The organism is Rhodococcus sp. NPDC054953 (genome assembly GCF_053609225.1).
Window position 1 is genome coordinate 27100 of record NZ_JBSGXD010000016.1, and the last position, 55998, is coordinate 83097.

The following is a 55998-nucleotide window of genomic DNA, read 5'->3' on the forward strand; positions in this document are numbered from 1 at the left end:
GGGGTGGTAGAGAGGGGGTTGAGCGCAAGAACAAACAGAAACAGGCGTCTCCTTTTCGGAAGTTGTGGCCTCTCTTGTTGGTGGTTTCCACCCGGGGGGGGAAAAAACCCACCCACGGGCGGCGGAGCTGCCTACGCCAGCTGCAGGGACCGCTTGGACAGTCCCATCCAGAATCCGTCGACGACCTGCTCGGGAGTCTGCTCGGGATCGCTGGACGCCCCGAGCGCGACGAACAGCGGCGCGAAGTGTTCGATCGTGGGATGCGCGTACGGCATGCCCGGTGCCTGTGCCCGGAAGTCGACCAGCGCGTCGACGTCGCCTGCGGCGAAGCGCTCGCTGGCCCATGCGTCGAATTCCCGAGACCAGCCCGGCGCGGCGGCGGTGGGCGTCCAGTCCCGCAGGAACGGCAGCCCGTGGGTGGTGAATCCGGACCCCACGATCAGCACGCCCGCCTCGCGCAGGGGGCGCAGCCGTTCCCCCAGGTGCAGCAGCCGCTGCGGGTCGAGGGTGGGCATCGACATCTGGAGCACCGGAATGTCGGCGTCCGGGTACATCACGGTCAACGGGACGTAGGCGCCGTGATCAAGCCCGCGGTCCGGCCGGTGGTACACCGGTTCGTCGTCGGGCATCAGCGCGGCGACCTGTCGTGCCAGGTCGGGCGCCCCCGGCGCCGGATACCGGACCCGGTGGTACTTGGGGTCGAATCCGCCGAAGTCGTAGACCAGTGGAGTTCCGGTGGTGACCGACCCGATGGTCAGCGGCGCGGACTCCCAGTGCGCCGACACCATCAGGATCGCCGTCGGTCGCGGCAGATCCGCCGACCACGCCTGCAGTTGCGAGACCCACAGTGCGTCGTCGACGAGCGGCGGTGCACCATGGCTGAGGTACAGCGACGGCATGACGAGATCCGACATGTCCACTCCCTTACGTTGAAGCTTCAACTACCGTAGGGTCAACGCGTACCGGCCACAACTATTCCGAGGGGGCGGCAGATGACCGAGGCACAGGAGACGCACGAACCGCGCTGGCTCACCGACGAACAGCAGCGGGCCTGGCGGGAGCTGGTCGCGCTGACCACGCGACTCCCCGCCGCCCTCGACACCCAGCTGCAGCGCGACGCGAAGCTCACCCATTTCGAGTACTTCGTCCTCGCCGTCCTGTCGGAGGCACCCAAGCGGCGCCTGCAGCTCAGCGTGCTCGCCACTGCGGCCAACGCCTCGCTGTCCCGGCTGTCGCATGTGATCACGAAGATGGAGAAGGCGGGCTGGGTGCGCCGCAAGGCGATCGTCGGGGCCCGAGGCTCCTTCGCCGTGCTCACCGCTGCCGGGCACGCCAAGGTCGCGGAGGCGGCCCCCGGCCACGTCGAGACGGTGCAGGCACTCGTCTTCGACGGCCTCGACGACGACCAGGTCCGCGAGCTGATCGCGCTGGGCACGACGATGGTCACCCAGCTCGACAGCGCGATCGCCGAGGGCACCGGCAAGGCCTGACGCCGCCCCCCAAGGATTGAACGGGGGTTCATGCGCGACGTCCGGCACGCGGATGACGCATGAACCCCCGTTCAATGCAAGGGCCGGTCGCGGGATGGGGACGACGCTCGCCGCCCGTCCACAGGCACCCGCGAAGGCCCAGCCGAGCAGGCGGGCCACCAGTGGTGGTCGTGCGAGCGTCGGCTCATGGACACCTCGGGGGAACCATTCTCCGGAGCGCGCGCCGTCGCCGACGGCCGGCTCTGCCGCTACCGCCTGCGCCACCACCGGCGCCTCTACCCGGACACCTACGTCAGCCGGGACGTCGACGTCGACGCGTCCGTCCGCGCCCGCGCCGTCTGGATCTGGTGTCGCGGCCGCGGGGTGCTGGCGGGACGGTCGGCGGCGGCGCTGCTGGGCACGAAATGGATCGATCCGTCCGCTCCCGGTGCGCTCGCCTGGACACCGCACCGGTCTCCGCCGCCGGGGATCGAGCTCTATCGCGAGCGCATCCCCGACGACGAGATGCTCGAGCGTGACGGTCCGCGACTCACCACGGCCGCCCGTACCGCCTTCGACCTTGGGCGACGCCTCCCGCTGGACGAGGCCGTCGAGATGGTGGACGCGCTCTACCAGGCCACCGGGCTGACCCGCGCGGCGCTCACGGCGTTCACCGCCGCGCACTCGCGCGCCCGGGGCATCGTCCAGCTCCGGCAGGTGATCACGCTCTCGGACGAGGGCGCCGAGTCGCTCTGGGAGACCCGGACGCGTCTCGCGATCGTCCGCGACGGCCTGCCCCGCCCCGAGTCGCAGGTGCAGGTCCGCGACGCGGACGGCCGCTGGATCGGGCGCGTCGACCTGTGCTGGGAAAAGTGGCGGGTCATCGTCGAATACGACGGCGACCACCACTTCGACCCCGAGCAACGCAACCGCGACGTCGAGCGGTGGAACGCCCTCGAGGCCGCGGGTTGGCGCGTCATCCGGGTCAAGGCCCGGCAGCTGATGCGCGGCCGCGCAACGCTTCTGCGGCAGATCCGCGCCGTCCTCGCCGAGGCGGGCGCCCCCGTCACCGCGCGTTGAATGGGGGTTCATGCCTCACTTCCGGCACGCGGATGACCCATGAACCCCCGTTCAATGGTTCGGGGAGGGTCCGTCAGGCGAGCGGGACGCCGCCGACGCCCCAGTCCTCGCCGGGGACGTCGGTGATCGTGACCCACACCTTGGCGGGGTCCTTGCCGCTGGCCTCGGCGTAGGCGGCGGTGACGGCCGCGATCACGGCGCGCTTGCGCTCGGCGGACAGTCCGGCGGTCTGGGAAATCTGAATCAGCGGCATGCCGGTCATTGTGCGCGGCCGGCCCCCCAGCCCGTTGAATGGGGGTTCATGCGTCAGTTCCGGCGCGCGGATGAGGCATGAACCCCCATTCAATGCATCGGGGCGGTTAGGGGCGGGGCAGCAGGACGTCGGCGTCGAAGCAGGTGTGCGTGCCGGTGTGGCAGGCGGCGCCCTCCTGGTCGACGATCAGCAGCACGCTGTCGCCGTCGCAGTCGAGGCGCACCTCGTGCACGTACTGGGTGTGTCCGGAGGTCTCCCCCTTCACCCAGTACTCGTTCCGCGACCGCGAAAAGTACGTTCCCTTACGGGTTTCCAGCGTGCGCGCGAGGGCCTCGTCGTCCATCCACGCGACCATCAGGACGTCGCCGGTGGACCGTTCCTGCGCCACCGCACTGAACAGTCCGGCCTCGTTGCGCTTGAGCCGGGCCGCAATCGCCGGGTCGAGGGTGCTCATCGGACGGTGATTCCTTCCCCGCGCATGGACGCCTTCACGTCCCCGATCGTCATGTCCCCGAAGTGGAACACGCTGGCGGCGAGCACCGCGTCGGCGCCGGCCTGGACGGCGGGCGCGAAGTGCTCGACCGCGCCTGCGCCGCCGCTGGCGATCACCGGGACGTGCACGGCCGCGCGGACCGCGCGGATCATCGGCAGGTCGAAACCCGCCTTGGTGCCGTCGGCGTCCATCGAGTTGAGCAGGATCTCCCCGACCCCGAGCTCGGCGCCGCGCTGCGCCCACTCGATCGCGTCGATCCCGGTGCCGCGCTTGCCACCGTGGGTGGTGACCTCCCAGCCGGACGGCGTCGGCTGCTGACCGTCGGGGACGGTGCGGGCGTCGACCGACAGCACGATGCACTGGGCACCGAACCGGTGGCTCAGCTCGCGCAGCAGTTCCGGCCGAGCGATCGCGGCGGTGTTGACGCTGACCTTGTCGGCACCGGCCCGCAGCAGCCGGTCCACGTCCTCCTCGGTCCGGACGCCGCCGCCGACGGTGAGCGGGATGAACACCTGCTCGGCGGTGCGGGTCACGACGTCGAGCATCGTGCCGCGGTCGGAGGTGGACGCGGTGACGTCGAGGAAGGTCAGCTCGTCGGCTCCCTGCGCGTCATAGGCCGCGGCCAGTTCGACGGGATCGCCAGCATCCCGGAGGTTCTCGAAGTTGACGCCCTTGACCACGCGGCCCGCGTCGACGTCCAGACACGGGATGACCCGCACCGCAACACTCATGTCGTTCCTTCCCGGTAGTCCCCCGGATCACCCAGCGGGACCAGAATGTCCAAGATCTGTTCGTGCACCCCCGGCGCCGCCGCGAGCAGCGACCGCGACCCCAAATGCCAGGGCTCGCCAGCGAGATCGGTGACGACACCACCCGCCGCCCGCACCAGCGCGACACCGGGCGCGTTGTCCCACGGGTGGTACCCGAACACGACGGACGCGCCCAGCACACCGGCCGCGGTGAACGCCAGGTCCCCGCCGGTGCACCCGTGCATCCGCAGCCGCCTGCATACCCGGCTCACCGCGGCGAGGGCCCGCACCCGGTACTCGCCGGGGATGGGTCCCCTGCCGTCCAGGTTGAACGCACCGAACCCGACCATGGCGTCCGTCAGGTCCCGGTCCCGCAGCCGCGGCAGTTCCTCCCCGTTGCACAGCAGCGGCCCGTCGAGCGCGGCGGCGTAGCGCCGGTTCATCATCGGCAACCAGGTCAGTCCGAGGACCGGCTCGCCGTCCTGCAGCAGGGCGAGCAGGATTCCCGCGGTCGGCAGGCCCGCCGAGTAGTTCAGGGTGCCGTCGACGGGGTCGAGCACCCACACCGTTCCGGTGTCCAGGTCGGGGCCGCCGAACTCCTCCCCGTGCACCGGGATCCCGGTGCGGTCGGCGAGTTCGGCGGTCAGCCGCTTCTCCAGCTCCAGGTCGACGGCGGTCGCGAAGTCCCGCGGCCCCTTCGCCACCGCGCTCGGTGCGCCGACACCGGCGAGGAACCGGTCCACGACCCCATCGAGCACTCCCCCGGCAACCGTGAGCAACTCGCGTGGGTCGGTCATGGGGGCGAGACTAGCCGGAGACCGCGGCGAGGGCCTCGGGCAGCGTGAAGCGACCCGCGTACAGCGCCTTCCCGATGATCGCTCCCTCGACGCCGAGCTCGGTGAGTCCCGCGATCGCGACGACGTCGTCGAGGGCCGAGATGCCGCCCGACGCGACGACCGGCGCGTCGGTGGCCGCGCAGACCTCGCGCAGCAGGTCGAGGTTCGGGCCGGTGAGGGTGCCGTCCTTGGAGACGTCGGTGACGACGTAGCGGGCGCAGCCGTCCCGGTCGAGGCGGGCGAGGGTCTCGAACAGGTCCCCGCCCTCGGTGACCCAGCCGCGTCCGCGCAGCTGCCAGCGTCCGTCGACGCCGCGCACGTCGAGGCCGACCGCGATCTTGTCGCCGAAGCGGGCGATGGCGCTGGCGCACCATTCGGGGTTCTCGATGGCGGCGGTGCCGAGGTTGACGCGGGCGCACCCGGTCGCGAGCGCGGCCTCGAGGGACTCGTCGTCGCGGATGCCGCCGGACAGTTCGACCTTCACGTCGAGTTCCCCGATGACGCCGGCGAGCATGTCCCGGTTGGAGCCGCGACCGAACGCCGCATCGAGGTCGACCAGGTGCACCCATTCGGCGCCGGCGTTCTGCCAGGCGAGGGCGGCGTCACGCGGCGATCCGTAGTTGGTTTCGCTGCCTGCCTCCCCCTGAACAAGGCGAACAGCTTGACCGTCGACGACATCTACCGCAGGCAAAAGGACCAGGCTCACGTGCGTCAACCCTAGTGCGTCATCGGCCGGGCCCCGACCCGGGGTCACCGTCCCGGTCGTCGAACGCGCGGCGCGTCATCCGGGTCGACACGACCCCCATCGCGGCGATCGCGGCGGCCACCCCGCCGAGTCCGATCACCAGCCCGACGACGGGTCCGGGCTGCAGCACCGCGATCAGCACGGTGACCAGGACGAGCACCGCACCCGCCGCGCCCATCGAGAACAGCGCGAGCTTGCCGAACGACAGGTTCCCGCGCTGCCCGCTCACAGGCTGCGGACCCAGTTTTCGAGCAGCGCCGCCCCGGCGTCGCCGGACTTTTCGGGGTGGAACTGGGTGGCCGACAGCGGCCCGTTCTCGACGGCGGCGAGGAACGGCGCACCGTGCTCGGCCCAGGTGAGTTTCGCGGGCTTGATCAGGTCGTCGGCAGCAAGCTCCCACTTCTGCACGCCGTAGGAGTGCACGAAGTAGAAGCGGGTGTCGGCGTCGAGGCCGGCGAACAGGACGCTGTCGGCTGGCGCGTCCAGGGTGTTCCAGCCCATGTGCGGGAGGACGTCGGCGGGGAGCTGTTCGACGGTGCCGGGCCACTCGCCGCAGCCGTCCGCCAACACGCCGTGCTCGACGCCGCGGTCGAACATGATCTGCATGCCGACGCAGATCCCGAGGACCGGTCGGCTGCCCGCGAGGCGCTTGCCGATGATCCGTTCCCCCCGAACTCGCTTCAGCCCCTCCATACAGGCGGCGAATGCGCCGACGCCGGGGACGACGAGCCCGTCCGCGGCGAGCGCGATCTCGGGGTCGGAGGTGACGGTGACGTCGGCGCCGACCCGCGCGAGGGCGCGCTGCGCGGAGTGCAGGTTCCCGGAACCGTAATCGAGGAGGGCGACGGAGGTCATGGGTCGACTCTATCGGCCGCGGGCCCCGGACCGGTCGCGCCCACCGGTTGCGGCGGGACACTGCGCAGCAGGGCGACCGGGATCACCGCCGCGATGATCGCCGCTCCGACGGTGAACACGCCCGGATACCCGGCGATCCCGGCGACGACGCCGAGCGCGAGGGCGCCAGCGCCGGTGCCCGCGTCGTAGGCGATGTTCCAGGCCGCGCTTGCCGCGCCGAGCCGGGTGGGCCCGGCGGAGCGGAACAGCCCGACCAGCGCCTCGTTCTGCACCGCGCCGAAGCCGACGCCGAACAGCGCAGCACCGGCGATCAGCGCGACGACCGCGACGGCACCACCGTCGACGGTCACCGCGACGGCGAACAGCCCCGCGCCCGCCGCCGCGGTGGTCAGGGCGGGCACCATGATCCGGCCAACCCCCACCCGGTCCAGCAGCAGACCCCCGCCGTAGCGTCCGACCAGGATCGCGCCGCTGACCACGGCGAGCGCCAGCCCGGCCAGCGCCGCCCGGTCGCTTGTCGCGATCGGCAGCAGGCTGGTCACTCCGCCGTATACGGACGCGACGACCAGCATCGCCAGGCACGGCACCAGCAGTACCGCGACCGGCAACCGCACCGTCGGGCCTGCCTGGCCGGCGTGCCGCACCGGGGGCAGCGCCGCGATCGCCACGATCGAGAGCAGCGGCACCGCGGCGCCGAGCAGGTAGGTCAGGTGGGCGTTGCCGCCGTCGAACAGCGCGAGTCCGACGGGCAGCCCGATCATCTGCCCGGTGGCGATCGCGATGCCCTGCGCGCCGGTCGCGCGGCCGAGCAGGCGCGGCGGCGCCAGTTCCGCGACGAGTGCACTGCCCGCGACGGTGAGCAGGCCGAAGCCGACACCGCGGATCGCGGAGATCACCAGGGCGGGGACGGCGTCGGTGGAGAGCAGGAAGGCCAGCGCGGGGGCGCCGAGCAGCAGGCAGCCGACCGCAAGCACCGGCCGGTAGCCCACCGTGTGCAGCAGCCTCGGGGTGCCCAGTTGGGTGGCGACGGTGGCGGCCATGAACACCGCGGTGACGGCGCCCGCGAGGGCGTCCGACCCGCCTGCCTCGGACACGGCGAGCGGGATCACCGGAAGCAGCAGCGACCAGCCGCCGAACGCGGTGAACCCCATCGCCATCGCGACCGGCATGCCGCGGGTCCGCAGGAGCGACGGCACGCCGGTCAGACCAGACGCAGGACGCCGCCCGCGGCCGCGAGCGCCGCGATGACGATCAGGACACCCATGCCGAGCTTGTTACCATTGCGCCACATCGAGTAGGCGCCGCCGATCGCGAAGCCGGCGATCAGAAACAGGGCGTAGATCAGGATGGTGCCCATCTACAGCGCGCCCTTCGTGGACGGCACCCCGGTCACCCGCGGGTCCGGCTCGACGGCCTCGCGCAGCGCGCGGGCGACGGCCTTGAACTCGCCCTCGGTGATGTGGTGCTGGTCGCGGCCGTAGAGCACTCGCACGTGCAGCGCGATCCGCGCGTTCGACGCGATGGACTCGAAGACGTGCCGGTTGATCACGGTGGCGTAGGGGACGCCGGGGTAGCCGCCGATCACGGTGTGCAGCATGTGTTCCGGTTCGCCGGTGTGCACGCAGTAGGGCCGTCCGGAGACGTCCACGGCGGCGTGCACGAGGGACTCGTCCATCGGGATGTAGGCGTCCCCGAAGCGGCGGATGCCCTTCTTGTCCCCGAGGGCCTGGCCGAGCGCCTGGCCGAGCACGATCGAGGTGTCCTCGACGGTGTGGTGTGCCTCGATCTCGATGTCGCCCTCCGCCTTGACGGTGAGGTCGAAGCTGGCGTGTGCACCGAGCGCGGTGAGCATGTGGTCGAAGAACGGGACGCCGGTGGAGATGTCGACGATGCCGGTGCCGTCGAGGTTGAGTTCGACGGCGATCGACGACTCCTTGGTGGTCCGTTCGATCTTCGCGATGCGGTCGGTCATCGGGTCTCTCCTGTTGTGAGCTCGGTGGCGGCGATCGCGTCGCTGGCCGCGATGAAGGCGTCGTTCTCGGAGGCGAGACCGACGGTGGTGCGCAGGTAGCCGGGGATCCCGACGTCGCGGATCAGGACCCCGCGGTCGAGGTAGGCCTGCCAGGCCCGGGCACTGTCGGCGAACTCGCCGAACAGGATGAAGTTGGCGTCCGACGGAATGACGTGGAATCCGGTGTCGGACAGCGCCTTCGACACCCGGACCCGCTCGGCGGCGAGGGCGTGCACGCTGGCGAGGGTCTCGTCGGCGTGCCGCAGTGCGGCCCTTGCCGCGGCCTGGGTGACCACCGACAGGTGGTACGGCAGCCGCACCAGCAGCAGCGCGTCGATGAATGCCGGTGCGGCGGCAAGGTAGCCGAGCCTGCCGCCCGCGAACGCGAACGCCTTGCTCATCGTCCGCGACACCACCAGCTTGGTCGGGTACTCGTCGATCAGGGTGAGCGCACTCGGCGCCTCGGAGAACTCGGCGTACGCCTCGTCGACGATGACGATCCCCGGTGCGGCGTCGAGCAGCAGCCGCAGCGCACCGATCGGGATGCTGTGCCCGGTCGGATTGTTGGGGCTGGTGACGAACACGACGTCGGGCCGTTTCGCGGAAATGGCGTCGACCGCGGCGTCCACGTCGAGCGCGAAGTCGGCGCCCCGCAGCACCGGCAGCCAGGTGGTGTCGGTTCCGTCGGCGATGATCGGGTGCATCGAGTAGGAGGGCACGAACCCCATTGCGCTGCGGCCCGGCCCGGCGAACGCCTGCAGCAGCTGCTGCAGGATCTCGTTGGACCCGTTGGCGGCCCATACGTTGTCGACGGTGACCGCCACCCCGGTCTGCCGGGACAGGTAGGCGGCCAGGTCGGTGCGCAGTGCGACGGCGTCCCGGTCCGGGTAGCGGTGCAGTTCGCGGGCCGCCTCCCGGACCGACTCGGCGACATCGTCGACGAGGGCGCGGGTCGGCGGGTGCGGGTTCTCGTTGGTGTTCAGCTGCACCGGGACCGTGAGCTGCGGAGCACCGTAGGCGGACTTGCCGCGCAGGTTCTCGCGCAGCGGCAGGTCGTCGACGGTCGCCGCAGCGCCGGGAACGGCGGCGCTCACCGGAGGCTCTCGAAACGCAGCCGAACGGCCTCCCCGTGTGCGGGCAGGTCCTCGGCGTTCGCGAGGTTGATCACGTGCCGCGCCACGTCCTTCAGCGCCGACTCCGAGTAGTCGACGACGTGGATGCCGCGCAGGAACGTCTGCACGCTCAGGCCGGACGAGTGCCGCGCGCAGCCCGCGGTCGGGAGGACGTGGTTGGAGCCTGCGCAGTAGTCGCCGAGGCTGACCGGCGCCCAGGGGCCGACGAAGATGGCGCCTGCGGACCGCACCCGGGCGGCGACCGCGGTGGCATCCTCGGTCTGGATCTCGAGGTGTTCGGCGGCGTAGGCGTTGACAACCCGCAGGCCGTCGTCGATCGAGTCGACGAGCACGATCCCGGACTGGCTGCCCGCGAGCGCGGCCGCGACCCGGTCCCGGTGCTTGGTCAGCTCCAGCTGCGCGGTCAGCGCGTCGTCGACCGCGTCGGCCAGCTCGGTGGAGTCGGTGACGAGGACGGATGCGGCCATCACGTCGTGCTCGGCCTGACTGATCAGGTCGGCCGCGACGTGCACGGGGTCGGCGGTGCGGTCGGCAAGGATTGCGATCTCGGTGGGGCCGGCCTCGGCGTCGATGCCGACCAGGCCGCGGCACAGCCGCTTGGCGGCGGTGACGTAGATGTTGCCGGGGCCGGTGATCAGGTCGACCGGGGCGAGCTCGGCGCCCGCCTCATCGGTGTCGGTGCCGCCGTAGGTGAGCAGCGCGATGCCCTGACCGCCGCCGACCGCCCACACCTCGGTGACGCCGAGCAGTTCGGCGGCGGCGAGGATCGTCGGGTGCGGCAGCCCGCCGAACGCGGCCTGCGGCGGCGAGGCAACGACGAGCGATTCGACGCCAGCGGCCTGCGCGGGCACCACGTTCATCACCACGGACGACGGGTAAACGGCGTTGCCGCCGGGCACGTAGAGGCCGACCCGCTCGACCGGCACCCAGCGTTCGGTGACGGTGCCGCCGGGCACGACCTCGGTGATGGTGTCGGTGCGGCGCTGGTCGGCGTGCACCTTCCTGGTCCGGTCGATCGCAACCTCAAGGGCGGCACGCACGTCCGGGTCGAGTTCGGTGAGGGCGCGGGTCAGTTCCGCGCGCGGCACCCGGACGGACGCGGGACGGACCCCGTCGAACTTTTCACCGAACTCGAGGGCGGCCTCGGCGCCGCGGTCACGGACCGCCTCGACCATCGGCCGCACCTGATGCAGCACCGAGTCCACGTCCGTTCCGCCGCGGGGCAGGGCCGACCGGAGTTCGGCGACGGACGGGGTTCGTCCGCGCAGGTCGACGCGGGCGAGCTCGGTGCGGGCAGGCATGGGGGTCCCTTCACGAGAGGAAGTGTGTGCACCGATCATCGGTGCACCGACTAGCTGTGCACTGATGATCTGTGCACTGATTATCCAGGATAGGCGCTACCGGGTTTCGCTCAGCGCCGAGCCGCGACGGGCACGGTCCGCGCGCGGCGGCTCACGGGCGCAGTCGGCGCGGCGGTCAGCGGCCCGGGCCGACACCGGTGCGGGCCGCGGCAGGCACCGTTTCGGCGGTGGCCGCCCGGACGAACGCCCCGATCCGGCCGACCGCCCGCGCCGCCTCGGGCAGCAGGCCCGCGGCCGCCTGGAAGACATGCACCTGCCGATCCCACACCTCGAGGGTCACCGGCACCCCGGCTGCGCCGAGGCGGTGCGCCATCAGCTCGGCGTCCGGGTACAGCATCTCGGTGGAGCCGACCTGGATCAGGACCGGGGGCAGTCCGGCGAGGTGGCCGTCGACCGGGGACACCGTTGGCGTGTCGCCGTCGGCGCGTTCCGCGATCCGGGCAAGGGTCACGAGCACCGATCGAGGTATCAGCGGGCAGCCGTCCGCATCGGCGCTGGCCAGTTTGGCCGACGGATCCAGGTCGGTCAGCGGCGACAGCGCCACCAGCGCCGCCGGCTGCGGCAGGCCGCGGCCGGTCAGCGCGAGCGCGGTCGTGAAGGTCAGGAAGCCGCCCGCCGAGTCACCCGCGATGACGATCCGGTCCGCCGGGTACCCGTGCTCGAGCAGCCACCGGTACCCGGCGACGCCGTCGGCGGTCGCGGCGGCGATCGGGTGCCGCGGCAGCATCCGGTAGTCGACGCTGAGGACCGCCGCGTCGGCGGCGGATGCGATCCGCAGCGCCAGCGCGCGGTGCGTGTTCAGCCCGCAGGCCAGGAAGCCGCCGCCGTGCAGGTAGAGGATCGCGGTACCCGCGTCCGGCTGGTCGCGACCGGGCCGACCGCCGCGGCGGGGCCACCATTCGGCGGCGCAGTCGTCGAGCCGGACCCGATGCCTGCCCGCGGCCCGGGTGGGCCGCAGCATCGAGGCGGACCGGTCGAGCAGCCCCGCGGGCCACAGCGGGCTCGGGTAACGACCCCACACGTCGAGGACCGGCTTGACTCCGAGCCGGACGGTCCCGGCAAGCAACCGGGATCGCAGGCCCGCGCCGGGAACGAACTGCGGTTCGACGGTGACGACGGTTGGCTGGCGACCCGCCCCTCGCCTGCGCCTCGGCGCGCGGGGGGTCGGCGAATGAACTGATGACGGCTGCGTTGTCATCGTGAGCTCCCGGCAAGCACGAACGAACTGAGGTGCCGCGGCGCCACCGCTCCGACTGTCCCGACCGCGCCGCATCCCGACCGCGCCGCCCAGGGGTTCACGGGCAGCTGATTCATGGTACGTGACCTGCGACACATTTACGAGCACGTAACACGCCGTCGGCCCAGCGTGCGGCCGGTGGCAGGCCCGGGATGCCGGGATTACCGTGGACAGCGAGGGCCGGGGTGCCGTGGCGGCTACCCGGGCGCCCCACCCTCCCGGCGCGACTAGGCGCCGGCGGACGAGTCGCGGGAGCAGTCGATGGCCACGATCGGCGTGGTGGCCGTGGTGCTGGGATTGATATTGATCCTGGTGGAGGCGCACGCGCCGACGGCGGGGGTGCTCAGCGGACTGGCCGCGCTGCTGATCGGCGGTGGCATCGCCGCACTGTTCCTCGCCGGGGGCGCCGCGCAGACCGTCGCGGTCCCCGTCGCGATCGGGTTGGGCGGGGTCGGATTGGTCGGCGCCGCCGCACTCGGCAGGGCCATGGCCCGGACCCGGCGCACCCCGATCCGCAGCGGGCCGCAGGGACTGGTCGGCCACGAGGCGACGGTGAGCACCTGGGACGGTGCGGTCGGGCAGGTCCGGACGGACGGCGGGCTCTGGATGGCCCGGATCGCGTTCGGCTACCCGGACACTCCCCCGCCCACCGCCGGCGACCCGATGGTCGTCGAGTCGGTGCGGGGCCTGACCCTGAACGTGCGCCGCAGGGAGCCGTGGGAGGCGCCATGACCGTGCTGCTGATCGTCCTCGTCGTGGTCCTGCTGCTCGCCCTGCTCGTCCCCGGGACCGCGATCCGGGTGCTGCGCGAGTACGAGCGGGCGGTGGTGTTCCGGCTCGGCCGCGTCCAGGCGGTGAAGGGTCCGGGCCTGGTCCTGCTGATTCCGGTGGTGGACCGGATGGTTCGGGTCGGCCTGCGGACGGTGACGCTGAACATTCCGGTGCAGGAGGTCATCACCCGCGACAACGTGCCCGCGAAGGTCACCGCGGTCGCGTACTTCCGTGTTCTCGATGCGGATCGGGCGGTGGTCGAGGTGGAGAACTTCCTCGCCGCGACCACGCAGATCGCGCAGACCACGCTGCGGTCGGTGCTTGGCAAGGCCGAACTGGACACCCTGCTCGCCGACCGGGACCGGGTGAACGAGGACCTGCAGAAGGTCATCGACCAGCAGACCGAGCCGTGGGGGGTGAAGGTGACCACCGTCGAGATCAAGGACGTAGAGATCCCGGAGCGGATGCAGCGGGCCATCGCCCGGCAGGCGGAGGCGGAACGGGAGCGGCGCGCGAAGATCATCAACGCGGAGGCCGAGTTCCAGGCGTCGGCGAAGCTCGCGGAGGCGGCGGCGGTGATCTCCCAGAACCCGACGACGCTGCAGCTGCGGTACCTGCAGACGCTGCGCGAGGTCGGCGGGGACAGCAAGGCGACGGTGGTCGTGCCGCTTCCGGTGGACCTGCTGCGGTTCCTCGGCGGCGCCGGGGAACCGCAGCTCGGCACCAACGATCAGGCGCTGCCGGGCAACTCGAACTCGCCCTGATCGCCGAAGTCGACCTGCCTGCGTGCGTTGGAGAGGGCGCTGACAATGCAGGTGCCGATCGGGCCGCGCCGGTCGTACATCGTGGTGGTGCCGACCGCGATCCCGTTCGCGCTGATGTGATCGTCGGCCTCGATGCCGACCTCGTGCCCCTCCGGCAGCCGGGCCAGGACCAGCGTCAGGTCCACGTTGATGAACCCGACGCCCGCGGTGCCCCAGTTCGTCATCAGGCTGGTCGGTTCGCCAGCCATCGCGGCCCGCACGAACGGGGAGGGCGCCTCGCCGTCGACGATGGCCGGATGCTGGGCCCACATGCGTTTGCGGCTCGCGCCCTGATGTTCGAGCATCGCGTGCGACCAGCCGTCGGGATGGTCGTCGCTGCCGAAGAACGGCGGTGCGGGTTCGCCGGTCGCGATCACCGGCGGCACCGGACGCACGTCGCGGGTCCACAGCTGGCCCGGCGGCTGCTCCGACGGCCGCAGGAAGACCGCGGACGCCCGCGCCACCGTCTCGCCGTCCTGCACCAGCTCGGCGTCGGCGACGCGGATGCGGGCGCCGTCCCGAACGACGGCGGTGCGGGTGGTCAGCGGCCGGGTGCGGGCGGGGGCGAACAGGTCGACGGTCAGCCGGGCCGGGACGAAGCCGCCGCCGCCGTGTTCGTGGTCGAGGGCGCGGGCCAGCAGCCCGCACAGCGCGACGCCGCTGACCATGTCCGGCGACCACCGGCTGATCGCAAAGCCCTTGGCGAGGTACCCCTCGGGTGTGGTCGTGAAGAACGCGAGCGGATCGGTCACGGTGGCCCCTTGTCGTCGGTGTGCGATCCATGATCACCGGCCGAGGAGTAAATAGTTAACTCATTCGCGGTCGGGTCGTGTGAGTTCCGCCATAGCGGCAGGGTCCACCGACTATCCTGCCCAGCGTGGCCCGATTCCCGCGCGTCCTCGCCCTGCTCGGCGCCGCGCTGACCGTCCTGACCCTCGGCGCGGCACCCGGGTCGGCGACGCCCACGGTGCCGCAGCTCGGACCCGACTTCGAGTGGGGTGTCGCGACCTCCGGTTTCCAGTCGGAGGGGCCGCCGCCGGACAGCAACTGGTCCCGCTACATCGCGGCGGGCCGAACACACGACCCGTATGGCAGCGGCCCCGACTTCCGACATCGGTACGCCGAGGACGTCGCGAACGCGGCGGCGCTGGGGGTGGACGCGTTCCGATTCTCGGTGGAGTGGGCACGCCTGCAGCCCGCGCCCGGCGTCTGGAACGAGACCGAGTTCGCCTACTACGACGACGTGATCCGGACGATCCGCGCGCACGGCATGCGACCGATGATCACCCTCGACCATTTCGTGTTCCCCGGCTGGGTGGTCGACCGCGGCGGGTGGACCACCGATGCGGCGATCGAGCTGTGGCTGGCCAACGCCGAGCGGGTGGTCACCCGGTACGCGGGCATGGGCGCCACCTGGATCACGTTCAACGAGCCGACGGTGTTCGTGCAGAAGGAGATGACGTTCGGCGGCATCGCCCCGGCCGACGCGCCAGCCGTTCTCGATCGTCTCGTCCGCGCGCATCGGCGGGCGTACGAGCTGATCCACCGACTGGACCCGGGTGCCGCGGTGTCGAGCAACACCGCATACGTCCCCGCCGCCATGGGGGTGGTCGACGCGATGTTCACCGACCGGGTCCGCGACACCCTCGACTTCCTCGGGCTCGACTACTACTACGGCGTCTCCCTGGACAACCTCACCGCCGCGTCGGCGTTGACCGACGCATTCCACGACATCCGTCCGCAACCGGACGGGATCTACCATGCCGCACTGCATTTCGCGAGGAAGTACCCGGAGCTCCCGATCTACGTGGTGGAGAACGGGATGCCGATGGACGACGGGAAGCCCCGCACGGACGGCTACACCCGCTCGGATCACCTGCGCGACCACGTGTACTGGCTGCAGCGCGCGACGGCGGACGGGGCGAACGTGATCGGCTACAACTACTGGTCGATCACCGACAACTACGAGTGGGGCGGCTACCGGAATCGGTTCGGCCTCTACACCGTCGATGTGCTCACCGACCCGACCCTGACCCGCCGACCCACCGACGCCGTGGCCACCTACCGGGACGTGATCGCCGCGCGGGGCGTGCCCGGCGACTACCGGCCCGTCATGCCGGACTCGGCGTGTTCGCTGGTCGACCCGCCGCACAGCTGCGTTGACGCGGGAACACCCGGCGGCTGGACGGTCAGCCGCGGTCGGCGACGACCGCGAACGCGTCGGCTTCCGCGTCGTAGTCGGATCCGGCGACGTCGCCGTGGATCCCGGTCACCCGCAGTCCCGCTGCGGCGACCTCGGTCGTCACCTGTTCCGGGGTAAGGCAGTGGGTCCAGTTCCAGAACTGCCGGGTGCCCGCGGCGGACTCGATGGTGTACCGCTCCAACGCGAGCAGGAGGTCCGGGTAGACGTGGGTCTCGAGGGTGCCGAGGTAGGGCGGCTCCGCCCAGAATCCGTCCATCAGGTTCTGCTGCCGCGCCAGGCCCTCGCGGAAGGTCGGGAACCGGGGCGCTGCGGTCACGTCGAACAGCAGCCTGCCGCCGTCGGCGAGCGCCGCCCGGATCCGGCGCAGTAGCTCGACCCGGCGGTCCGGGCTCAACGCGCAGTAGTCCTCGTAGATCAGCAGCGCCGCATCGTGCCCGGAGCCGAGGTCGGCGGTGAAGTAGTCGCCGCGGACGAAACGGGCAGCCAACCCCTCCGCCTCGGCGACCCCGCGCGCATACGCCACCGAGGTCGCCGAGACATCGACGCCGAGCACCTCGATGCCGCGGCGGGCGAGGCGGTGCGCGTAGAGGCCGGGACCGCAGCCCACATCGAGGACCCGCGTGCCGGGCACCAAGCCCAGCGCTCCGATCAGCCAGTCCACCGAGCGGTCCACGAACGCGTGCGGGCGGGACGCCGCCGCGGTGTCGGGGTCGAGGTGGTTGACCAGCATCCGACCGGAGATGTGCGGGTCGTTCCAGAATTCCGGTGTCGTCACGGTCTCGAACGGCGCCGGGCGTGGGGGCATGCTGGTCACCGCGCCAGCCTAGGTCGACCCGATTGTCCGATTCGCGCCGACTACCCTGTCCGGGTGTCGTGGCAGGTGTGGGTCGGGTTCCTCGGGGCGGCGCTGGCGATCAGCCTGTCGCCGGGCGCCGGGGCGATCGCGTCGATGTCGTCCGGCCTGAGTCACGGCCTGCGCCGCGGCTCCTGGAACATCCTCGGCCTGCAACTGGCCCTGCTGGTGCAGCTGCTGGTCGTCGCGGCCGGGGTCGGCGCGCTGCTGGCGTCGTCGGCGATCGCGTTCACCGTGATCAAGTGGTTCGGCGTCGCCTACCTGGTGGTCCTCGGGATCCAGCAGTGGCGTGCCGCCCCCGGCGCGGTGGAACCGGACCCCGCCACGCCTGGCCGTTCCGGTGCCGCCCTGGTGGCGCGCGGGTTCCTGGTGAATGCCAGCAACCCGAAGGCCGTGGTGTTCATGCTCGCGGTGCTGCCGCAGTTCCTCGATCCTGCGCGACCGCTCACCGCGCAGTACGCGGTGATCGCGGCGACGATGATCGGTGTGGACGTGGTCGTGATGACCGGCTACACCGGGCTCGCGGCGCGGGCCCTGACGTTGCTGCGCTCGCCCCGGCAGCAGCGGGTCACCGGCCGCGTCTTCTCCGGCCTGTTCTTCACCGCGGCCGGGGTGCTGTCGCTGGTCCGCCGCGCCGCCCCGGTGTGAGCGCCGTCAGGCCGACGCACCGGCGATGTTCACCATCCAGCCGATGCCGAACCGGTCGGTGCACATTCCGAATTCGTCGCCCCACATCTGCTTTTCGAGTGGAACCCCGACCACGCCGCCCGCGGAGAGCGCCGCCCACCAGCCGCGCAGTTCGTCGGCGTCGTCGCCGCTGAGGCTGACCGCGATGGTGGTGCCGGGGTTGTGCTCCATGCCGGGCGGGGTGTCGGCGCCCATCAGCGTGAACCCCTGCGGGGTTTCGAGCATGCCGTGCATGATCAGGTCCGCGCCTGGCGCGTCCGTGTCGCCGAATTCGCCGAAGGTGTTTAGGGCCAGGGTGCCACCGAACACGCCCTGGTAGAACTCCATCGCCGCGCGGGCGTTGTCGGTGAAGCTGATGTACGGGTTCAGACGCGAGCTCATGCGATGCTCCTCGGGTCGACCGAACAGTGCCGTTGCCCACACTATGCCGCACCACCGACACACCCAACCCGGCGAGCAGGACGCCGGGTCGGGTTCCGGTGCGCCCGCTCAGCGCGCGAGCGGCCGGACGTGGTGTTTGACCGACGCATCGCTGAGCAGCAGCCCGACGCCGAGCCCCAGCACGCTGAGTCCGAGCGACAGCGCGGCCGCGCCCAATCCGATTGCAATTCCCAACATGATTCCTCCACCCGGTGGTGTGATGCCGGCGCCCCGAGCCGTGTCCTCGGCCGCACCGAACCTGACATCGACAATCCTCGACCCGCCCGGCCGTCGCGGACAGCGACCCAAGGGTGCGACATCACCCACCCTCGGCGGTCACATGTCGAGACCGAGATCCAGGACGGTGACCGAGTGGGTGAGGGCGCCGACGGCGAGGTAGTCGACGCCGGTGCCCGCGTAGTCGGCGGCGTCGCCGAGGGTCAGCCCGCCGGACGATTCGAGCCTCGTCCGCGGCGACCGGGTGTTGCGCCGCTGCACCGCGGCCTGCGTCTCCCACAGCGCGAAGTTGTCGAGCAGGACCAGGTCGACGCCCTCGGCGAGGATCTCGTCGAGCTGCGCGAGGCTGTCCACCTCCACCTCGCATTCGATGTCCGGGTCGGCAGCGCGGACCGCGCGCAGCGCCGCGACCACGGAGCCCGCTGCGGCGACGTGGTTGTCCTTGATCAGGGCGGCGTCCCCGAGCCCCATCCGGTGGTTGACGCCGCCCCCCATCCGGACCGCGTACTTCTGCAGGCCGCGCAGCCCGGGCAGCGTCTTGCGGCTGTCCCGGATCCGGCAGTCGGTGCCTGCGACGGCGTCGACCCACGCCGCGGTGGCGGTCGCGATGCCGGACAGGTGGCACATCAGGTTCAGCATGGTTCGTTCGGCGGTGAGCAGGTCGCGGGTCGGTGCCTGCACCTCCAGGACGGCCTGCCCCGGCTCGATGCGGGTGCCGTCGTCGACGCGGCCGAGCACCCGGTACGCGCCGGCACCGATCACCTCGTCGAGGACGAGCAGCCCGACGTCGATGCCCGCGACGACGCCCGCAGCCCGGGACACCACCGACGCCGACGCGACCGCGTCGGCGGGGACGGTGGCGGTGGAGGTGACGTCGGGCCCGTAGCGCAGGTCCTCGTCGAGGGCAACGCGGACCAGGGTGCGGATCTCGTCGTGGTCGAGGCCATCGGCCAGGGTGCTCATCATGCTCCTGTCGGGATCAGGTCGGTGAGGGCGAGTTCGCCCTCGGGGGTGCGCCGCACGCGGAGGGGGCGGCGCCGGGTGTCGTCGGTGTCGGGGTGGTCGAGCCGGGTGTGGCAGCCGCGGCTCTCGGTGCGCGCGGACGCGGCGAGGACCAGCGCGGTCGCGGTCGCGGTGAGGGCCGCGTCCTCCAGGTCGGCGACGGTCGACGGCCGCCGACTGCTGGCGCGGGCGAGGGCGTCCGCCGCCGCGGCCAGCCCGTCACCGTCACGGACGACGGACGCGTGCGCGGTCATCGCCGCCTGCAGGGCGCCGCGCGGCACCGCGGGCAGCGCAGGAACCTCGGCGGAGGTGACCTGCACCGCGACCGCCGACCGTTCGGCCGCGGCCAGCCCGGCCCGCTCCCCCACCACGAGGCCTTCGAGGAGGCTGTTGGAGGCGAGACGGTTCGCGCCGTGCAGCCCGGTGCGGGCCACCTCGCCCGCGGCGAGCAGTCCGGGAACCGCGGTGCGGCCGTGGCTGTCGGTGACGACCCCGCCGCAGGCGTAGTGCGCCGCGGGCGCGACCGGGATCAGGTCGGTGGTCGGGTCGAGTCCGACCGCCCGGCAGGAGGCGGTGATGGTCGGGAACCGCAACGCGAACCCGTCGATGCGGCGGGCGTCGAGGTACACGTGGTCCTCGCCGAGGCGCCGCAACCGGGCGGCGATGGCCTTGGACACCACGTCACGGGGCGCGAGATCGCCCATCGGATGCACTCCCGCGGTGACCGAATCACCGTGCGAATCCACCAGAATCGCGCCCTCCCCGCGCACCGCCTCGGAGATCAGCGGCCGCCTGCCGACCCCGCCCGCCGCGTAGAGCACGGTGGGATGGAACTGGACGAACTCGAGGTCCGCGACGACGGCCCCGGCGTCCAGCGCGAGGGCGACGCCGTCGGCGGTGGCCCCCGGCGGGTTGGTGCTGCACGAGTACAGCTGCCCGAGACCACCGGTGGCCAGCAGCACGGCAGGCGCATGGATCACACCGACACCCGCATCCGATCCTCGAATACCGTTGTCCGACAGCACGATCAATCCTTGGACGCCCGACGGCCCGGTGACCACCCGCGTCGCGGCGGCACCGAACAGCACCGGCATCCCCGCCGCGTTCAGCGCCCGCTGCACCTCGGCGCCGGTGGCGTCACCGCCCGCGTGGATGATCCGGCGCGCGCTGTGCCCGCCCTCGCGGGTGCGGGAGACCTCGCCGTCGCGGCCGCGGTCGAATACCGCGCCGAGGTCGGCCAGCGCGGTGACCGCGTCCGCGCCTGCGGCGACGATCGAGCGCACGGCGTCCTCGTCGCAGAGGCCGCCGCCCGCGGCGAGCGTGTCCGCGACGTGCGCGTCGACGTCGTAGCCGGAGCTGACCGCGATGCCGCCCTGTGCGTACACGGTGGCCGTGTCGGTCGGGCCGCCCTTGCTGACGGTCACCACCCGCAGGCCGGCGCGGGTCGCGGTGCGGGCCGCGGTCAGCCCCGCGACCCCGCCGCCCACGACGACCAGGTCGGCGTGCGCCTCCCAGCCGACCGTCGGCTGCGTGGTCACTACTCGCCGCCGCCCGGGTTGCCGATCTCGATCATCCGCTGCACGGAGGTGCGGGCCCGCTCGCCGACCGCGGCGTCGACGTGCACCTCGTCGCTGCGTTCCTGCAGGCACCGCAGCAGGGCGGCGGGGGTGATCATCTTCATGTACGGGCACGAGGCGCGGTCGTTGACGGCCTGGAAGTCGACCTCGGGCGCGGCCTTGCGCAGCTGGTGCAGCATGCCGATTTCGGTGGCGACGAGGACCTGCGTTGCCCCGGTCGCGCGGGCGGCGTCGAGCATGCCGCCGGTGGAGAGGATCTTCACCTTGTCCTCGTCGACGATGCCCTCCCCGGCCAGGTACAGCGCGGAGGTGGCGCAGCCGCATTCGGGGTGCACGAACAGTTCCGCGTCCGGGTGCGCCTTCGCCTGCGCGGTCAGCTCGTCCCCGTTGATGCCCGCGTGGACGTGGCACTCGCCCGCCCAGATGTGCATGTTCTGCCGTCCGGTGACCCGCTTGACGTGGGCGCCGAGGAACTGGTCGGGCAGGAACAGCACCTCACGCTCGGGGTCGATCGATGCGACGACGTCGACGGCGTTCGACGAGGTGCAGCAGATGTCGGTCAGGCCCTTCACCTCGGCGGTGGTGTTGACGTACGAGACCACCAGCGCGTCGGGGTACTCGGCCTTCCATTCGCGGAGCTGGTCGGCGGTGATGGAGTCGGCGAGCGAGCAGCCGGCCCGCTCGTCGGGGATGAGCACGGTCTTGGTCGGGCTGAGGATCTTCGCGGTCTCGGCCATGAAGTGCACACCGCAGAAGATGATCGTCTCCTCCTCGGCCTCCGCGGCGATCCGGGAGAGCGCGAGGGAGTCACCGACGTGGTCGGCGACATCCTGGATGGCGGGCAGCTGGTAGTTGTGCGCGAGGATCGTCGCGTTCTGCGCGCGAGCCAGGCGGCGGACCTCCTCGGCCCACTCCGGGGTCGCCTCGACACCGGTGTAGCCACCGGGTCCGTCGACGATCGTGGCCGCATCGAACGTCGCCCCAGCAATCGTTCCCGTCATTGCCGTACTCCTTTACCGCATCCACTTCACCGAACAGCCGGGCGGACAGCCGGGCGAACAGGCCCGAATTGTCGTTCTCGGGGTTTTCGACTTAGGATCGAAAACGTGCCCAATGGTAACACCACCCTCCACGAAGTCCTCACCGCGGTGTTCCAGGTCCGCGAGATCGACGGCCGCCCCGAGCTCTGCGTCCTGCTGTGGCGACGCGCGCTCGACCCGGAGGCTGGGGCCTGGTCGCTGCCCGGCGGACTGCTCGGCGACAACGAGGACATGACCACCTCGGCCCGGCGGCAGCTCGCCGAGAAGGTCGACGTCCGCGAGGTCGCGCACCTCGAACAGCTCTCGGTGTTCTCCGCCCCGCAGCGGGTGCCCGGCGTGCGGCTGATCGCCTCGACGTTCCTCGGACTCGTCCCCCTCGACTCCGACCCGGACATCCCGTCGGACACCGCGTGGTACCCGGTTACGACCCTTCCCAGGACCGCCTTCGACCACGGCATCGTCGTCACCCACGCGCGCACCCGGCTGGCGGCGAAGCTGTCCTACACCAACATCGCGTTCGCGCTCGCCCCCACCGAGTTCACCATGTCCACGCTTCGCGAGATCTACTGCGCCGCACTGGGATACCAGGTGGATGCGACGAACCTGCAGCGGGTGCTCGGCCGAAGGGGTGTGCTGGTCGCGACCGGAGCCACCGCGCCACCGGGACCAGCGGGCGGCCGTCCGCCCGCGCTATACCGGTTCGCGGAGTCGCGGCTGCGGGTCACCGACGAGTTCGCCGCCCTGCGTCCACCCACCTGACCGCCGCTACCGGCGCGGCGCCTCGGCGGCGGGTGCGACGGCCTCGACCCCGAGGTCCGGCCGCGGGCTGAGCGAGACGAGCAGCAGGTACACCAGGGCCGCCGCGAACGGCTGCGCGATCAGCGCCATCACGGTGCCGAGGCCCGGGGTCGCCGGGACGATCTGCCCGACCTCGAGGTCGTCGACACCGGGGAAGCGCAGCTGCGCGACCCCGAGCCCGACCAGCGCGGCCGCGGAGGCCCCGACCACCGATCCGAGGACGAGCCCGATCACCTGGGCGACGCCGCGGTACGCGCGGATCGACCACACCGCGACCGCGGACAGCACCCCGAGGATCGCGCCGAGGCACAGGAACAGCGCGACGGCGTCGAACTGGTGAGTGCTCTCCCCCGTCAGCGAGGTCGCACCACCGCTAGAGACGACCAGGAAATGCTGGGCAGGCGCGAGCAGTCCCCACCCGATGCCCGCGAGCGCGCTGGTCACGACGACACCGGCGACGACGCGGGCGGCCGAACGCACCTCCGCGGACGCGGCACGCCTGCCGCCGGTCGACGCCCGCTGGCCCGGCATCTGGGTCTGTGTTGTCACGTCGATCCACTCTAGAGGGACCGCGCGGGCGGCACGCGTCAGCGCCGCTCACCGGCGGTCGAGTCGCTGACCCCGTGCCGTGAGCACTTCGACCACCAGCCGTCCGGGCTGATCTGCACGATCATCCGGCGACCGCAGTGCTCGCAGAACCGGGGCGGCTCCAGCCCGAGGGCCGCCGCGGCGGGCACCGCATCCGGGACGCCGTCGACGAGCCGCAGGCCCGTGTACGGGTTGTACCGCTCGACAACCTCCATCGCGACGCTCCTAGATGGTCTGGTTGAGGGCCTTGATCGGCATCTGCAGCTCGCCGAGCAGGTCCAGGTCGGACTCGGCGGGCCTGCCGAGCGTGGTCAGGTAGTTGCCGACGATCACGGCGTTGATGCCGCCGAGGATGCCCTGCTTGGCGCCGAGGTCACCGAGGGTGATCTCGCGGCCGCCCGCGAAGCGCAGGATGGTGCGTGGCAGCGCGAGCCGGAACGCGGCGACGGCGCGCAACGCGTCGGCGGCGGGCAGCACCTCGAGGTCGCCGAAGGGGGTGCCGGGGCGCGGGTTGAGGAAGTTCAGCGGCACCTCGTCGGGTTCGAGTTCGGCGAGGTTGGCGGCGAATTCGGCGCGCTGTTCGAGGGTCTCACCCATGCCGAGGATGCCGCCGCAGCAGACCTCCATGCCCGCCTCGCGGACCATCCGCAGGGTGTCCCAGCGCTCCTCCCAGGAGTGCGTGGTGACGACGTTCGGGAAGTGCGAGCGAGAGGTCTCGAGGTTGTGGTTGTAGCGATGCACACCGATCGCGGCGAGCTGGTCGACCTGCTCCTGGGTGAGCATGCCGAGCGAGCAGGCGACCTGGATATCGACCTCGTTGCGGATCGCCTCGACGCCCGCGGCGACCTGGGCCATCAGCCGCTCGTCGGGGCCTCGGACGGCGGCGACGATGCAGAACTCGGTCGCACCCGTCTTCGCGGTCTGCTTGGCTGCCTCGACGAGGCTCGGGATGTCGAGCCAGGCGGCGCGCACCGGGGAGGCGAACAGCCCGGACTGCGAGCAGAAGTGGCAGTCCTCGGGGCAGCCGCCGGTCTTGAGGGAGATGATGCCCTCGACCTCGACCTCGGGGCCGCACCAGCGCATCCGCACGTCGTGCGCGAGGGCCAGCAGCTCCTCGAGCCGGTCGTCGGGCAGCCGCAGCACCTGCAGGGTCTGCTCCTGGGTCAGTCCCTCGCCACGGTCGAGGACCTGATCCCTCGCGGTCGCGAGAATGTCGGTGCGGGCGGGTGCCTGGGTCACGAGCAGCTCCTTCGGATTCGGCGCAGGTGCGCGGATCGCGAGATCGTTGCCTCAGCGAACTTGAACACCGTACAAGTTGAACGGCGTTCAGGTTAGGGTCGTGGTGAAATGGTGTCAACCACACACCGACGGGAAGTGAACGACACAGTGCAGCTGCGACGAGCCGACGTCCTTGCCGGGGCGATCGCGATCCTCGACGAGTACGGACTCGGCGACCTGACCATGCGGCGGCTGGCCACCTCCCTCGGCGTCCAGCCGGGCGCCCTCTACTGGCACTTCCCGAACAAGCAGACGCTGCTCGCCGCGATCACCGACGAGATGCTCGGCGCGGTGTCCGCCCCGATCGAGGCGACGTCCTGGGACGACCGTCTCGACGTGCTGGCGCACCGCACCAGGGACGCGCTGCTCGCGCACCGGGACGGCGCCGAACTCGCGTCCGCGTCGTACGCGGCCCGCCTTGCCACCAACGACGCCCGCGACACCCTCGCCCGCGCGTGCGCGGATGCCGGGCTTCCCGCGGCCGAGTCCGAATTCGCCGCCGATACCCTGCTGTTCTTCATCCTCGGGCAGACGATGGACGAGCAGTCCCGGATGCAGATGGACAGCCACGGCGCACTGACCGAGGACGCGTCGCCGCTGTACGACAGCACCAGCGGCACAGCGCGTTTCGACTACGGCCTGCGACTGTTCGTCGACGGTGTCCGCAGCCGGCTCGGCGAGCACGCGCGCCGCTGACGCGTGCCGGCGCGGGGGCTCCCGCGGGGGTGTGCACACGGCCGTTCACGCACGCACACCGCCACTGCACGCCCAGAACCCCCGCACACCCACCAAAACCCGTGTGCACACGGCCGTTCGCGCACCCACACGGGAACTGCACGCCCACAACCCCCGCACACACCGCAACAGGGTTGTGCACACGGGCATTCACGCACGCATGCGGCGCGGGTCTGACCGCGGTCAGGCCGAGTCGCCGCCCAGCGCGTCGAGTGCCTTCTGCACCCTGGCGAGCCGCGTCTTCGGAGTCCGGGCCTGCAGCACCGGAAGGATCAGCTGATAGCGGGCGGTCCGGTCGAGGGCGTCGAACGCGCGGGCCGCGGCCGGGTTCGACGCCATCGCCTCCGCGAGATCGGCGGGGACGGTGGCCGTCTTCTGCGATGCGTAGGCGGCGTCCCAGCGCCCGTCGGCCTTGGCGCGGCGGACCTCGACGAGACCCGGTTCGCGCATCCGGCCCGCCGCGGACAACGCGGCGACCTTGTCCACGTTGACCTGTGACCACACGCTGCGCGGCCGCCGCGGCACGTACTTCTGCAGGTAGTAGCGTGCGTCGCTGGCGCGGCGCTGCCCGGAGATCCAGCCGTAGCACAGGCCGACGTCGACCAGCTCGTCCTCGGTGATCGAGGCGATGCCGGAGTTCTTCCGCGCCACCAGGATCCAGACCCCCTCGCGCCGCGTCCAGCGCTCGGCCAACCAGTTCTCGAACGCCGCCGCGTCCGGAAAGGCGACGACCTCCACCCCGTCGATTGCGTCCATGCGCCGATGCTAGACCGGGCCACCGACCTCCTCCTGTTCGTCGGGCGCGGCGCCGCGCCCGCGCGCACACTGATGGACATGTCCGCACGGATGCTCGCCGCCGCCACCGTCCTCGCGGTCGCAGGCGTGGTCGCGGGGTCGGGGGCGTCCGCCGCGGCACCGGCGGACCGGCCGGGCACGGTCACCGCGGTCCACGCCCTGCCACCGGAGGCCTGGATTCCGGGGGCGGCCTCCGGGCGCGTGTTGACGTACCGGACCCTCGGGCCGCAGGATCGGCCCGCGTCGAGCACCGGCGCGGTGTTCCTTCCGCCCGGGCAGCCGCCGCCCGGCGGCTGGCCGGTGATCTCCTGGGCGCACGGCGCGGTCGGCGTCGCGGACGCGTGCGCGCCAACGGTGACCGGCAAGATCGGCGGCCCGTACCTGGGTCGGTGGCTCGCGCAGGGGTATGCGATCGTCGCGACCGACTACGTCGGCCTCGGCACCGAGGGGGTACACCCCTACCTGGACGGGCGATCGGAGGCACATGCCGTCGTCGACATGGTCCGGGCCGCGCGGGCCGTTGAGCCGAGCCTGTCGGATCGCTGGGTGACGCTCGGACAGTCGCAGGGTGGGCAGGCGGCGATGGTGACCGCGACGCTGGCGACCGCGTACGCGCCGGAACTCGACCATCGCGGCACCGTCGCGCTGGGGGTGCCGTCGAACATCGAGAACCTCGCCCCGCTCGGCGGCCCGTGGTTTCCGCCGCTGCCGCTGACCGGGACCACCGTGTTCATCGCCTACGTGATCGCGGGCCTGCGGGCGAGCCACCCGGATCTCGACGTCGACGCCTACCTGAGCGAGCGGGGCAGGCGGGTCGTCGCGCAGGCCGAGCAACTCTGCTACGAGGAGGCGGCGGCCGCGTTCGGGGACACGTCGATCGGTGCGCTGTTCGCCCGTGGCCTCGACGAGCCGATCCTGCGGCCGCTTCGGGAGATGCTCGCGATCCCGCTGCGCGGCTACGACCGGCCACTGTTCCTTGGGCAGGGCCTGCTCGACACGATCGTCCCCGCGCCGCTGACACTGAAGCTGGTCGCGGACCTCGTCGGTGCGGGGCAACGGTTCACGTTCCGGACCTACCCGCGGGGACACCTCGAGACGATGCTCGCCTCCGAGGCCGAGGCGAGCGACTTCGTCCGGGCGGTGCTCGGACCGTGACCACCTGGCCGGAGTTCACCGCGGCCGCGCCGTCGATCGCGGCCGTGTTCAGCAGGCGGATGGCGGCCACCGGGAACCTGTGCCTGCTGGCGACGCTGCGCTCGGACGGATTCCCGCGGATCAGCCCGATCGAGCCGCGGGTGTTCGAGGACGCACTGTGGATCGTCGGCATGCCCGGCACCGTGAAGTTCCTCGACCTCGACCGCGATCCCCGGTTCTGCCTGCACACCGCGACGGTCGACTCAATGGTCGGCGACGGGGACGCGAAGCTGTGGGGCATCGTGTACGACGTCCAGGACCGGGCACTGCAGGCGCGGTTCGCCGACGCCGTGTTCGAGGAGATCGGTCTCGACCTGCGCGGCACCGAGTTCCGGCCGTTCTACGCGGCCGACGTCACCGGCGCCTCGTCGGTCGCGTACCTCGACGGGCACCTCGACGTCACCATCTGGCGACCCGGCGCACCCGAACGGGTGGTGCGCACGCAGTGACGATCACCCGTCGTCCCACCGCTCCCGTTCCGCCGTGACCAGGTCGCGATAGCCGGCGGCCAGCTCCTGCAATGCCGCGTCGCAGTCGCCGACAAAGGCGGGGCCGTGCATCAGCCCGAGCGTGTCCGGTCGCAGGGCGGCGAGCGACCGGATCGTCGGAACCAGGGCCGGGGTCAGCGCCGTCGCCCGCCCCAACGCCTCGCCTGCCAGCGCGGGCCCGACGATGTCGGCGTCGGAGACGGCGGGCGGACGCCCGAACGCGGTGAACAGGTCACCGCACAGCAGCGTCGACGTCGACTCCTCGAACATCACGCAGGCGTCCCACCCGTGCGGCACGTGCGGGGTGTCGATATGCCGCACCCGGCGTTCGCCGACCTCGAGGACCTCCCCGTCCTGCAGCGGCCGCGGCGGCCGGTCCACGAGGTCGCCCACCTGCACGAAACAGGACAGGGCCCCGTGCGCCACCGCGGCGTTCGGCGCCGCAGCCAGCCACGAGTTGACCGACCCGCACTCGTCGGCCTCGACGTGCCCGAACGCGAGCCACCGCAGCCGGTCGAGTGGAATCACCCGCCGGACCGCGTCCGACACCGTCGGGAACAGGGCGCGCTGGCCAAGATGGAACAGCAGCGGCTCGTCGCCGTCGACGAGATACTGGTTCATCACCAGATTCGCGTCGTCGACGTACGTCGAGAACCGGTAGAGGCCCGGGGCAATCTCGGTGGTCGTGGTGTCCATGTCAGTGGTCTTCGCGGCGACGCCGGAACAACCGGGTGCCCAGCCACACCACGGGATCGTAGCGGCGGTCCGCAACCCGCTCCTTCATCGGGATCAGCGCGTTGTCGGTGATGTGAATGCCCTCGGGGCACACCTCGGTGCAGCACTTGGTGATGTTGCACAGCCCGAGGCCGTGCTCGGTCTGCGCGGCGTCACGCCGGTCGGCGGTGTCGAGCGGGTGCATCTCCAGTTCCGCGATCCGCATCAGGAACCGCGGACCCGCGTAGTCATCCTTGTTCTCCTCGTGGTCGCGCACGACGTGGCAGACGTTCTGACACAGGAAGCACTCGATACACTTGCGGAACTCCTGCGACCGCTGCACGTCCGCCTGTGCCATCCGGTACTCGCCGGGAGCGAGATCCGGTGGCGGCGTAAACGACTCGATCTCGCGGGCCTTGACATAGTTGAACGACACATCGGTCACCAGGTCCCGGATCACCGGGAACGCGCGCATTGGGGTGACGGTGACGACCTCGTCGGGCGCGAAGGTCGACATCCGGGTCATGCACATCAGCCGCGGCCTGCCGTTGATCTCGGCGGAGCACGATCCGCACTTGCCCGCCTTGCAGTTCCAGCGAACCGCCAGGTCCGGCGCCTGGGTGGCCTGCAGCCGGTGGATGATGTCGAGCACCACCTCGCCCTCGTTCGCCTCCACCGTGTAGTCGCGCAGGTCGCCACCGTCCGCGTCCCCGCGCCACACCCGGAAGGCCGCCCGATAGCTCATGTCTCGTCCGCCTTCCCTGGATGGTCGGCCAGTTCCTCGTCTGCTCTCCCCGGATGCTCCGCAAGCTCCGCATCTGTGTAGTACTTGGCCACCTCGGCGAAGTCGAACAGCGCGAACAGGTCCGGGCGCATCGGCTGCTGCGGTTCGGACGTGATGGCGATGCCGGGAACAACCCTCCCGCCGGGGTCCGGCCCGTCGACGAGGCTGCACACCAGCAGGGTGCCGCGCCAGGACGCGTCCATGCCGGGGTGATCGTCGCGGGTGTGCCCGCCCCTGCTCTCGGTGCGCAGCAGCGCCGACTCCGCGACGCACTCGCTGACCAGGATCATGTTCCGCAGGTCCACCGCGAGATGCCAGCCGGGATTGAACTGGCGATGACCCTCCACCGTCACCGACTCGATGCGGCGGCGGATCTGTTCGAGCTTCTCGATGGCGGACCGGATTTCGCCGTCGGTGCGGATGATGCCGACCAGGTCGTGCATCACCTGCTGCAGCTCCAGGTGCAGGGCGTACGGGTTCTCGGCGAGCATGCCGTCGGCGGGCGGGTCGAACGGGGCGAGGGCCATCGCGGCCGCCGCGTCGACGTCCCGCTGATCGACATTCGGGCGGCGGGTGAGGGATTCGACGTACGTGGCGGCGCCGAGGCCAGCGCGACGCCCGAACACCAGCAGGTCGGAGAGCGAGTTGCCGCCGAGCCGGTTGGAGCCGTGCATGCCGCCCGAGCACTCGCCGGCCGCGAACAGTCCGGGGACACAGGATGATCCGGTGTCCGGGTCCACCTCAATGCCGCCCATCACGTAGTGGCAGGTCGGCCCCACCTCCATCTGTTCCCTCGTGATGTCGACGTCGGCGAGTTCGAGGAACTGGTGGTGCATCGACGGCAGTCGTCGCATGATCTCGTCGGCGGGCAGCCGGGACGCGATGTCGAGGTAGACCCCGTCGTGTTCGGTGCCGCGTCCGCCCTTGACCTCAGAGTTGATGGCGCGGGCCACCTCGTCGCGGGGCAGCAGGTCGGGGGTGCGCCGTGCGCTGTCGTTGTCGACGAGCCACCGGTCGGCCTCGTCCTCGGTTTCGGCGTACTGGCCCTTGAACACCGGCGGGATGTAGTCGAACATGAACCGGGCACCGTCGGAGTTCTTCAGCACACCGCCGTCGCCGCGCACGCCCTCGGTGACCAGGATGCCCTTGACGCTGGGGGGCCAGACCATCCCGGTCGGGTGGAACTGAATGAATTCCATGTTGATCAGCTTCGCGCCGGCTCGCAGTGCGAGGGCGTGCCCGTCACCGGTGTACTCCCACGAGTTGGAGGTCACCTTGTAGGACTTGCCGATTCCGCCGGTCGCCAGCACCACCGCGGGTGCGGAGAACAGCACGAACCGGCCCGATTCCCGCCAGTACCCGAACGCCCCCGCGATCGCACCGGCATGGCCGTCCCGCATGAGCTCGGTGACCGTGCACTCGGCGAAGACCTTGATCCGGGCCTCGTGGTCTCCGGTCTCGGCGAAGTCCTCCTGCTGCAGCGAGACGATCTTCTGCTGCATGGTGCGGATCAGTTCCAGCCCGGTGCGGTCGCCGACGTGCGCGAGACGTGGATAGGTGTGGCCACCGAAGTTGCGTTGACTGATCCGCCCGTCCGGGGTGCGATCGAACAGCGCCCCGTACGTTTCGAGTTCCCACACCCGGTCGGGGGCCTCGCGGGCATGCAGTTCGGCCATCCGCCAGTTGTTCAGGAACTTGCCGCCGCGCATGGTGTCCTGGAAGTGCACCTGCCAGGAGTCCTTCGGGTTCGCGTTGCCCATCGCGGCCGCGCATCCGCCCTCGGCCATCACGGTGTGTGCCTTGCCGAACAGCGACTTGCACACGACGGCGACCCGCAGCCCCCGCTGCCGGGCCTCGATCACCGCGCGCAGTCCGGCGCCGCCAGCGCCGATCACGACGAGGTCGTAGTCGTGCCGCTCCACCTCGGCCACCGGTACTCCCCTCGGTCGGTCGGCTGACTGCCGCTGTCAGTTCACGAAGCGCAGGTCGGTGATGGTTCCGCTGGCGACGAGCATGATGTAGAAGTCGGTGAGCATCAGCGTGCCGAGCGTGGTCCACGCGAGCTGCATGTGCCGGGTGTTGAGCGCACTCACCCAGGTCCACAGCCGGTAGCGGACCGGATGCGCGGAGAAGTGCTTGAGCCTGCCGCCGACGGCGTGCCTGCAGGAGTGGCAGGAGGCGGTGTATCCCCAGAGCAGGAGCACGTTGACCGTGATGATGACGTTGCCGAGTCCGAAGCCGAATCCCCCTGTGCCACCGTGGAATGCGAGGATCGCATCGTAGGTGTTGATTGCGGACACGACCAGCGCGACGTAGAAGAACCAGCGGTGCGCGTTCTGCAGGATCAGCGGCAGCCGGGTCTCGCCGGTGTACCGGGTGTGCGGTTCGGCGACCGCGCAGGCCGCGGGCGCGAGCCAGATCGACCGGTAGTAGGCCTTGCGGTAGTAATAGCAGGTGAGCCGGAAGCCGAGCAGGAACGGCAGCGACAGGAAGGCGAGCGGGACCCACATCGGCAGCTCGCCGACCCAGACGCCGAAGTGGGTCGAGCCGGGGACGCACGACACGCTGACGCACGGCGAGTAGAACGGCGTCAGGTAGTGGTACTCGTCGACCCAGTACGCGGTGCGCACGAAGGACCGGACGGTCGCGTAGACCACAAACACCGCGAGGCCGAGTGTGGTCAGCAGCGGCGGACGCCACCACCGGTCCGTGCGTAACGTGCGTGCCGCGATGGAGGCGCGGGTCGGCGATCGGACACCGGTGGTGGATCGCGCGGGTGCACTCACCGGTGGTGCGGGTGGCCGCCGACGCCCTCGTCGTCGGCGCCCTGCCACAGCGCCTGGTCGTACGGCCCCTCCGGGACCGCGACCCGCTCCGACGCACCGACCGGATGCGCGAGTCGCGGCGGCGACTCGTCGAGGTCACCGGCGTCGATCCCGAGGCGTTCGACGTCGTTGGCGAGCCGGCGGACGACCGACGCGTCGCCGTACATGTTCCGCAACGAGCCGACGCACTGGCGCAGGTGTCCAATGGTGCGGTGCAGCTCCATCACTTCGCTGGTGGACATGTGAACCTCCAACCACAGAGGATGTGATGGCTCTCACAGTACGGCAGTTGCCGGGCCCGCGGGCACGAAAGTCGGGACGCCGTCGCGCCTGCGCGACGCGCGAGACACACACGGACGCCGACCGGGCCATCACAGGACCCGCCCGAATACCAGCGCGACGTTGTGTCCACCGAATCCGATCGAGTTGCTCACCGCATACTCGATCGTCTGGCGACGCGGGGATGCGCACACCACGTCCAGATCGATTGCGGGGTCCAGATTGTCGAGGTTGAGCGTGGGCGGCACGATCTGGTCCCGCAGGGTCAGAATGCTGATGATCGCCTCGAGCGCGCCGACCGCCCCGATCGAGTGACCGAGCGCGGACTTGGATGCGTAGACGGACGCGTGCGGGGCAACGGCAGAGATGGCTACCGCTTCCGCGGCATCGCCGACCGGCGTCGACGTGGCGTGGGCGTTGACGTGATCGACCTGAGCACTCGTCAACGACGCGGTGGCCAATGCGCCGCGCATGGCTCTCGCGATCCCGGCCCCCTGCGGGTCGGGGGCGACGATGTGGTGCGCGTCGGAGGTGATCCCCGCGCCGAGCACCCGACCGTGGATGGTGGCGCCGCGGGCACGGGCATGCTCCTCGGATTCGAGCAGCAACAGCGCTCCCGCCTCACCGAACACGAAGCCGTCGCGGTCCCTATCGAATGGCCGTGACGCGCGCTCGGGCTCGTGATTGCGGGTGCTCATCGCGCGCATCATGGAGAAACTCGCAATCGACACCGCGTCAATCTGCCCCTCGACGCCGCCAGCGACCACAACGTCGGCTTCACCGGCCCGAATCAGGCGCCATGCCTGCGCGACCGCCTCCGATCCGGACGAGCACGCCGAGACTGGCGTGTACACACCACCTTTGGCGCCGATCTCCAGCCCGACGGTCGCCGCCGGACCGTTGGGCATGACCATGGGCACCGACATCGGGGGAACCTTCCGGTACCCGCCCTCCCGCAGCGCATCGACCGCGCCGATCAAGGCCTCACCCCCACCGAGTCCGGTCCCGATCGCGACGGCGAGCCGCTCATCGTCCACGTTCGGGGTCCCCGCCTCACACCACAGTCGGCGGGCGAGGGTCAACGCGCACTGCTCGACGAAGGACAACCGACGCTGTTCGACGCGACTGAGCTGCGCGGAGGGGTGGGAGACCAGCGTGCCGCCAATCGCCACGGGCAGACCGTAATCGGCAACAAACGTTGCGTCGAGTGACCGGATCCCACTGCGCCCCTCCAGCAGGGCCGACCACGTCGAATCCACATCATCGGCGAGCGAGGTCGTCGCGGCCATCGCGGTCACGACGACCGATCGACCACCAAACGTTTCTGTACCACTCGCTACATTCATGGTCGACATCAATACCTGTACCGTTCGCTACAGTCAAGGCATGGCGCGCCCGCTCGATCACGACAAACGAATCCAGCTGCTCGGCGACGTCGTCAGGTACATCAGCGAGCACGGCCTGGTCGACCTCTCGCTGCGCCCGCTGGCGGCGGCACTGGGAACCAGTTCCCGCATGCTCATCTACTACTTCGGCACCAAGGAAGAACTGCTAGTGCAGGCGTTGGCAACGCAGCATCCCGACCTCGGCGCACCCCTGGAGCGGGTGTCCGATCCGGACAGCCTGCGCCTGCACCTGAAGGAGCTCTGGACGTCGACAACCGTGGGCGAGTCCTCGATCAGCGCGGGAATACTCCTGCAGGTCATCGGTGTAGCGCCCCAACAACATGGCCTCTATGAGGACTTCGCCCGTTCAGCAATGAACCGCCTCGTCGGAGCCTTGACCGACGCCATTGTGCGGTGTGGATGCACCCCGCGGGATGCGGCGTCGCACGCGACGGTTGCGGTCGCGGGGCTTCGCGGGATCTTGCAGGACAGGCTCATCACCGGCGATATCGACCGGACAGATCGCGCTGCCATGCAGTTGATCGACCTGATAACCCGCACCGCCGAGGCAGCGGCACCTACGCAGTGACCTCGCACGAATGCAGATCGGACACCGAATCTGACCGACGAGCGACAGCCCGGGATGCGGCCGTGCGAGGTTCGGGACTGCTGCACGACCAGGCGCAGCAGCCCCCTTCGCTCTTCCCTCGAGCATCCGACCGCCGAGCACCAAGTCCAGAGGTCGCGTTTCCGACGCAGCGCCCGTTCACCAAAGAAACTGGACCCCCTGCCCGGCGACCGTGACGGCTAGCCGCGTTCCTATTCCGAATATTGTTGCGCAGCAATAGAAAACATGTCGAACAACCTTGCTATCGAACGGTTGTGCGAGTAGAGTTGGGACATGGAACTCGACGAGATGCTCACGACACCCACCCGGGTGGAGCCGTGGCGCCTCGACGAGCAGACTCTGCTGGCGTTGGTCCCGGAACTGTCGCATCACCTGCGCCTGCTCGATGCCCTCCGCGTCCGCCTCGTCCACGAGATTCACGAACGCTCGATCCCCACCACCCTCGGAGCATCGTCAACCCAGGCCTGGTTGTCCGAATCCTGCAAGCTCACCCCCGGGCAGGCCAAGCGGATAATCGCCACCGGACAGAGCCTGCACAACCGTCCCGAGGTCGCCGACGCCTTCACCTCGGGCTCCGTCGACGCCGATCAGGTCCGGGCAATCACCAATCTTCTCGATGCAATCCCCGACCTGCTCGCCGGCATCGACCCCGACCACGCGAACGGCGAGTACATCGACCCGGTGGCCGAATGCACACAGCAGTGCACCGACTACCTCGTCGCCAGCGCCGAACAGGAGCACTCCGCCGACACCGCGAACCGGGTCGCCGCCCTGAAGTCCATGCTCGAACGCGATCACGACGCTGACGACGAGAACGAGCAGCTCAACGAGTTCTTCGCGTCACCGACGGCAGGCGGGCGGGTCCGCGTCAAGGGCCACTTCGACAAGGTCACCGGCGAGCAACTGCTGAGCGCCCTGTCCGCGCTCTCCGCACCGCGACCCGGACGCAACAACACCCACGGCGACCAATCCGAGGACCCGCGCAGCGCACCCCAGCGCCGCGCCGACGCCCTCTCCGACATCGTCCGCCACTTCCTCGACTCCGGTCAGGCTCCCGGCGAAGGCGGCGAGAAGCCGCACATGACGATCTTCGTCGGCGTGAACGACCTCGCCACTGCCGCTGCCCGCGCGACCGGCAACGCCAACGGAAACAGGAACCAGGGCTCGGATCACGAGCGCGTGGATCCCCCATCCGACGACTCGCGGAACCCAGACGGCGCGCACGACTCGGGGTGCGGCAGTAGCGAACCCGCCGACGAGCATCGCGCCCGCTCCTACATCCGCCGCGGGCCGTCATGGATGCCGTGGCTGGGACCCATCGGCATCAGCACCGCCGTCATGATCTCGTGCGACGCCACCGTCACCGCCATCTCGATGGACGCCAACGGCAAGCCCCTCGACGTCGGGACCACCACCCGCGTCATCCCCCGCCGCATCCGGCGCGCCCTCGACGCCCGCGACTGCGGATGCGCCTTTCCGGGCTGCGGCCGACCCGCCGCGTGGACCGACGGTCACCATATCCACCACTGGTCGAACGGCGGGCCGACGAAGCTGTCAAATCTGGTGCTGCTCTGCCGATTCCACCACCGATTCATCCACAAGGGCGACTGGCAGGTCCGCATCGGCGCCGACGGTCACCCTCCCCCAAGCACTTCGTGCAGGGGGCACCCCCAGGTTCACTCCCCCGCGATGGGTCGACCCCGATCGACAACCCGTCCCAGCCCACAACCGAAGACAGCTCATCCACGTCGGGTGAAGCGAGTCCTCCAGCAACCAAACAGATCCGGCCCGGACCACGACCCCACCAGGGGTCGCGGACCGGGCCGGTCGAGGTACGTGCGCCCCTTGCTGCCGAGTCCGCGCGTCACACCCTCGGGTGGAACCGGCGGACCTCACCGCGGGAGTTGCGAGAACACGAAGTATCCGTCGCACAGAACCCCACCGACCCAACCGACGATCGCCGCCGCGGTGGCGGCCACCGTCGCCTCGACGGAATCTGCCCTCAGCACCCCAGCGCCTGAACCCGCGACTACCCACTCCGCGACTGCCGGACCGGCGCCGATGCACCGCGAAGCGCAGCTGCCCCGGCAAGCGCAGCTACACCGTCCAGCCAACCCGGAGCCGCGGCGGTGAACGCCCCACGGTCGAGCCGCCCGGAACCCTCCGGGATCCTCCCGACCACCGGAACCCCCGTCACCTCAGGAAGATCGTCGATGTTGCAGCGCATCGCCAGGTCGGGTTCCGCGGGCCAGGATCCGATCACGGTCCCGACCACGCCGACCCCCGACTGCCGGGCGGCCGCGACGGTGAGGGCACTGTGATTGAGGGTGCCGAGCCCGGCGGCGGCGACGAGCAGCAGCGGGGCGCCGAGGTCGGCGGCGACGTCGGCCAGGGTGAATCCTCCCGCACCGAGGCGGACCAGGAGTCCGCCCGCACCCTCCACGATCGTCAGGTCGTGGGCCGCATCCAGTGCACAAACCGCCGCGACCACCGCCCCGCGCTCCAACATCGGCAGGCCCGCGCGCCGGGCGGCGGTGTCCGGCGCCAACGGTTCCGGGTACCGCGCCAACTCCACCACGTCGACCACACCCGCCAGCCGTTGCACCTCGGACAGATCCCCGTCCGCACCGACGGCGACCCCGGTCTGCGCGGGCTTGCACACGGCGACCGACAGCCCGTCGGCGAGCGCACAGGCCGCGAGTGCTGCGGTGGCGACGGTCTTTCCGACATCGGTCGAGGTCCCCGTGACGCACACGATGCTCATGCGGGCACCACGCTCGGTCGACCCGCGGACGACAGCACCTCGACAAGCACCGCCCCGATGACCTCAAGATCGGGGTCGGTCAGGTTCGCGCGCGCCGTCAGCCGCAGCCGCGACGTCCCGGCTGGCACCGACGGCGGCCGGAAGCACCCGACCTGCAGGCCGCGGTCCAGGCACGCGAGGGAGGCGTCATACGCGACCTGCGGGTCACCGAGAATCACGGACACCACAGCGGATTCGGGATCCGGTACCCCGGTGATCCGCGCGAGGTCGCGGGCCCGGCCGAGGACGGCGGCGGCCCGTTCGGGTTCACGCCGCAGCACCGCCAGCGCCCCGCGGGCCGCGCCGACCGCGGCGGGGGCGAGGCCGGTGTCGAAGATGAACGTGCGCGCGGTGTCAATCAGGTGCGCCCGGATCCGCGCGTCGCCGAGGACGACGCCGCCCTGCGCGGCAAGCGATTTCGACAGGGTCGCGGTGACGACCACGTCGGGTTCCCCCGCGAGACCCACCTCGTGGACCAGCCCGCGTCCGCCGTCGCCGCGGACCCCGATACCGTGCGCCTCGTCCACCAGCAGCAGCGCGCCGTGTTCACGACACGCGCGGTGCAGCGCCAGCAGTGGGGCGAGATCGCCGTCGGCGCTGAAGACCGAGTCGGTGAGCACCAGCGCCCGCGGTTCGGTGCGGGTCGCGAGCGCGGTCGCGACCGCGTCGACATCGGCGTGCGGGGTGACGACGACCCGTGACCGGGACAGCCGGCAGGCGTCGACGAGGGAGGCGTGGCACCCCGCATCGGACACGATCAGCGTGTCCCGACCGGCGAGCGCGGTGACGGCGCCGAGGTTGGCGGCGTATCCGCTGGCGAAGACGAGCCCGGCCTCGGCATCGACGAACTCGGCGAGTTCGCGTTCAAGCAGTTCGTGTTCGGCGGTGGTGCCGGTGACGAGCCGGGAGCCGGTGGATCCGCCGCCCCAGCGGCGCAGCGCGACCTGGGCGGCGTCGAGCACCTCGGGGTGCCGCGCGAGGCCCAGGTAGTCGTTGGAGGCGAGGTCGACCAGCGTCGACCCCGCGGTCCGGGGCCGCAGTACGCGTCGCAGGCCTGCCGCTTCCCGGGCGGCTGCCTGGTCGTCGAACCAACTCAGAGCGTCATGGAATGCCACGACTGCGCACCATACGCGCTCACTTGAACGGTGTTCAAGTGAGCATGTCGCCGCTCAACACTGCGACGACGCGGTCGCCCCTCCCTCCCCCTGACTCCGCGCCGCCGCGACCATGCCGCCCGCGATCGCGGCGACATCGTCGGGGGTGCACACGTACGGCGGCATCGCGTAGATCAGCTTCCCGAACGGGCGCAGCCACACCCCGGCGCCGACGGCGGCGGCGGTCGCCGTGCGCATATCCACCGGCTCGACCATCTCGATCACGCCGATCGCACCGAACGTCCGCACGTCGGCGACCCCGGGCAGATCGCGGGCCGGAGCCAGTCCGGCGTCGAGCCCCGCACCCACCGCCGCGACCTCGGACCGCCAGTCCCGCGACAGCAGCAACTCCACCGCGGCGACCGCGACCGCACAGGCGAGCGGGTTCCCCATGAACGTCGGCCCGTGCATCACCCCGCCGCCCTCCCCCGCGCTGATCGCCTCGGCGATCCCGGTCGTGCACAGCACCGCGGCCAGGGTCAGGTATCCGCCGGTCAACGCCTTCCCGACGCACATGATGTCGGGTGCGACGCCCGCATGGTCGGCGGCGAACAGTTCGCCGGTGCGCCCGAAACCCGTCGCGATCTCATCGAAGATCAGCAGCAGCCCGTGCTCGTCGCACATCCGGCGCAGCTCGGCGAGGTAGCGCGGATCGTGGAACCGCATGCCGCCCGCACCCTGCACGACCGGCTCGACGATGACGGCGGCGAGCTCGTCGGCGTGCCGCACCAGCAGCTCCTCAAACTCGGCGACATAGTCGGCGTCGAAGGCGCGCGGCGGGGCCGGCGCAAACAGCTGCCCGGCCAGCACGTCGGTCCACATCGAATGCATGCCGCCGTCGGGATCGCAGACGCTCATCGGCGCGAACGTATCGCCGTGGTAGCCGCCGCGCCAGGTCAGCAGCCGGTGCCGCCGCGGCCGCCCGACGGCCCGCTGATACTGCAGCGCCAGCTTGATCGCGACCTCGACGGACACCGACCCGGAGTCGGCGAGGAACACCTTGTCCAGACCGTCGGGGGTGATCGCGACGAGCAGTTCCGCGAGCCGGGCGGCCGGTTCGTGGGTCAGCCCCCCGAACATCACGTGGCTCATCCGCCCGAGCTGCGCGGTGACGGCGGCGTCGAGGACCGGATGCCGGTAGCCGTGGACGGCCGCCCACCAGGAACTCATCCCGTCAACGAGTTCGCGGCCGTCGGCGAGGCGGAGCCGGGTGCCGAGCGCGCTCTCCACCACGAGCGGGTCGGTGCTCGCCGGGAACGCCCCGTACGGATGCCACAGGTGGGCGGCGTCGAGGGCCGAGATGCGTTCGGGCGAGTAGCGCGCGGTGCTCACACGGTGCGACGTTAGCCTGACCGTGCAACGCGACGCGTGGGGTGGGGGTCCCGGCCACTCTCTTAGACTCTGCGGTCGACACCCGAGCCCGACACACCCGAACTCGATACACCGCAGGCACCGAGGGAGAGCTTTGCCCGTCCGCACGACCGCACCCGTCACCACGACCGCCCTCCCTACGCCCGCGACCCGCTCGACGCATCGCGCCGACCTGGACGGCCTGCGGGGCCTGGCGATCGCGCTCGTGGTGGTGTTCCACGTCTGGTTCGGGCGGGTGTCCGGTGGCGTCGACGTCTTCCTGGCCCTCGCCGGGTTCTTCTTCATCGGCTCACTGGTGCGCGGTGCGGAGTCCGCGGGTTCGCTGGATCCGCGTCCGGTCCTGCTGCGCACCGCCCGCCGGCTGCTGGCGCCGCTGGTGCTGGTGCTGGCCGCGACGACGGTCGCCGCCACCCTGCTGATCGCGCCGACGGCCTGGCTGGCGCTCGCCGAGCAGGGTCGCGCGGCGCTGTTGTTCTGGGAGAACTGGCATCTGGCGGAGACGGCAAGCGACTACCTCGCTGCGGATCCGTCGGTCAGCCCGCTCCAGCACCTGTGGTCGATCGCGGTGCAGGGCCAGTTCTACCTGCTCGCGCTCGCGGTGGTGTTCACCCTGGCGTGGCTGCTGCGGATGCGCCGGATCGCGGTCCGGGGGCCGGTCATCGCGCTGCTCGCGGTCGCGACCGCGGTCTCGTTCGCCTACGCCACCTTCGGCGAGCGGCCGCAGACGTGGATGTACTACGACACCGGGGCCCGGTTGTGGGAGCTGCTCGCGGGCGGACTGCTCGCCTGCATCGCGCCGTACCTGCGGGTGCCGCGGGTGATCCGGGCGCTGCTCGGGGTCGCGGGCGTTGCGGCGATCGTCGCGACCGGGATGGTGCTCGACGGCCGCAACGACTTCCCAGGACCGTGGGCGCTGGTGCCGGTCGGCGCAACGATCGCGGTCATCGTCGCTGGCGCCGCGACCCTCGACACCCCCGCCGCGCGGCTGCTGGCGTCGCCGCCGCTGCAGCGGCTCGGTGACATCGCGTACTCGCTGTATCTGTGGCACTGGCCGGTGCTGATCTTCACGCTGATCGCCATGGACCGCCCGACCATCGGCCTGCGCGGCGGCCTGCTCGTCATCGGGATCTCGCTGGTCCTCGCGGAACTCACCACCCGGCTGGTCGAGGAGCCGATCCGCCGCGGCGCGCCGTCGCTGCGGCGGCGGGCGCTCGTCGGCGGCGTGAGCCTGCTCGGGCTCGCGGTGGTGGCCACGACGACCACCTGGATCGGCATCGTCGCGTCGGAGTCGGACCAGCTGCACAGGATCGCCGCGCTCGACGCGGACCGCTATCCGGGTGCGGCCGCGATCATCGGCGGGGTCGAGGCCCCGCCCCGCGTGGAGCAGCCGTCCCGGTACGTCGCGCACCTGGATCTGCCGGTCACCACCGCGGACGGCTGTCTGCCGGGCGGCGGCGAGCTGGAGGCGGTGCACTGCGTGTACGGCAACCCCGCCGCCACCCGCACCATCGCCGTGATCGGCGGCTCCCATTCCGAACACTGGTTCCCCGCGCTCGAGATCATTGCCCGCGATCGCGGGCTGCGGCTGGAGACCTACATGAAGGTGGGCTGCCCGGTGATGCTCGCCGCGCCAGGCGCCGAGCCCGAGGAGTGCGAGGCCTGGTCGGAGGGCGTCGTCGACGCGCTGGCCGCCGCGCCGCCGGACCTGGTGTTCAGCACCGCCACCCGCCCGCTGCCCGCCTACGAGCCGGGTGAGCACACCCCCGACGGGTACGTCCGACTGTGGACGCGGCTCTCCGAGCTCGGCATCCCGATGGCCCTGATCCGGGACACCCCGTGGCTGTCCGAGAACTCGGTGAACTATCGGGCGGCGGACTGTCTCGCGGCGGGTGGCACCAGCGTGAGCTGCGGAATCGACCGCGCCCGGGTGTTTTCCGAGGTCGACCCGTCGCTGGCCGCGACCGCGGACCTGCCGCTCGCGCACACCCTCGACCTGTCGGACTGGGTGTGCCGGACCGACCGCTGCCGGGTGGTGGAGGGCAACATTCTGGTGTACCGGGACAGCAACCATCTGACCACCGCCTACGCGCGCACCCTCGCCCCCGAACTCGACCGACAGTTGGGCCGGGCCAGCGGCTGGTGGTGACTGCCCGGTGCGACCGGATGTCGCATCGAGGCTAGGGTGTGCGAGCATGGAGCGCAGCGATCCGCCCGCCCCGACGCGGGTCCGGGCGTGGCCGGGGAGCGCCTACCCGCTCGGCGCGACCTATGACGGCGCAGGCACCAACTTCTCGCTGTTCTCCGAGGTTGCCGAGTCGGTCGAGTTGTGCTTGATCGACCGGGACGGTGTCGAGGAGCGGATCGCCCTGACCGAGGTCGACGGCCACGTCTGGCACGCGTACCTGCCCGGCGTCGTTCCCGGGCAGCGATACGGCTTTCGGGTGTACGGACCGTCCGACCCGGCGTCCGGGCACCGGTGCGACCCGCGCATTCTGCTGCTCGATCCCTACGGCAAGGCATTCGACGGCGCTCGCCTCGACGCCGCTCACCTCGCCTCCCCGGACACCGCGGGTCCCGCGGCGACCACGGTGGTGATCAACCCGTACTTCGATTGGCGGTCCGACCGGTCGCCGCGACGGCCGTACCACGAGACGGTGATCTACGAGGCGCACGTCAAGGGCATGACCGCGACGCATCCGGGAGTGCCCGCGGAGCTGCGGGGGACGTACGCCGGTCTCGCGCACCCGGTGGTCGTCGACCATCTCACCGGGCTGGGGGTGACGGCGATCGAGCTGATGCCGGTGCATCAGTTCCTGCACGATCAGGTCCTGCTCGATCGGGGTTTGCGCAACTATTGGGGGTACAACACCGTCGGCTTCTTCGCCCCGCACGTGGAGTACTCGTCGGCGGCGAAGGCGTCCGGTGCGGTCGCCGAGTTCAAGGCGATGGTGCGCGCGTTCCACGCGGCGGGCATCGAGGTGATCCTCGACGTCGTCTACAACCACACCGCGGAGGGCAACGAGCACGGCCCGACGCTGAACTTCCGGGGCATCGACAACGCCGCCTACTACCGGCTCGTCGACGGCGATCGGTCCCGGTACCTGGACTACACCGGCACCGGCAACAGCCTGAATGCCCGGCACCCGCACACCCTGCAGCTGATCATGGACTCGTTGCGGTACTGGGTCACCGAGATGCACGTCGACGGGTTCCGCTTCGACCTTGCCTCGACGCTGGCCAGGGAACTGCACGACGTGGACCGGCTGTCCGCGTTCTTCGACCTGGTGCAGCAGGATCCGATCGTCAGCCAGGTGAAGCTGATCGCGGAACCGTGGGATGTCGGCGAGGGCGGCTACCAGGTCGGAAACTTCCCCGGGCTGTGGACCGAGTGGAACGGCAAGTACCGGGACACGGTCCGCGACTACTGGCGGGGTGTCCCGTCGACGTTGGGCGAGTTCGCCTCCCGCCTCACCGGGTCGTCGGACCTGTACGAGGCGACCGGCAGACGGCCGGGGGCGAGCATCAACTTCGTCACCGCGCACGACGGGTTCACCCTCGCGGACCTGGTGTCCTACAACGACAAACACAACCTCGCCAACGGTGAGGACAATCGTGACGGGGAGAGCCACAATCGTTCCTGGAACTGTGGGGTGGAGGGCGCGACGGACGACGCGGAGATCCTCGCGCTGCGCGCGAGGCAGCGTCGCAACCTGCTCGCGACCCTGTTCCTGAGCCAGGGCACGCCGATGCTGGCGCACGGCGACGAGTTCGGCCGCAGCCAACGCGGCAACAACAACGCGTACTGCCAGGACTCACCGCTGACGTGGATGGACTGGTCTCTGGCGGAATCGAATTCGGATCTGCTGGAGTTCACCCGCACCGTCATCGGGTTGCGGGCCGCGCACCCGGTGTTCCGCAGGCGCCGGTTCTTCGAGGGCCGTCCCGCTGGCGGCGCCGACCGCGACATCGTGTGGCTCACCCCGACCGGAGTCGAGATGACCGAACAGGATTGGGACAGCGGGTTCGGCCGGTCGCTGTCCGCCTACCTCGGCGGTGACGCGATCCGCGAACCGGATCACCGCGGCGAACCGGTGACCGACGACTCGTTCCTGCTGTGCTTCAACGCGCACGACCAGGGGATCGAGTTCGCCGTGCCCTCCGCGGGCGACCGCGCCGTCGAGGGCGACCGCTGGGACGTCGTCCTGGACACGACCACCCCGACCGGCCGCTCCGACGAGACGGTCCGCGGCGGCGGATCGGTGCAGGTGGGCGCGCGGGCACTGGCGGTCCTGCGCCGGGCGGCGTGACGTGCAGGCGGTCACCTCCACCTACCGGCTGCAGCTGCGGCCGGACCTGTTGGACCTGCGGCTTGTCCGTGAACTGGCCGAGTACCTGCAGGATCTCGGCGTCTCGCACGTGTACCTGTCCCCGGTGGCGACGGCCGTCGACGGGTCGACCCACGGGTACGACGTCACGGATCCGACCCGGGTGGCTGCGGCGCTGGGTGGCCGTCCCGCACTCGAGGCACTCGTCGCCGACCTGCGCGCCCGCGGGATGGGGGTGGTCGTCGACCTGGTCCCGAATCATGTCGGGGTCGCGGCGCCCGAGCAGAATCGGTGGTGGTGGGACGTGCTGCGCCGCGGTCGCGACTCGCCGCACGCCGACCACTTCGACATCGACTGGAGCCGGGGACGTTTCGAGATCCCGATCCTCGGCGACGATGCGGACGCGCTGCGGCTCGACCTCCCGGACTCGGGCACGCACTGCCCCGGCGCGGGCCCGGAACTGGTGTACCACGACCACCGGTTCCCGGTCGCGCCGGGCACGGCCGGTGCTGGCGACGACGCCGCGCGGGTGCACGACCGTCAGGCATATGAGCTGGTGCCGTGGCGCAGCGGTCGGATCGGGTACCGGCGGTTCTTCACCGTCGACTCGCTTGCCGCGCTACGGCAGGAGGATCCGGTGGTCTTCGAGGCAACCCACCGGGAGCCCGCGACCTGGTTCGCGGAGGACCTTGTCGACGGCGTCCGCGTCGACCACCCGGACGGTCTCGCCGACCCGGCGGGCTACCTCACCAGGCTGCGGTCGATTCTTGGTCCGCGTCGATGGCTGGTGATCGAGAAGGTCCTCGGCGCGGGTGAGCGACTCGACCCGTCCCTCCCGATCGACGGGACCACCGGATACGACGCCCTCGCCGAGTTCGGCGGGGTGTTCGTCGATCCGGCGGGGGAAGCGCCGCTGACCCGGCTGCACCTCAACCGGACCGGGAATCGGGGCGATGCCGCCGCTCTCGCGGACGCGACCGTCGTGGCAAAGCGCGAAGTCCTGTGGGGCGGGCTGAAACCGGAGGTCGATCGACTCGTCGAGGCGATCCGCCGCGACTGCGGGATCCGGGGCGGCACCGCGCCGCTGGCCGATGCCCTGATCGAGACGGACGCCCTGATCGAGACGGTGGCCCGGATCCCGGTCTACCGCACCGACTACGCCACCACGGCGGGGGTGCTCACGACCGCCATCGGCGAGACCGCCGCGGCCCGACCGGATCTCGCCGCCAGCATTGCCGCGCTCGCCGGGGCCGCCGCGGCGGGCGGTGAGGCCGCGACCCGCCTTCAGCAGCTGTGCGGCGCGGCGGCAGCGAAGGCGGTCGAGGATCGGCTGTTCTACCGGACCGCGCGGCTGATCTCCCTGCAGGAGGTCGGGGGCGATCCGGGCCGGTTCGCGATCCCGGTGCCGCAGTTCCACCAGCAGCAGGCCGAGCGGGCTCGGCTGTGGCCCGCGGCGATGACGACCCTCTCCACCCACGACACCAAGCGCGGCGAGGACGTCCGCGCCCGGATCTCGGTGCTGTCCCAGGTCGCGGAGCTGTGGGCCCGGTCGGTCGATGACTGGGAACACTCGACGCCGAGCCCGGACCCGACGACCGGACTGTTGTTGTGGCAGACGATGTTCGGGGTGTGGCCCGCGGACGGCGAACCAACATCGGCGCTGCGACGGCGTCTGCACGAGTACGCGACGAAGGCGGTCCGCGAGGCCGCCGTCCACACCGACTGGGTGTCCGTCGACGAGGCGTACGAGGCGCGGGTGCGCGACTGGATCGACGCCGTGCTGCGGGGGCCCGCGGCGCGGTCGATGTCGGCGCTGGTCCGTCGCCTCACCGTGCACGGCAGGATGAACTCCGTCGGCCAGAAGTTGTTGCAGCTCACCGGGCCCGGCATTCCTGACGTCTACCAGGGCACCGAACTGTGGGAGGACTCGCTCGTCGACCCCGACAACCGGCGTCCGGTCGGGTTCGAGGTGCGGCGGCGCCTGCTCGCCCGCCTCGACCCCGGCACCGCGGTCGACGAGTCGGCCAAGCTGCTGGTGGTGCGGGAGTCGCTGCGACTGCGCCGGGAACGACCGGGGTGCTTCGTCGGCGGCAGCTACACGCCGGTGGTCGCGGACGGTCCGTCGGCGCGGCACGTGGTCGGGTTCCGCCGCGGCGAGGAGGTGATCGCGCTGGCGGTCCGGCTGTCGGTGTCGCTGTTCGGGCAGGGATGGGCGGACACCAGCGTGCTGCTGCCGCCGGGGAGGTGGACCGATCGATTGACGGGAACCGTGTACCGCGGCCGCGTCGACCTCGCCACCCTGTTCGCCCGGCGCCCGGTCGCGCTGCTCACCCTGAGCTGACCTGCCGACATGCCACTGAACGAGACAAAGTGGCACGCCGTGCCGTTTCAGCATCTACCGTGATGCGAAGCACAACTCATCTTCGGTACCTGGAGGACGTCAAGCACATGGGCAATCGCTTCGAAGGCAAGGTCGCATTCATCACGGGCGCGGCCCGCGGGCAGGGCAGGGCCGAGGCCGTGAAGTTCGCGTCCGAGGGCGCGAACGTCATCGCGCTCGACGCGTGCGTGAAGTTCGACTCGACCGCCTACGCGGGCGCCACCGAGGAGGACCTCGCCGAAACCGTGCGCCTGGTCGAGGAACAGGGCGGCAAGATCGTCGCCACCAAGGCCGACGTCCGCGACTTCGCCGCCGTCACCGCCGCCCTCGACGCGGGTCTCGAGATGTTCGGCCGCCTCGACTACGTCGTCGCGAACGCGGGCATCTGCTCGGCGGCACTGTCCTGGGAGATCACCCCGGAACAGTGGCAGGAGACCATCGACGTCAACCTGACCGGCGTGTTCTTCACCTGCAAGGCGGCGATCCCGAAGCTGATCGAGCAGGGCGAGGGCGGCTCGATCGTCATCACCAGCTCGGTGTCCGCGCTGACCGGCGCCTCGTTCTTCGGCCACTACGTGGCGAGCAAGGCCGGCGTCGCCGGGCTGACCCGCACCATGGCGAACGAGCTCGGCATGCACAAGATCCGCGTCAACAGCGTGCACCCGTACGGCGTCAACACCGGCATGGTGATGACCGATGCGCTGCCGCTCATGGAGCGCTTCGCCGACACCCTCGCCCCGACGTTCATGGCGACACTGCCCTACGGCTTCAGCGAACCCGAGGATGTCGCGAACGTCGTCGCGTTCCTGTCCTCCGACGAGGCACACCACATCACCGGCATCAACATGCCGATCGATCTGGGTAACGCCGCGCGCTGATCCCCCGCTCCACCCGAACCGCCGGCCGGACCTATCCGGTCGGCGGTTCGTCGTCGGCGACGCTGTCGGGCATGCCGTCGCCGTAGCGGTCGAGGACTTCGCGCACCCGCCCGCCCCATCGTTCGTGCGCGGCCTGCCGGGTGATGCCCGCCGCCCTGGCGATCAGCGACCAGGTCACCCCGCCCGCGCGGAGCACGACGATCGTGTCGGAGCAGTCGATGCCCGCCGCGAGTTGCAGCCGCACCGAGGTCAACTGCCAGGCGAGCTGCCGGGTGGCCGGGATCTCGGTCCCCTCCTCCGCCACCCACTCCGGAGTTCCGGGCAGCGGTCCTGCGCCGACGATCACGTCGGCCTGCCTGCCCACCTCCGCCAGCCCAGCGGCGGTCACCGCGTCCACACTGCCGGCGATGTCGGCGGCGAGCGCGCGTTCGATCAGGCTGTCCACAACGGGTCTCCTGTCAAGGTTGGTTTGACTGCTACGTCAAGACTAACCTGACAGCCCGGGTTGCGCTATCGAGCGGCCGCGTTATCGAACGGAGGCGAGCCGCTGCTCGGCGCCGCCGACCGAGGCCGCCCCGAAGATGTCAGGGGCAGCCCCGACGGCATACCCGGTCACGGCGGCTCGGGCCCCGACAATCGGCGCACAGTCCAAGCAGGGCGTTTCGGCGTCGACCGCGTGCCCGCCGCACACCCAGCAGCACGCCCGCATCGGCCTCCGCTCCCCGAAGGTCAGGGTGGTCGCATACGCGACCCGGCAGTGCGCGCACGCATCACCCGCGGCCGCGACCGGCCGCCCGCAACCCGGAATCCCACATGCCGCCGCCACGTCCCGACCACGCCAGGACCCACCCGACGCGGTATCCACACCGTCGCGGCCCCACGCACTTACATATGCCACGTTCGACAACCCTCCCCGGTTAGCTGAACCGTAATTGAGCGTCACATCAACTTGACCGAACGGTGACCCAAACCGTCTGAAGAGCACTCGTCGATGTGCAATCAATCTCAAATTGGAACCTACACCGAAACCGTCGTGAAGTCGTCACAAGATCTCAACGTTAGCCAATCATTAACCCACTCAAGGATAAACTGGACATCCAACCAATTGAACAGTTGACCAAAACGGCCCGGCTCCCCCACGGCACCCGATTCCGGCATCCTGGTCGCATGAGCAGCGCACGACGCTTCGACGTCTGGGCCCCTCGTCCGCACCGCGTCCGCCTCCACCTCGACGGGGAACTCCACGAGATGATCCGCGGCGCGGGCGACCGGTGGCACACCACCGTCCCTGCCGCGCCGGACGGCAGATACGGCTTCGTCCTCGACGAGGATCCCACCGTGCTCCCCGACCCACGCTCGCCCCGCCAGCCGGACGGCGTCCACGCCCCGTCGATGCTGCACTCCGTCGACCCGGCGCGCTGGACCGATACCGCCTGGACCGGACGCCAACTCGCGGGCAGCGTCGTCTACGAACTGCACATCGGCACGTTCACCCCGGAGGGGACGTTCGACAGCGCCACCGAACACCTCGACCACCTCGTCCGTCTCGGGGTCGGCTTCGTCGAACTGATGCCCGTCAACGCGTTCAACGGCACCCACAATTGGGGATACGACGGGGTGCTCTGGTACGCGGTCCACGAGCAGTACGGCGGGCCCGACGGGCTGCAGCGGTTCGTCGACGCCTGCCACCGGCACGGTCTCGGCGTGCTCCTCGACGTCGTCCACAACCACCTCGGCCCGTCCGGGAACCACCTGGACCGGTTCGGCCCGTATCTCACCACGGGCGACACCGCGTGGGGCGCGGCCGTCAACCTCGACGGCCCCGACTCCGGTCCGGTCCGCCGGTTCGTCATCGACAACGCGCTGCGCTGGATGCGGGACTTCCACATCGACGGCCTGCGGCTGGACGCGGTGCACGCCCTCGTCGACCGCACCGCAACCCATCTCCTCGAACAGCTCGCCGTCGAAACCGAGTCCCTGTCCACCCACCTGGGCCGCCCGCTCACCCTGATTGCCGAGTCCGATCGCAACGACCCCACCCTGATCACCCCGCGGGCGGCGGGCGGGCACGGTCTGCACGCCCACTGGAACGACGACGTCCACCACGCCATCCACGCCGCCGTCTCCGGTGAACGCCAGGGCTACTACGGCGACTTCGGTTCCCTCCAGTGCCTGGCGACCACGCTGCGGCAGGGCTACTTCCACGCGGGCACCTACTCGACCTTCCGCGGCCGCACCCACGGACGGCCGCTCGACATCCGACGCACCCCGGCCAGCGCCCTGCTCGCCTACACCTGCACCCACGACCAGGTGGGGAACCGGGCGACCGGCGACCGACCCGGCGCCTACCTGACCTTCGGCCAGCTCGCGATCAAGGCGGCGCTGGTCCTGTGCTCGCCGTTCACCCCGATGCTGTTTATGGGCGAGGAGTGGGGCGCGAGCACACCGTTCCGGTACTTCACCTCGCACCCGGAGCCGGGCCTCGCGGCGGCGACCGCGGCGGGGCGGGTCGCGGAGTTCGCGGCGCACGGATGGCCCGCGACCGACATCCCGGACCCGCAGGACCCGCGCACCTTCGATCGGTCGAAACTGGACTGGACCGAACCCGACGCGGCGCCACACGACCGGCTGCTGCGCAGCTACCGCGACCTGCTCGCGCTGCGCGCCGACCGCTCCGACCTGACCGACCCGTGGCTCGACCGGGTCGCGGTGGACTACGACGAGGACGCCCAGTGGATTGTGCTGCACCGCAACACGATCCAACTGGCATGCAATCTCGGGAGCGAGCCGGTGACCGTCCCCGTCGGCGGCACCCCGGTGCTGTGGTGGGACCCGCCGACCCAGGACCCGACCGGCGCGGCGACGGTCCTACCCGGCCACTCGTTCGTGGTGCTGGACACCGCGGACCGGGCCGCTTCCGATGCGTGAGCTCGGGCGGACCCAGTTCAACGTCGGTCAGAGTTCCAGCGCAACGTATTTCGTCTCGAGATACTCCTCGATCCCCTCGGTGCCGCCCTCGCTGCCGAGCCCGGACTGCTTGACGCCGCCGAACGGGGCTGCCGGGTCGGAGATCACACCCCGGTTGACGCCGACCATGCCCGCCTCGAGGGCGTCCGCGACCCGCAGGGAGCGGTCCAGCGACCGCGTGTAAATGTAGGCGGCCAACCCGAACTCGGTGCCGTTCGCCGCAGCGACGGCCTCGTCCTCGGTGTCGAACCCGGTGATCGCCGCCACCGGCCCGAAGATCTCCTCGGCCACGATCCGGGCGTCGGCGGGCACGTTGTCGAGGACGGTCGGCCGGTAGAACCAGCCGGGCCCGTCCACCGGTCCGCCGCCCGTCCGGATCCGGGCGCCCGCCGCGACCGCGTCGTCGACCAGGTCGGTGACGCTGGTGCGCTGCTTCTCGTTGATCAGCGGCCCGATGTCGCTGCCGTCCCGGTAGCCCGGCCCGACGGTCAACGCCGCGATCCGGTCGGTGAGCTTCGCGGTGAACTCCTCCCGCACCGCGTTGGCGACGATCAGCCGGTTCGCTGCCGTGCACGCCTCGCCGCCGTTGCGCATCTTCGCGGCCATCGCCCCCTCGACGGCGGCGTCGACATCCGCATCGTCGAACACCACGAACGGCGCGTTGCCGCCGAGCTCCATCGACGTCCGCAGCACCTGCCCGGCGGACTGCTCGAGCAGCGTCTTCCCGACCCCCGTCGAGCCGGTGAACGTCACCTTCCGCAGCCGCGGATCCGCAAGCAGCGGACCGCTGACCGCGGCGGCGTCGGAGGTCGGCAGCACCGACAGCACACCGGCGGGCAGCCCGGCGTCGGCGAACACCCGGGCCAGCAGCAGCATCGTCAGCGGGGTTTCCGAGGCCGGTTTGACGAGCATCGTGCAGCCGGCCGCGAGCGCGGGACCGATCTTGCGGGTGCCCATCGCCAGCGGGAAGTTCCACGGCGTGATCGCCAGGCACGGCCCGACCGGCGCCTTGGTCACCAGGATCCGGCCGTTGCCGGACGGCGCGGTGGTGTAGCGGCCCTGGATCCGCGGCGCCTCCTCACTGAACCAGCGCAGGAATTCCGCCCCGTAGGCAACCTCGCCGCGACTCTCGGCCAGCGTCTTGCCCATTTCGAGGGTCATCAGCAGGGCGAAGTCCTCGGCCCGGTCGGTGACGAGTTGCCATGCGGCGCGGAGGATCTCGGCGCGCTCCCGGGGGGCGGTCGCGGCCCACTCACGCCGCGCACGGCTGGCGGTGTCGAGGGCACGCAGCGCGTCCTCGGCCGTCGCGTCGGCGACCTCGGTGAGGACCGTCCCCGTCGCCGGGTCGTGTACCTCGAACGTGCCGCCCCGCACCGCGGCCACCGGCGAGCCGTCGATCCACAGTCCCGTGGGAACGGCGGCGAGGAGTTCGTCGAATTGGCTCATGGAATCACCCTGTCACGGCGGGGGTGCGGCCGCTCGCCGCGCGGCCGCCGATCAGATCAGGTAGCGGTAGGCGGGCGAGCCCGGTTCGAGCTGCTCGACCTTCATCGGCGAGGCCGCCATCCGCTCGAGCAGGCCGTTGATCCCGTCGGCGGACCCGAGTTCGATGCCGACCAGCGCGGTCCCGGTCTCCCGGTTGTTGCGCTTGACGTACTCGAACAGGGTGATGTCGTCCTCCGGCCCGAGGACCTCCCCGAGGAACCGTCGCAGCGCGCCCGGCTCCTGCGGGAAGTTGACCAGAAAGTAGTGCTTGAGGCCGAGGTGGACGAGGGACCGTTCGAGGATCTCCCCGTAGCGGGACACGTCGTTGTTGCCGCCCGAGATCAGGCACACCACCGTCGAACCGGGCTCGACGCGCAGGTCCGCGAGCGCGGCCACCGACAGCGCACCCGACGGCTCCGCGATGACCCCCTCGTTCTGGTAGAGCCCGAGCAGCGCCGTGCACACCGCGCCCTCGTCGGCGTGCGTCATCGTGACGTTGCCCGCTCCCGCTGCGGTGCGCGTGACCAGCGGCAGCGAACTGTGCGAGACCACCTCGACCCCGAGCCCGGACAGCACCGCATACGGCAGGTCACCGATCCGGCGGACCGCGGTCCCGTCCACGAACGGGTCGATCTCCGGCAGCGTCACCGGCGCGCCTGCGACCAGCGCCGCGGTCATCGACGCGGCGCCGCTCGGCTCGACCCCGACGATCGCGGTCGCGGGCGACCGCTCGTGCAGGTACGTCGCGATGCCCGCGATCAGGCCGCCGCCGCCGACCGGCACGATCACGGTGCCCGGCTCCTCGCCAAGCTGGTCCAGGATCTCCGCGGCGATCGTGCCCTGACCTGCCGCGGTCCGCGGATCGTCGAACGGCGGGACCATCGTCGCCCCGGTGCGGCGGGCGTCGTCCGCGGCCGCCTCCGCCGCCGCGTCGTAGGTCTCGCCGGTCGCGATCAGTTCCACGAACCCGGCGCCGTGCGCGAGGATCCGGTCCCGCTTCTGCCGCGGCGTGTTCGACGGGACGTAGATCCGGCCCCGGATGCCCATGCTGCGGCACGCGAACGCCACGCCCTGCGCGTGGTTGCCCGCGCTCGCGCACACCACGCCCGCGGCCCGTTCCTCGTCGCTGAGCTGCACGATCAGGTTGTAGGCGCCGCGGATCTTGAACGAACGGACCACCTGAAGGTCCTCCCGCTTGAGGTACACCCGCGCGCCGGTGTCGGCGGACAATCGGGGGCAGAACTGCAGCGGGGTCGCCTCGACGACTCCGGAAATTCGCGTCGCGGCGGCATCGATCTCGCGCGCGTCGAGCAGCGCGGCCTTCACATCAGCACATTCCCGGGTGTTCGACACCCGTCCATGTTGCCACCTCACGGGCCGTCCGGGTCACCCGGGCCGCGCCCTACCCGAACTGCGACGGCCGGGGAATGTTGCGCAGATTCGACTTCGCCATCTTCACGGCCTCGCCGACGCCGCCGTTCATCACCATCTTCGACATCGCCAGCGCGAAACCCCGCACCTGACCGGCACTGATCGACGGCGGCAGCGACAGCGCCATCGGGTCGGTGACGATGTCGAGCAAGGCGGGGCCGTCGTGGTCGAGGACGGCCCGCAGTCCGGCCTCGACGTCCGCGGGATCCTCGACCCGGCGCGCGAACAACCCGAGCGCCGACGCGACCGCCGCGTAGTCGACACCGGGCACGTCGACACCGAAGTCCGGCAGGCCGTCGACGAGCATCTCCAGCTTCACCATGCCGAGCGTCGAGTTGTCGAACACCACCACCTTGACCGGGAGACGGGTCGCCGCAACGGTGATCAACTCCCCCAACAGCATCGACAACCCACCGTCGCCGGACACCGAGATCACCTGCCGCCCCGGGCAGGCCACCTGGGCGCCGAGCGCGTGCGGCAGCGCGTTCGCCATCGACCCGTGCAGCGCCGACGACAGGAACCGCCGCTGCCCGTTCGGGTTCAGGTAGCGGGCGGTCCACACGTTGCACATGCCGGTGTCCGCGGTGATCACCGCGTCCGGCGCGGCGAGGTCGTCGAGCAGTGCCGCCGCGTACTCGGGGTGAATCGGCCTGCGCTGCCTCACGTCCCCGGTGTAGGCGCCGACCACCCGGTCCATCAGCGTGCGGTGCCGCGTCAGCTGCGCATCGAGGAACGCGCGGTCCGGTGCGCGCTCGATCAGCGGCGCCACCGCACGCAGCGTGCTGGCCGTGTCGCCGTGCACCGCGATGTCCAGACCGGTGCGGCGCCCGAGTTTCGCCGCGTCACTGTCGATCTGAGCGGTGCGAACGTCGTCGGGCAGGAACTGGTCGTACGGGAAGTCGGTGCCGATCAGCAGCAGCAGGTCGGCGTCGTGCATGCCGTCGTGCGCCGCGCCGTAGCCGAGCAGCCCGGTCATCCCGACGTCGAACGGGTTGTCGTACTGGATCCACTCCTTGCCGCGCAGGGTGTGCCCGATCGGCGCACCGATCCGCTCGGCGAGCGCGAGGACCTCGTCGCGGGCGTCACGCACCCCGGCCCCGGCGAAGATCGCCACCCGCTGCGCGGCGTTGATCGCGTCGGCGAGGGCGGCGACGTCCCCGGCATCCGGGACCAGCGCGGGCGGCCGGGTCCGAACCAGCGTGGGGGGCGTTCCCTCGGCGGGCCGGTCCGCGACATCGCCGGGCAGCGTGATCACCGCGACACCCGGCCCGGCGAGCGCGTGCCGCATCGCGGTGTGCACCACCCGCGGCGCCTGCGCCGGGGAGCTGACGAGTTCGGCGTACACCGAACACTCGACGAACAGCCGGTCCGGGTGAGTCTCCTGGAAGTAGCCGGTGCCGATCTGGGTGCTCGGGATGTGCGAGGCGATCGCGAGGACCGGCGCACCGGACCGGTTCGCGTCGTAAAGACCGTTGATCAGGTGCAGGTTGCCCGGCCCGCAGGAGCCCGCGCACACCGCGAGCTCCCCCGTCACCTGCGCGTCCGCGGACGCCGCGAACGCCGCCGCCTCCTCGTGCCGGACGTGGATCCAGTCGATGCCGCCCGCCGCAGCCCCTCCGGTGCGGCGGACGGCATCGACGATCGGGTTCAGGCTGTCGCCGACGATGCCGTAGATGCGGCGCACACCCGCGTCGACCAGTTGGGCGACGAGCTGGTCGGCGACGGTTCCTGACGCCATGACGACCTCCGATGCTGGGTCGGGTCGGACGATGCCGGGCCCGCTACTGCGCGGTGAGGACGAACACCGGGATCTGCCGATCGGTCTTCCGCTGGTAGTCGGCGTAGTCCGGGAACGCCGCGACCGCCCGGTCCCACCACACCTGCTTCTCGTCGCCGGTGACCTCGCGGGCGGTCATGTCCCGTTTGACCGGGCCGTCCTGCAGCTCGACGTGCGGGTCCGCGACGACGTTGTGGTACCAGACCGGGTTCTTCGGGGCCCCGCCGAGCGAGGCGACGATCGCGTACTCGCCGCCGTGTTCCACGCGCATCAGCGGTGTCTTGCGCAGCTTCCCGGTCCGGGCGCCGCGGGTGGTGAGCAGCACCACCGACATGCCGTTCATGGTGGTGCCCTTTGTTCCGCCCGAGCTCTCGTACAGGTCCGCCTGGTCCGCGGCCCACTTGCTGGGGCTGGGTTCGTACTCTCCGGTCAGTGGCATGGCACCAGTGAACACCGACGCCGCTGCGGCCGCAGCACGAGAGGAAGGTCACCGGCGCCAAGACAATTGTTGGGTGGACCGAACTCTTCGACGCCGGTAGCCTGAACCCATGACCACCGTCGACCACACTCGCCTGTCGCACCCCGGCGACACGCTCGACATCGCCGGTACCGCATGGCCGCTGTACAAGCTTGAGGCCCTGGTGGTCGGCGTCCTGGTCTTCCTCACCGTCCTCATCGTCGTGCAGGCGATGCAACCCGCGGTCCTCGTCGCCGCCGGCGCCACCGTCGTCGTGTGGTGGGTGCGGCGACGACACTGGGCCACCGTCGGGGGCTGACCGCCCGCGGATCGTCCGGTGGGCCACCCCACCCGTCCGATTCCGGTCGTACCGTGGTGGGTGTCCCCCATCGACGGGAGTCGTCATGACCACTCCGACCGATTCACCCGGCACCGCACCGTCGTCACCCGAACCACCGCCCGCCACACCCGGCGCTGCCGCCTACCCGCCGCGACCCCCGAGCAACGTGGGGTGGGCGGTCGCGGCGTTGGTGTTCTTCTGGCCGCTGGCCTTCTCCGCGTTCACGCACGCCGCCGAGGTGTACCCGCGGTGGGCGAGCGGGGATCCGAAGGCGGCGCAGGATGCGTCCGAGCGGGCCCGCAGGCTCGGCCAGATCTCGTTGTG

At 71.0% G+C, this 55998-nt stretch carries 57 protein-coding genes and 1 pseudogene (1 of these 58 only partly in view); 19 read left to right on the top strand and 39 right to left on the bottom strand.

Going from position 1 to position 55998, the window contains the following annotated elements; translation table 11 throughout:
* Window positions 1–131 precede the first annotated feature (131 nt).
* Complete coding sequence (locus tag ACWF62_RS12765; RefSeq protein WP_452630224.1) at window positions 132–914, bottom strand: dioxygenase family protein; 783 nt, start codon at window positions 912–914, stop codon at window positions 132–134.
* A 78-nt stretch (window positions 915–992) separates the two neighbouring features.
* Between ACWF62_RS12765 and ACWF62_RS12770 the strand changes: the two genes are divergently transcribed.
* Together ACWF62_RS12770 and ACWF62_RS12775 are read left to right on the top strand one after the other, a co-directional pair.
* Entirely contained in the window at window positions 993–1490 is a 498-nt protein-coding gene (locus ACWF62_RS12770) for a MarR family winged helix-turn-helix transcriptional regulator (protein WP_378507824.1), read from the top strand.
* A 186-nt stretch (window positions 1491–1676) separates the two neighbouring features.
* Complete coding sequence (locus ACWF62_RS12775; protein ID WP_378507825.1) at window positions 1677–2549, top strand: endonuclease domain-containing protein; 873 nt, start codon at window positions 1677–1679, stop codon at window positions 2547–2549.
* Between the two features lie 73 nt (window positions 2550–2622).
* Here ACWF62_RS12775 and ACWF62_RS12780 read toward each other — a convergent pair whose 3' ends face one another.
* The 13 genes from ACWF62_RS12780 to ACWF62_RS12840 form a co-directional block, all read right to left on the bottom strand.
* Window positions 2623–2802 (bottom strand): tautomerase family protein, encoded by a 180-nt coding sequence (locus ACWF62_RS12780; RefSeq protein ID WP_378507826.1) that lies wholly within the window; start codon window positions 2800–2802, stop codon window positions 2623–2625.
* Between the two features lie 106 nt (window positions 2803–2908).
* Complete coding sequence (hisI, locus tag ACWF62_RS12785) at window positions 2909–3256, bottom strand: phosphoribosyl-AMP cyclohydrolase (protein ID WP_378507827.1); 348 nt, start codon at window positions 3254–3256, stop codon at window positions 2909–2911.
* Window positions 3253–4026: an imidazole glycerol phosphate synthase subunit HisF gene (gene hisF / locus ACWF62_RS12790; RefSeq protein WP_378507828.1), complete on the bottom strand. Its 774-nt coding sequence runs from the start codon at window positions 4024–4026 to the stop codon at window positions 3253–3255. The genes hisI and hisF overlap by 4 nt, the downstream gene beginning before the upstream one ends.
* Window positions 4023–4841: an inositol monophosphatase family protein gene (locus ACWF62_RS12795; RefSeq protein WP_378507829.1), complete on the bottom strand. Its 819-nt coding sequence runs from the start codon at window positions 4839–4841 to the stop codon at window positions 4023–4025. The genes hisF and ACWF62_RS12795 overlap by 4 nt, the downstream gene beginning before the upstream one ends.
* Window positions 4842–4851: 10 nt before the next feature.
* Window positions 4852–5586, bottom strand: coding sequence for a bifunctional 1-(5-phosphoribosyl)-5-((5-phosphoribosylamino)methylideneamino)imidazole-4-carboxamide isomerase/phosphoribosylanthranilate isomerase PriA (priA, locus tag ACWF62_RS12800; RefSeq protein WP_452630226.1), 735 nt, complete (start codon window positions 5584–5586; stop codon window positions 4852–4854).
* A 19-nt stretch (window positions 5587–5605) separates the two neighbouring features.
* On the bottom strand, window positions 5606–5803 hold the full coding sequence (locus ACWF62_RS12805) for a hypothetical protein (RefSeq protein ID WP_452630270.1): 198 nt from the start codon (window positions 5801–5803) through the stop codon (window positions 5606–5608).
* Between the two features lie 47 nt (window positions 5804–5850).
* On the bottom strand, window positions 5851–6480 hold the full coding sequence (gene hisH, locus ACWF62_RS12810; protein ID WP_452630227.1) for an imidazole glycerol phosphate synthase subunit HisH: 630 nt from the start codon (window positions 6478–6480) through the stop codon (window positions 5851–5853).
* Window positions 6477–7637, bottom strand: a complete 1161-nt coding sequence (locus tag ACWF62_RS12815) for an MFS transporter (protein WP_452630271.1) — start codon at window positions 7635–7637, stop codon at window positions 6477–6479. Before ACWF62_RS12815 ends, hisH begins: the two co-directional genes overlap by 4 nt.
* Before the next feature lie 44 nt (window positions 7638–7681).
* On the bottom strand, window positions 7682–7837 hold the full coding sequence (locus ACWF62_RS12820; protein WP_378507832.1) for a hypothetical protein: 156 nt from the start codon (window positions 7835–7837) through the stop codon (window positions 7682–7684).
* Entirely contained in the window at window positions 7838–8452 is a 615-nt protein-coding gene (gene hisB, locus ACWF62_RS12825; protein ID WP_378507833.1) for an imidazoleglycerol-phosphate dehydratase HisB, read from the bottom strand. It lies immediately after the preceding gene.
* Complete coding sequence (locus tag ACWF62_RS12830) at window positions 8449–9585, bottom strand: histidinol-phosphate transaminase (RefSeq protein WP_378507834.1); 1137 nt, start codon at window positions 9583–9585, stop codon at window positions 8449–8451. The genes hisB and ACWF62_RS12830 overlap by 4 nt, the downstream gene beginning before the upstream one ends.
* Complete coding sequence (gene hisD, locus ACWF62_RS12835) at window positions 9582–10925, bottom strand: histidinol dehydrogenase (RefSeq protein ID WP_378507835.1); 1344 nt, start codon at window positions 10923–10925, stop codon at window positions 9582–9584. The genes ACWF62_RS12830 and hisD overlap by 4 nt, the downstream gene beginning before the upstream one ends.
* A gap of 175 nt (window positions 10926–11100) precedes the next feature.
* Entirely contained in the window at window positions 11101–12183 is a 1083-nt protein-coding gene (locus ACWF62_RS12840; protein ID WP_378507836.1) for an alpha/beta hydrolase, read from the bottom strand.
* A 300-nt stretch (window positions 12184–12483) separates the two neighbouring features.
* Here ACWF62_RS12840 and ACWF62_RS12845 point away from each other — a divergent pair, with 300 nt between their 5' ends.
* Together ACWF62_RS12845 and ACWF62_RS12850 are read left to right on the top strand one after the other, a co-directional pair.
* The gene (locus ACWF62_RS12845; RefSeq protein WP_452630228.1) at window positions 12484–12954 is read left to right on the top strand and encodes an NfeD family protein; all 471 of its coding nucleotides are present in this window, start codon (window positions 12484–12486) and stop codon (window positions 12952–12954) included.
* On the top strand, window positions 12951–13757 hold the full coding sequence (locus ACWF62_RS12850; RefSeq protein ID WP_378507838.1) for a slipin family protein: 807 nt from the start codon (window positions 12951–12953) through the stop codon (window positions 13755–13757). Before ACWF62_RS12845 ends, ACWF62_RS12850 begins: the two co-directional genes overlap by 4 nt.
* Here the strand turns inward: ACWF62_RS12850 and ACWF62_RS12855 are convergent.
* On the bottom strand, window positions 13724–14548 hold the full coding sequence (locus ACWF62_RS12855; protein ID WP_378507839.1) for a thioesterase family protein: 825 nt from the start codon (window positions 14546–14548) through the stop codon (window positions 13724–13726). The genes ACWF62_RS12850 and ACWF62_RS12855 overlap by 34 nt on opposite strands.
* Before the next feature lie 125 nt (window positions 14549–14673).
* Here ACWF62_RS12855 and ACWF62_RS12860 point away from each other — a divergent pair, with 125 nt between their 5' ends.
* Window positions 14674–16116, top strand: a complete 1443-nt coding sequence (locus ACWF62_RS12860; protein WP_452630230.1) for a glycoside hydrolase family 1 protein — start codon at window positions 14674–14676, stop codon at window positions 16114–16116.
* Between the two features lie 172 nt (window positions 16117–16288).
* On the opposite strand, the pseudogene ACWF62_RS12865 reads toward ACWF62_RS12860, so the two are convergent.
* Window positions 16289–16804, bottom strand: a pseudogene (locus ACWF62_RS12865) (SAM-dependent methyltransferase); the annotation flags it as partial.
* Window positions 16805–16867: 63 nt separating this feature from the next.
* On the opposite strand from ACWF62_RS12865, the gene ACWF62_RS12870 reads away from it, so the two are divergent.
* Window positions 16868–17500 carry a LysE family transporter gene (locus ACWF62_RS12870; RefSeq protein ID WP_452630232.1) on the top strand — a complete coding sequence of 211 codons (633 nt, stop codon included), beginning with the start codon at window positions 16868–16870 and terminating at the stop codon, window positions 17498–17500.
* Window positions 17501–17506: 6 nt separating this feature from the next.
* Here ACWF62_RS12870 and ACWF62_RS12875 read toward each other — a convergent pair whose 3' ends face one another.
* From ACWF62_RS12875 to nadA, 5 genes are all read right to left on the bottom strand, one after another.
* Window positions 17507–17920: a VOC family protein gene (locus ACWF62_RS12875; RefSeq protein WP_378507842.1), complete on the bottom strand. Its 414-nt coding sequence runs from the start codon at window positions 17918–17920 to the stop codon at window positions 17507–17509.
* A 108-nt stretch (window positions 17921–18028) separates the two neighbouring features.
* On the bottom strand, window positions 18029–18157 hold the full coding sequence (locus ACWF62_RS12880; RefSeq protein ID WP_378507843.1) for a hypothetical protein: 129 nt from the start codon (window positions 18155–18157) through the stop codon (window positions 18029–18031).
* Window positions 18158–18295: 138 nt separating this feature from the next.
* Entirely contained in the window at window positions 18296–19162 is an 867-nt protein-coding gene (nadC, locus tag ACWF62_RS12885) for a carboxylating nicotinate-nucleotide diphosphorylase (protein ID WP_452630233.1), read from the bottom strand.
* Window positions 19159–20736: an L-aspartate oxidase gene (locus tag ACWF62_RS12890; RefSeq protein WP_452630234.1), complete on the bottom strand. Its 1578-nt coding sequence runs from the start codon at window positions 20734–20736 to the stop codon at window positions 19159–19161. Before ACWF62_RS12890 ends, nadC begins: the two co-directional genes overlap by 4 nt.
* On the bottom strand, window positions 20736–21776 hold the full coding sequence (gene nadA, locus ACWF62_RS12895) for a quinolinate synthase NadA (RefSeq protein WP_378507846.1): 1041 nt from the start codon (window positions 21774–21776) through the stop codon (window positions 20736–20738). Before nadA ends, ACWF62_RS12890 begins: the two co-directional genes overlap by 1 nt.
* Window positions 21777–21881: 105 nt before the next feature.
* Between nadA and ACWF62_RS12900 the strand changes: the two genes are divergently transcribed.
* Window positions 21882–22574, top strand: coding sequence for an NUDIX hydrolase (locus ACWF62_RS12900; RefSeq protein ID WP_452630235.1), 693 nt, complete (start codon window positions 21882–21884; stop codon window positions 22572–22574).
* A gap of 6 nt (window positions 22575–22580) precedes the next feature.
* Here the strand turns inward: ACWF62_RS12900 and ACWF62_RS12905 are convergent, their stop codons facing one another.
* Genes ACWF62_RS12905 through bioB form a run of 3 tightly spaced genes read right to left on the bottom strand, consistent with a single transcriptional unit; the run spans window position 22581 to window position 24440 of the window.
* Complete coding sequence (locus ACWF62_RS12905; RefSeq protein ID WP_378507848.1) at window positions 22581–23162, bottom strand: DUF2567 domain-containing protein; 582 nt, start codon at window positions 23160–23162, stop codon at window positions 22581–22583.
* Window positions 23163–23200: 38 nt separating this feature from the next.
* The gene (gene bsaP, locus ACWF62_RS12910; RefSeq protein ID WP_378507849.1) at window positions 23201–23416 is read right to left on the bottom strand and encodes a biotin synthase auxiliary protein BsaP; all 216 of its coding nucleotides are present in this window, start codon (window positions 23414–23416) and stop codon (window positions 23201–23203) included.
* Window positions 23417–23426: 10 nt separating this feature from the next.
* Window positions 23427–24440, bottom strand: coding sequence for a biotin synthase BioB (gene bioB, locus ACWF62_RS12915; RefSeq protein ID WP_452630236.1), 1014 nt, complete (start codon window positions 24438–24440; stop codon window positions 23427–23429).
* Window positions 24441–24587: 147 nt separating this feature from the next.
* Between bioB and ACWF62_RS12920 the strand changes: the two genes are divergently transcribed.
* Window positions 24588–25175 (top strand): TetR/AcrR family transcriptional regulator C-terminal domain-containing protein, encoded by a 588-nt coding sequence (locus ACWF62_RS12920; RefSeq protein WP_378507953.1) that lies wholly within the window; start codon window positions 24588–24590, stop codon window positions 25173–25175.
* 222 nt (window positions 25176–25397) lie between these two features.
* On the opposite strand, the gene ACWF62_RS12925 is transcribed toward ACWF62_RS12920, so the two are convergent.
* Entirely contained in the window at window positions 25398–25970 is a 573-nt protein-coding gene (locus ACWF62_RS12925) for a YdeI/OmpD-associated family protein (RefSeq protein ID WP_452630237.1), read from the bottom strand.
* A 78-nt stretch (window positions 25971–26048) separates the two neighbouring features.
* On the opposite strand from ACWF62_RS12925, the gene ACWF62_RS12930 reads away from it, so the two are divergent.
* Together ACWF62_RS12930 and ACWF62_RS12935 are read left to right on the top strand one after the other, a co-directional pair.
* Complete coding sequence (locus tag ACWF62_RS12930) at window positions 26049–27164, top strand: lipase family protein (protein ID WP_452630239.1); 1116 nt, start codon at window positions 26049–26051, stop codon at window positions 27162–27164.
* Complete coding sequence (locus tag ACWF62_RS12935; protein WP_378507852.1) at window positions 27161–27652, top strand: pyridoxamine 5'-phosphate oxidase family protein; 492 nt, start codon at window positions 27161–27163, stop codon at window positions 27650–27652. The genes ACWF62_RS12930 and ACWF62_RS12935 overlap by 4 nt, the downstream gene beginning before the upstream one ends.
* Before the next feature lie 3 nt (window positions 27653–27655).
* Here ACWF62_RS12935 and ACWF62_RS12940 read toward each other — a convergent pair whose 3' ends face one another.
* From ACWF62_RS12940 to ACWF62_RS12965, 6 genes are all read right to left on the bottom strand, one after another.
* Window positions 27656–28387, bottom strand: a complete 732-nt coding sequence (locus ACWF62_RS12940; RefSeq protein ID WP_378507853.1) for an oxygen-binding di-iron domain-containing protein — start codon at window positions 28385–28387, stop codon at window positions 27656–27658.
* 1 nt (window position 28388) lies between these two features.
* Complete coding sequence (locus ACWF62_RS12945; protein WP_378507854.1) at window positions 28389–29150, bottom strand: succinate dehydrogenase/fumarate reductase iron-sulfur subunit; 762 nt, start codon at window positions 29148–29150, stop codon at window positions 28389–28391.
* Window positions 29147–31120 (bottom strand): fumarate reductase/succinate dehydrogenase flavoprotein subunit, encoded by a 1974-nt coding sequence (locus tag ACWF62_RS12950; protein ID WP_452630240.1) that lies wholly within the window; start codon window positions 31118–31120, stop codon window positions 29147–29149. The genes ACWF62_RS12945 and ACWF62_RS12950 overlap by 4 nt, the downstream gene beginning before the upstream one ends.
* Window positions 31121–31156: 36 nt before the next feature.
* On the bottom strand, window positions 31157–31975 hold the full coding sequence (locus ACWF62_RS12955) for a hypothetical protein (RefSeq protein WP_452630241.1): 819 nt from the start codon (window positions 31973–31975) through the stop codon (window positions 31157–31159).
* Complete coding sequence (locus ACWF62_RS12960) at window positions 31972–32256, bottom strand: hypothetical protein (protein ID WP_452630242.1); 285 nt, start codon at window positions 32254–32256, stop codon at window positions 31972–31974. Before ACWF62_RS12960 ends, ACWF62_RS12955 begins: the two co-directional genes overlap by 4 nt.
* Before the next feature lie 129 nt (window positions 32257–32385).
* Entirely contained in the window at window positions 32386–33648 is a 1263-nt protein-coding gene (locus ACWF62_RS12965) for a KasA/KasB family beta-ketoacyl-ACP synthase (protein ID WP_452630243.1), read from the bottom strand.
* A gap of 31 nt (window positions 33649–33679) precedes the next feature.
* Between ACWF62_RS12965 and ACWF62_RS12970 the strand changes: the two genes are divergently transcribed.
* Window positions 33680–34267 (top strand): TetR/AcrR family transcriptional regulator, encoded by a 588-nt coding sequence (locus ACWF62_RS12970; RefSeq protein ID WP_452630245.1) that lies wholly within the window; start codon window positions 33680–33682, stop codon window positions 34265–34267.
* A 312-nt stretch (window positions 34268–34579) separates the two neighbouring features.
* On the top strand, window positions 34580–36439 hold the full coding sequence (locus ACWF62_RS12975) for a DUF222 domain-containing protein (protein ID WP_452630246.1): 1860 nt from the start codon (window positions 34580–34582) through the stop codon (window positions 36437–36439).
* On the opposite strand, the gene bioD is transcribed toward ACWF62_RS12975, so the two are convergent.
* The 3 genes from bioD to ACWF62_RS12990 are packed head-to-tail and all read right to left on the bottom strand — an operon-like array spanning window position 36336 to window position 39595.
* Window positions 36336–37070 (bottom strand): dethiobiotin synthase, encoded by a 735-nt coding sequence (gene bioD / locus ACWF62_RS12980; protein WP_452630247.1) that lies wholly within the window; start codon window positions 37068–37070, stop codon window positions 36336–36338. The genes ACWF62_RS12975 and bioD overlap by 104 nt on opposite strands.
* Entirely contained in the window at window positions 37067–38224 is a 1158-nt protein-coding gene (locus ACWF62_RS12985) for an 8-amino-7-oxononanoate synthase (protein ID WP_452630248.1), read from the bottom strand. Before ACWF62_RS12985 ends, bioD begins: the two co-directional genes overlap by 4 nt.
* 54 nt (window positions 38225–38278) lie before the next feature.
* A complete protein-coding gene (locus tag ACWF62_RS12990; RefSeq protein WP_452630249.1) occupies window positions 38279–39595 on the bottom strand; it encodes an adenosylmethionine--8-amino-7-oxononanoate transaminase in 1317 nt (438 codons plus the stop codon).
* A gap of 133 nt (window positions 39596–39728) precedes the next feature.
* On the opposite strand from ACWF62_RS12990, the gene ACWF62_RS12995 reads away from it, so the two are divergent.
* The 4 genes from ACWF62_RS12995 to ACWF62_RS13010 all read left to right on the top strand — a co-directional run bounded on the left by ACWF62_RS12995 (window position 39729) and on the right by ACWF62_RS13010 (window position 47217).
* Entirely contained in the window at window positions 39729–41780 is a 2052-nt protein-coding gene (locus ACWF62_RS12995) for an acyltransferase family protein (protein WP_452630250.1), read from the top strand.
* A gap of 46 nt (window positions 41781–41826) precedes the next feature.
* Window positions 41827–43941 (top strand): glycogen debranching protein GlgX, encoded by a 2115-nt coding sequence (gene glgX / locus ACWF62_RS13000; RefSeq protein ID WP_452630251.1) that lies wholly within the window; start codon window positions 41827–41829, stop codon window positions 43939–43941.
* A gap of 1 nt (window position 43942) precedes the next feature.
* Window positions 43943–46300, top strand: a complete 2358-nt coding sequence (gene treY / locus ACWF62_RS13005; RefSeq protein ID WP_452630252.1) for a malto-oligosyltrehalose synthase — start codon at window positions 43943–43945, stop codon at window positions 46298–46300.
* Between the two features lie 107 nt (window positions 46301–46407).
* On the top strand, window positions 46408–47217 hold the full coding sequence (locus ACWF62_RS13010) for a mycofactocin-coupled SDR family oxidoreductase (RefSeq protein ID WP_378507956.1): 810 nt from the start codon (window positions 46408–46410) through the stop codon (window positions 47215–47217).
* 31 nt (window positions 47218–47248) lie between these two features.
* Here the strand turns inward: ACWF62_RS13010 and ACWF62_RS13015 are convergent, their stop codons facing one another.
* Entirely contained in the window at window positions 47249–47662 is a 414-nt protein-coding gene (locus ACWF62_RS13015; protein WP_378507867.1) for a hypothetical protein, read from the bottom strand.
* Between the two features lie 722 nt (window positions 47663–48384).
* Here ACWF62_RS13015 and treZ point away from each other — a divergent pair.
* Window positions 48385–50145, top strand: a complete 1761-nt coding sequence (treZ, locus tag ACWF62_RS13020; protein ID WP_452630254.1) for a malto-oligosyltrehalose trehalohydrolase — start codon at window positions 48385–48387, stop codon at window positions 50143–50145.
* A gap of 27 nt (window positions 50146–50172) precedes the next feature.
* Here the strand turns inward: treZ and ACWF62_RS13025 are convergent, their stop codons facing one another.
* From ACWF62_RS13025 to ACWF62_RS13040, 4 genes are all read right to left on the bottom strand, one after another.
* Window positions 50173–51630, bottom strand: coding sequence for an NAD-dependent succinate-semialdehyde dehydrogenase (locus ACWF62_RS13025; protein ID WP_452630255.1), 1458 nt, complete (start codon window positions 51628–51630; stop codon window positions 50173–50175).
* A gap of 51 nt (window positions 51631–51681) precedes the next feature.
* Window positions 51682–52995 (bottom strand): threonine ammonia-lyase IlvA, encoded by a 1314-nt coding sequence (gene ilvA / locus ACWF62_RS13030; protein WP_452630256.1) that lies wholly within the window; start codon window positions 52993–52995, stop codon window positions 51682–51684.
* A 76-nt stretch (window positions 52996–53071) separates the two neighbouring features.
* Entirely contained in the window at window positions 53072–54838 is a 1767-nt protein-coding gene (locus ACWF62_RS13035; protein ID WP_378507873.1) for a pyruvate dehydrogenase, read from the bottom strand.
* Between the two features lie 43 nt (window positions 54839–54881).
* Window positions 54882–55316 (bottom strand): nitroreductase family deazaflavin-dependent oxidoreductase, encoded by a 435-nt coding sequence (locus tag ACWF62_RS13040; protein WP_378507874.1) that lies wholly within the window; start codon window positions 55314–55316, stop codon window positions 54882–54884.
* 109 nt (window positions 55317–55425) lie between these two features.
* On the opposite strand from ACWF62_RS13040, the gene ACWF62_RS13045 reads away from it, so the two are divergent.
* Together ACWF62_RS13045 and ACWF62_RS13050 are read left to right on the top strand one after the other, a co-directional pair.
* Window positions 55426–55653, top strand: a complete 228-nt coding sequence (locus ACWF62_RS13045) for a hypothetical protein (protein WP_452630257.1) — start codon at window positions 55426–55428, stop codon at window positions 55651–55653.
* Window positions 55654–55738: 85 nt separating this feature from the next.
* Window positions 55739–55998: the 5' portion of a CD225/dispanin family protein gene (locus ACWF62_RS13050; RefSeq protein WP_452630259.1), read on the top strand. The gene runs 109 nt beyond the window's last position; 260 of the gene's 369 nt are visible here — the first part of the coding sequence; its start codon is at window positions 55739–55741; its stop codon lies beyond the right edge, outside the window.

Excerpts from the sequence above, each read along its gene's own strand:
- ACWF62_RS13010 (WP_378507956.1), top strand. The coding sequence starts at position 46,408 with ATGGGCAATCGCTTCGAAGGCAAGGTCGCATTCATCACGGGCGCGGCC.
- ACWF62_RS12960 (WP_452630242.1), bottom strand. The coding sequence starts at position 32,256 with ATGTCCACCAGCGAAGTGATGGAGCTGCACCGCACCATTGGACACCTG.
- ACWF62_RS12940 (WP_378507853.1), bottom strand. The coding sequence starts at position 28,387 with ATGGACACCACGACCACCGAGATTGCCCCGGGCCTCTACCGGTTCTCG.
- ACWF62_RS13045 (WP_452630257.1), top strand. The coding sequence starts at position 55,426 with ATGACCACCGTCGACCACACTCGCCTGTCGCACCCCGGCGACACGCTC.
- ACWF62_RS12880 (WP_378507843.1), bottom strand. The coding sequence starts at position 18,157 with ATGTTGGGAATTGCAATCGGATTGGGCGCGGCCGCGCTGTCGCTCGGA.
- bsaP (WP_378507849.1), bottom strand. The coding sequence starts at position 23,416 with ATGGAGGTTGTCGAGCGGTACAACCCGTACACGGGCCTGCGGCTCGTC.
- ACWF62_RS12780 (WP_378507826.1), bottom strand. The coding sequence starts at position 2,802 with ATGCCGCTGATTCAGATTTCCCAGACCGCCGGACTGTCCGCCGAGCGC.
- ACWF62_RS12850 (WP_378507838.1), top strand. The coding sequence starts at position 12,951 with ATGACCGTGCTGCTGATCGTCCTCGTCGTGGTCCTGCTGCTCGCCCTG.
- hisD (WP_378507835.1), bottom strand. The coding sequence starts at position 10,925 with ATGCCTGCCCGCACCGAGCTCGCCCGCGTCGACCTGCGCGGACGAACC.
- ACWF62_RS12815 (WP_452630271.1), bottom strand. The coding sequence starts at position 7,637 with ATGGCGATGGGGTTCACCGCGTTCGGCGGCTGGTCGCTGCTGCTTCCG.
- ACWF62_RS12840 (WP_378507836.1), bottom strand. The coding sequence starts at position 12,183 with ATGACAACGCAGCCGTCATCAGTTCATTCGCCGACCCCCCGCGCGCCG.
- hisF (WP_378507828.1), bottom strand. The coding sequence starts at position 4,026 with ATGAGTGTTGCGGTGCGGGTCATCCCGTGTCTGGACGTCGACGCGGGC.
- ACWF62_RS12875 (WP_378507842.1), bottom strand. The coding sequence starts at position 17,920 with ATGAGCTCGCGTCTGAACCCGTACATCAGCTTCACCGACAACGCCCGC.
- hisB (WP_378507833.1), bottom strand. The coding sequence starts at position 8,452 with ATGACCGACCGCATCGCGAAGATCGAACGGACCACCAAGGAGTCGTCG.
- ACWF62_RS12820 (WP_378507832.1), bottom strand. The coding sequence starts at position 7,837 with ATGGGCACCATCCTGATCTACGCCCTGTTTCTGATCGCCGGCTTCGCG.
- bioD (WP_452630247.1), bottom strand. The coding sequence starts at position 37,070 with ATGAGCATCGTGTGCGTCACGGGGACCTCGACCGATGTCGGAAAGACC.
- nadC (WP_452630233.1), bottom strand. The coding sequence starts at position 19,162 with ATGATGAGCACCCTGGCCGATGGCCTCGACCACGACGAGATCCGCACC.
- ACWF62_RS12770 (WP_378507824.1), top strand. The coding sequence starts at position 993 with ATGACCGAGGCACAGGAGACGCACGAACCGCGCTGGCTCACCGACGAA.
- hisI (WP_378507827.1), bottom strand. The coding sequence starts at position 3,256 with ATGAGCACCCTCGACCCGGCGATTGCGGCCCGGCTCAAGCGCAACGAG.
- ACWF62_RS12945 (WP_378507854.1), bottom strand. The coding sequence starts at position 29,150 with ATGAGCTATCGGGCGGCCTTCCGGGTGTGGCGCGGGGACGCGGACGGT.
- ACWF62_RS12795 (WP_378507829.1), bottom strand. The coding sequence starts at position 4,841 with ATGACCGACCCACGCGAGTTGCTCACGGTTGCCGGGGGAGTGCTCGAT.
- ACWF62_RS12970 (WP_452630245.1), top strand. The coding sequence starts at position 33,680 with ATGGCGCGCCCGCTCGATCACGACAAACGAATCCAGCTGCTCGGCGAC.
- ACWF62_RS12805 (WP_452630270.1), bottom strand. The coding sequence starts at position 5,803 with ATGGGCGCGGCGGGTGCGGTGCTCGTCCTGGTCACCGTGCTGATCGCG.
- ACWF62_RS12965 (WP_452630243.1), bottom strand. The coding sequence starts at position 33,648 with ATGTCGACCATGAATGTAGCGAGTGGTACAGAAACGTTTGGTGGTCGA.
- ACWF62_RS12775 (WP_378507825.1), top strand. The coding sequence starts at position 1,677 with ATGGACACCTCGGGGGAACCATTCTCCGGAGCGCGCGCCGTCGCCGAC.
- ACWF62_RS13040 (WP_378507874.1), bottom strand. The coding sequence starts at position 55,316 with ATGCCACTGACCGGAGAGTACGAACCCAGCCCCAGCAAGTGGGCCGCG.
- ACWF62_RS12930 (WP_452630239.1), top strand. The coding sequence starts at position 26,049 with ATGTCCGCACGGATGCTCGCCGCCGCCACCGTCCTCGCGGTCGCAGGC.
- hisH (WP_452630227.1), bottom strand. The coding sequence starts at position 6,480 with ATGACCTCCGTCGCCCTCCTCGATTACGGTTCCGGGAACCTGCACTCC.
- ACWF62_RS13025 (WP_452630255.1), bottom strand. The coding sequence starts at position 51,630 with ATGAGCCAATTCGACGAACTCCTCGCCGCCGTTCCCACGGGACTGTGG.
- ACWF62_RS12925 (WP_452630237.1), bottom strand. The coding sequence starts at position 25,970 with ATGGACGCAATCGACGGGGTGGAGGTCGTCGCCTTTCCGGACGCGGCG.
- glgX (WP_452630251.1), top strand. The coding sequence starts at position 41,827 with ATGGAGCGCAGCGATCCGCCCGCCCCGACGCGGGTCCGGGCGTGGCCG.
- treZ (WP_452630254.1), top strand. The coding sequence starts at position 48,385 with ATGAGCAGCGCACGACGCTTCGACGTCTGGGCCCCTCGTCCGCACCGC.
- ACWF62_RS12975 (WP_452630246.1), top strand. The coding sequence starts at position 34,580 with ATGGAACTCGACGAGATGCTCACGACACCCACCCGGGTGGAGCCGTGG.
- ACWF62_RS12765 (WP_452630224.1), bottom strand. The coding sequence starts at position 914 with ATGTCGGATCTCGTCATGCCGTCGCTGTACCTCAGCCATGGTGCACCG.
- ACWF62_RS13035 (WP_378507873.1), bottom strand. The coding sequence starts at position 54,838 with ATGGCGTCAGGAACCGTCGCCGACCAGCTCGTCGCCCAACTGGTCGAC.
- nadA (WP_378507846.1), bottom strand. The coding sequence starts at position 21,776 with ATGACGGGAACGATTGCTGGGGCGACGTTCGATGCGGCCACGATCGTC.
- ACWF62_RS12845 (WP_452630228.1), top strand. The coding sequence starts at position 12,484 with ATGGCCACGATCGGCGTGGTGGCCGTGGTGCTGGGATTGATATTGATC.